The sequence below is a fragment of the Methylibium sp. T29 genome (genome assembly GCF_000576205.1).
GTDB classification, from domain to species: Bacteria; Pseudomonadota; Gammaproteobacteria; order Burkholderiales; family Burkholderiaceae_C; genus Methylibium; species Methylibium petroleiphilum.
Genome location: NZ_AZND01000006.1, coordinates 1 through 56,704, shown reverse-complemented (window position 1 = coordinate 56,704; position 56,704 = coordinate 1). Strand labels below are relative to the sequence as shown.

Annotated in this window: 51 protein-coding genes, 1 tRNA gene and 4 pseudogenes (1 of these 56 cut by a window edge); 27 read left to right on the top strand and 29 right to left on the bottom strand. The window is 67.9% G+C overall.

The window, feature by feature from the left end:
- The 12 genes and pseudogenes from x551_RS02260 to x551_RS02205 form a co-directional block, all read right to left on the bottom strand.
- Positions 1–1,147 carry the 5' portion of an aldehyde dehydrogenase gene (locus x551_RS02260; protein ID WP_011829504.1) on the bottom strand. 353 nt of this gene lie to the left of the window's left edge, so only the first 1,147 of its 1,500 coding nucleotides appear in the window; it begins with the start codon at positions 1,145–1,147; the stop codon falls past the left edge of the window.
- On the bottom strand, positions 1,144–1,515 hold the full coding sequence (locus x551_RS02255) for a cupin domain-containing protein (protein ID WP_011829503.1): 372 nt from the start codon (positions 1,513–1,515) through the stop codon (positions 1,144–1,146). The genes x551_RS02260 and x551_RS02255 overlap by 4 nt, the downstream gene beginning before the upstream one ends.
- A 44-nt stretch (positions 1,516–1,559) precedes the next feature.
- Positions 1,560–2,948: a DUF3138 family protein gene (locus tag x551_RS02250; protein ID WP_011829502.1), complete on the bottom strand. Its 1,389-nt coding sequence runs from the start codon at positions 2,946–2,948 to the stop codon at positions 1,560–1,562.
- A gap of 55 nt (positions 2,949–3,003) precedes the next feature.
- Positions 3,004–3,870 carry an ABC transporter permease subunit gene (locus x551_RS02245; RefSeq protein ID WP_011829501.1) on the bottom strand — a complete coding sequence of 289 codons (867 nt, stop codon included), beginning with the start codon at positions 3,868–3,870 and terminating at the stop codon, positions 3,004–3,006.
- Positions 3,867–4,813, bottom strand: a pseudogene (locus x551_RS02240) (ABC transporter permease subunit). Before x551_RS02240 ends, x551_RS02245 begins: the two are co-directional and overlap by 4 nt.
- Before the next feature lie 17 nt (positions 4,814–4,830).
- A complete protein-coding gene (gene potA, locus x551_RS02235) occupies positions 4,831–5,946 on the bottom strand; it encodes a polyamine ABC transporter ATP-binding protein (RefSeq protein ID WP_011829499.1) in 1,116 nt (371 codons plus the stop codon).
- A 28-nt stretch (positions 5,947–5,974) separates the two neighbouring features.
- A complete protein-coding gene (locus tag x551_RS02230; protein WP_011829498.1) occupies positions 5,975–7,105 on the bottom strand; it encodes a polyamine ABC transporter substrate-binding protein in 1,131 nt (376 codons plus the stop codon).
- Between the two features lie 91 nt (positions 7,106–7,196).
- Positions 7,197–8,576 (bottom strand): aspartate aminotransferase family protein, encoded by a 1,380-nt coding sequence (locus x551_RS02225; RefSeq protein ID WP_036229353.1) that lies wholly within the window; start codon positions 8,574–8,576, stop codon positions 7,197–7,199.
- Positions 8,577–8,594: 18 nt separating this feature from the next.
- Positions 8,595–9,962, bottom strand: coding sequence for a glutamine synthetase family protein (locus tag x551_RS02220; protein WP_036229350.1), 1,368 nt, complete (start codon positions 9,960–9,962; stop codon positions 8,595–8,597).
- 91 nt (positions 9,963–10,053) lie between these two features.
- Entirely contained in the window at positions 10,054–10,857 is an 804-nt protein-coding gene (locus x551_RS02215) for a gamma-glutamyl-gamma-aminobutyrate hydrolase family protein (protein WP_011829495.1), read from the bottom strand.
- A 124-nt stretch (positions 10,858–10,981) separates the two neighbouring features.
- Positions 10,982–12,331 (bottom strand): FAD-binding oxidoreductase, encoded by a 1,350-nt coding sequence (locus tag x551_RS02210; protein WP_011829494.1) that lies wholly within the window; start codon positions 12,329–12,331, stop codon positions 10,982–10,984.
- 71 nt (positions 12,332–12,402) lie between these two features.
- On the bottom strand, positions 12,403–13,710 hold the full coding sequence (locus x551_RS02205; RefSeq protein WP_011829493.1) for an aspartate aminotransferase family protein: 1,308 nt from the start codon (positions 13,708–13,710) through the stop codon (positions 12,403–12,405).
- Between the two features lie 159 nt (positions 13,711–13,869).
- On the opposite strand from x551_RS02205, the gene x551_RS02200 reads away from it, so the two are divergent.
- The 7 genes from x551_RS02200 (at position 13,870) to x551_RS24945 (ending at position 19,986) form a co-directional block, all read left to right on the top strand.
- Complete coding sequence (locus x551_RS02200; RefSeq protein ID WP_011829492.1) at positions 13,870–14,361, top strand: Lrp/AsnC family transcriptional regulator; 492 nt, start codon at positions 13,870–13,872, stop codon at positions 14,359–14,361.
- 106 nt (positions 14,362–14,467) lie between these two features.
- Complete coding sequence (locus tag x551_RS02195; RefSeq protein ID WP_011829491.1) at positions 14,468–15,490, top strand: MoxR family ATPase; 1,023 nt, start codon at positions 14,468–14,470, stop codon at positions 15,488–15,490.
- Positions 15,487–16,317, top strand: a complete 831-nt coding sequence (locus tag x551_RS02190) for a DUF58 domain-containing protein (protein WP_152543374.1) — start codon at positions 15,487–15,489, stop codon at positions 16,315–16,317. Before x551_RS02195 ends, x551_RS02190 begins: the two co-directional genes overlap by 4 nt.
- A gap of 85 nt (positions 16,318–16,402) precedes the next feature.
- A complete protein-coding gene (locus tag x551_RS02185) occupies positions 16,403–17,308 on the top strand; it encodes a hypothetical protein (RefSeq protein ID WP_011829489.1) in 906 nt (301 codons plus the stop codon).
- Between the two features lie 7 nt (positions 17,309–17,315).
- Positions 17,316–18,371 (top strand): vWA domain-containing protein, encoded by a 1,056-nt coding sequence (locus x551_RS02180; RefSeq protein WP_036229385.1) that lies wholly within the window; start codon positions 17,316–17,318, stop codon positions 18,369–18,371.
- Positions 18,362–18,910, top strand: a complete 549-nt coding sequence (locus x551_RS24950) for a hypothetical protein (RefSeq protein WP_049820792.1) — start codon at positions 18,362–18,364, stop codon at positions 18,908–18,910. Before x551_RS02180 ends, x551_RS24950 begins: the two co-directional genes overlap by 10 nt.
- Positions 18,907–19,986 (top strand): vWA domain-containing protein, encoded by a 1,080-nt coding sequence (locus x551_RS24945; protein WP_051495504.1) that lies wholly within the window; start codon positions 18,907–18,909, stop codon positions 19,984–19,986. Before x551_RS24950 ends, x551_RS24945 begins: the two co-directional genes overlap by 4 nt.
- Here x551_RS24945 and speB read toward each other — a convergent pair.
- Positions 19,904–20,839 carry an agmatinase gene (speB, locus tag x551_RS02165; protein ID WP_231497480.1) on the bottom strand — a complete coding sequence of 312 codons (936 nt, stop codon included), beginning with the start codon at positions 20,837–20,839 and terminating at the stop codon, positions 19,904–19,906. The genes x551_RS24945 and speB overlap by 83 nt on opposite strands.
- Here speB and x551_RS25725 point away from each other — a divergent pair.
- The 10 genes and pseudogenes from x551_RS25725 to x551_RS02120 all read left to right on the top strand — a co-directional run bounded on the left by x551_RS25725 (position 20,838) and on the right by x551_RS02120 (position 30,397).
- Positions 20,838–20,984: a hypothetical protein gene (locus x551_RS25725; protein WP_155935775.1), complete on the top strand. Its 147-nt coding sequence runs from the start codon at positions 20,838–20,840 to the stop codon at positions 20,982–20,984. The two genes, speB and x551_RS25725, sit on opposite strands and share 2 nt — an antisense overlap.
- A 153-nt stretch (positions 20,985–21,137) precedes the next feature.
- Positions 21,138–22,454, top strand: a complete 1,317-nt coding sequence (aceA, locus tag x551_RS02160) for an isocitrate lyase (protein WP_011829484.1) — start codon at positions 21,138–21,140, stop codon at positions 22,452–22,454.
- 194 nt (positions 22,455–22,648) lie between these two features.
- Positions 22,649–24,556, top strand: a complete 1,908-nt coding sequence (thrS, locus tag x551_RS02155; RefSeq protein WP_011829483.1) for a threonine--tRNA ligase — start codon at positions 22,649–22,651, stop codon at positions 24,554–24,556.
- Between the two features lie 98 nt (positions 24,557–24,654).
- Entirely contained in the window at positions 24,655–25,212 is a 558-nt protein-coding gene (infC, locus tag x551_RS02150) for a translation initiation factor IF-3 (RefSeq protein WP_081771180.1), read from the top strand.
- A gap of 110 nt (positions 25,213–25,322) precedes the next feature.
- The gene (gene rpmI / locus x551_RS02145) at positions 25,323–25,526 is read left to right on the top strand and encodes a 50S ribosomal protein L35 (RefSeq protein WP_011829481.1); all 204 of its coding nucleotides are present in this window, start codon (positions 25,323–25,325) and stop codon (positions 25,524–25,526) included.
- A gap of 45 nt (positions 25,527–25,571) precedes the next feature.
- Entirely contained in the window at positions 25,572–25,928 is a 357-nt protein-coding gene (rplT, locus tag x551_RS02140) for a 50S ribosomal protein L20 (RefSeq protein WP_011829480.1), read from the top strand.
- A 106-nt stretch (positions 25,929–26,034) separates the two neighbouring features.
- The gene (pheS, locus tag x551_RS02135; protein WP_011829479.1) at positions 26,035–27,072 is read left to right on the top strand and encodes a phenylalanine--tRNA ligase subunit alpha; all 1,038 of its coding nucleotides are present in this window, start codon (positions 26,035–26,037) and stop codon (positions 27,070–27,072) included.
- 27 nt (positions 27,073–27,099) lie between these two features.
- Positions 27,100–29,519 (top strand): annotated as a pseudogene (pheT, locus tag x551_RS02130) (phenylalanine--tRNA ligase subunit beta).
- 27 nt (positions 29,520–29,546) lie between these two features.
- Entirely contained in the window at positions 29,547–29,888 is a 342-nt protein-coding gene (locus x551_RS02125) for an integration host factor subunit alpha (RefSeq protein WP_011829477.1), read from the top strand.
- A gap of 26 nt (positions 29,889–29,914) precedes the next feature.
- Entirely contained in the window at positions 29,915–30,397 is a 483-nt protein-coding gene (locus x551_RS02120) for a MerR family transcriptional regulator (RefSeq protein WP_231497479.1), read from the top strand.
- A gap of 110 nt (positions 30,398–30,507) precedes the next feature.
- On the opposite strand, the gene x551_RS02115 is transcribed toward x551_RS02120, so the two are convergent.
- A tRNA-Pro gene (locus x551_RS02115) sits at positions 30,508–30,584 on the bottom strand.
- A 106-nt stretch (positions 30,585–30,690) separates the two neighbouring features.
- Positions 30,691–32,169 carry a TolC family outer membrane protein gene (locus tag x551_RS02110; protein ID WP_036229336.1) on the bottom strand — a complete coding sequence of 493 codons (1,479 nt, stop codon included), beginning with the start codon at positions 32,167–32,169 and terminating at the stop codon, positions 30,691–30,693.
- 357 nt (positions 32,170–32,526) lie between these two features.
- On the opposite strand from x551_RS02110, the gene x551_RS02105 reads away from it, so the two are divergent.
- The gene (locus x551_RS02105; RefSeq protein ID WP_231497477.1) at positions 32,527–33,144 is read left to right on the top strand and encodes a transglutaminase-like cysteine peptidase; all 618 of its coding nucleotides are present in this window, start codon (positions 32,527–32,529) and stop codon (positions 33,142–33,144) included.
- Positions 33,145–33,274: 130 nt separating this feature from the next.
- On the opposite strand, the gene x551_RS26775 is transcribed toward x551_RS02105, so the two are convergent.
- The gene (locus x551_RS26775) at positions 33,275–34,474 is read right to left on the bottom strand and encodes a hypothetical protein (RefSeq protein ID WP_051495503.1); all 1,200 of its coding nucleotides are present in this window, start codon (positions 34,472–34,474) and stop codon (positions 33,275–33,277) included.
- Between x551_RS26775 and x551_RS23205 the strand changes: the two genes are divergently transcribed.
- The gene (locus x551_RS23205; RefSeq protein ID WP_310732187.1) at positions 34,422–35,090 is read left to right on the top strand and encodes an EAL domain-containing protein; all 669 of its coding nucleotides are present in this window, start codon (positions 34,422–34,424) and stop codon (positions 35,088–35,090) included. The two genes, x551_RS26775 and x551_RS23205, sit on opposite strands and share 53 nt — an antisense overlap.
- A gap of 60 nt (positions 35,091–35,150) precedes the next feature.
- On the opposite strand, the gene x551_RS02095 is transcribed toward x551_RS23205, so the two are convergent.
- The 7 genes from x551_RS02095 to x551_RS02065 form a co-directional block, all read right to left on the bottom strand.
- Positions 35,151–35,978 carry a type I secretion C-terminal target domain-containing protein gene (locus x551_RS02095; RefSeq protein ID WP_036247420.1) on the bottom strand — a complete coding sequence of 276 codons (828 nt, stop codon included), beginning with the start codon at positions 35,976–35,978 and terminating at the stop codon, positions 35,151–35,153.
- On the bottom strand, positions 35,963–37,525 hold the full coding sequence (locus x551_RS02090) for an Ig-like domain-containing protein (protein ID WP_036247417.1): 1,563 nt from the start codon (positions 37,523–37,525) through the stop codon (positions 35,963–35,965). The genes x551_RS02095 and x551_RS02090 overlap by 16 nt, the downstream gene beginning before the upstream one ends.
- Positions 37,522–41,550: a tandem-95 repeat protein gene (locus x551_RS02085; RefSeq protein ID WP_081771178.1), complete on the bottom strand. Its 4,029-nt coding sequence runs from the start codon at positions 41,548–41,550 to the stop codon at positions 37,522–37,524. Before x551_RS02085 ends, x551_RS02090 begins: the two co-directional genes overlap by 4 nt.
- Positions 41,532–41,921: a hypothetical protein gene (locus tag x551_RS02080; RefSeq protein ID WP_036229330.1), complete on the bottom strand. Its 390-nt coding sequence runs from the start codon at positions 41,919–41,921 to the stop codon at positions 41,532–41,534. The genes x551_RS02085 and x551_RS02080 overlap by 19 nt, the downstream gene beginning before the upstream one ends.
- Positions 41,922–42,134: 213 nt before the next feature.
- Complete coding sequence (locus tag x551_RS02075; protein WP_011829471.1) at positions 42,135–43,562, bottom strand: HlyD family type I secretion periplasmic adaptor subunit; 1,428 nt, start codon at positions 43,560–43,562, stop codon at positions 42,135–42,137.
- Position 43,563: 1 nt separating this feature from the next.
- Positions 43,564–45,729 carry a type I secretion system permease/ATPase gene (locus tag x551_RS02070; protein WP_036229327.1) on the bottom strand — a complete coding sequence of 722 codons (2,166 nt, stop codon included), beginning with the start codon at positions 45,727–45,729 and terminating at the stop codon, positions 43,564–43,566.
- A 16-nt stretch (positions 45,730–45,745) separates the two neighbouring features.
- Positions 45,746–46,291: an NUDIX hydrolase gene (locus x551_RS02065; RefSeq protein WP_011829469.1), complete on the bottom strand. Its 546-nt coding sequence runs from the start codon at positions 46,289–46,291 to the stop codon at positions 45,746–45,748.
- A 104-nt stretch (positions 46,292–46,395) separates the two neighbouring features.
- Here x551_RS02065 and x551_RS02060 point away from each other — a divergent pair, with 104 nt between their 5' ends.
- From x551_RS02060 to pgeF, 3 genes are read left to right on the top strand one after another with little or no spacing between them, the layout of a single operon-like run.
- Positions 46,396–47,103, top strand: coding sequence for a fumarylacetoacetate hydrolase family protein (locus tag x551_RS02060; RefSeq protein ID WP_036247412.1), 708 nt, complete (start codon positions 46,396–46,398; stop codon positions 47,101–47,103).
- Positions 47,104–47,114: 11 nt separating this feature from the next.
- Positions 47,115–47,756 (top strand): maleylacetoacetate isomerase, encoded by a 642-nt coding sequence (gene maiA / locus x551_RS02055; protein ID WP_036229325.1) that lies wholly within the window; start codon positions 47,115–47,117, stop codon positions 47,754–47,756.
- 59 nt (positions 47,757–47,815) lie between these two features.
- Positions 47,816–48,526 carry a peptidoglycan editing factor PgeF gene (pgeF, locus tag x551_RS02050; protein WP_051511812.1) on the top strand — a complete coding sequence of 237 codons (711 nt, stop codon included), beginning with the start codon at positions 47,816–47,818 and terminating at the stop codon, positions 48,524–48,526.
- Here the strand turns inward: pgeF and x551_RS02045 are convergent.
- Positions 48,440–48,724: a hypothetical protein gene (locus x551_RS02045; RefSeq protein WP_036229322.1), complete on the bottom strand. Its 285-nt coding sequence runs from the start codon at positions 48,722–48,724 to the stop codon at positions 48,440–48,442. The genes pgeF and x551_RS02045 overlap by 87 nt on opposite strands.
- A gap of 126 nt (positions 48,725–48,850) precedes the next feature.
- Between x551_RS02045 and phaC the strand changes: the two genes are divergently transcribed.
- The 4 genes from phaC (at position 48,851) to x551_RS26330 (ending at position 53,055) form a co-directional block, all read left to right on the top strand.
- A complete protein-coding gene (gene phaC, locus x551_RS02040; RefSeq protein ID WP_036247406.1) occupies positions 48,851–50,533 on the top strand; it encodes a class I poly(R)-hydroxyalkanoic acid synthase in 1,683 nt (560 codons plus the stop codon).
- Positions 50,534–50,606: 73 nt separating this feature from the next.
- Positions 50,607–51,788, top strand: coding sequence for an acetyl-CoA C-acetyltransferase (locus tag x551_RS02035; protein ID WP_011829464.1), 1,182 nt, complete (start codon positions 50,607–50,609; stop codon positions 51,786–51,788).
- Between the two features lie 113 nt (positions 51,789–51,901).
- Positions 51,902–52,639, top strand: coding sequence for an acetoacetyl-CoA reductase (gene phbB / locus x551_RS02030; protein WP_011829463.1), 738 nt, complete (start codon positions 51,902–51,904; stop codon positions 52,637–52,639).
- A gap of 152 nt (positions 52,640–52,791) precedes the next feature.
- Entirely contained in the window at positions 52,792–53,055 is a 264-nt protein-coding gene (locus x551_RS26330) for a hypothetical protein (protein ID WP_036247402.1), read from the top strand.
- A gap of 89 nt (positions 53,056–53,144) precedes the next feature.
- Here x551_RS26330 and lexA read toward each other — a convergent pair.
- Positions 53,145–53,821, bottom strand: a pseudogene (gene lexA, locus x551_RS02020) (transcriptional repressor LexA).
- Positions 53,822–53,916: 95 nt separating this feature from the next.
- Between lexA and x551_RS02015 the strand changes: the two are divergent.
- Positions 53,917–54,864, top strand: coding sequence for an asparaginase (locus x551_RS02015; RefSeq protein WP_036229318.1), 948 nt, complete (start codon positions 53,917–53,919; stop codon positions 54,862–54,864).
- A 278-nt stretch (positions 54,865–55,142) separates the two neighbouring features.
- On the opposite strand, the pseudogene x551_RS26770 reads toward x551_RS02015, so the two are convergent.
- The 4 genes and pseudogenes from x551_RS26770 to x551_RS02000 all read right to left on the bottom strand — a co-directional run.
- Positions 55,143–55,451: pseudogene (locus tag x551_RS26770) on the bottom strand (NRDE family protein); the annotation flags it as partial.
- The gene (locus x551_RS26765; RefSeq protein ID WP_253950274.1) at positions 55,349–55,831 is read right to left on the bottom strand and encodes an NRDE family protein; all 483 of its coding nucleotides are present in this window, start codon (positions 55,829–55,831) and stop codon (positions 55,349–55,351) included. The pseudogene x551_RS26770 and the gene x551_RS26765, both read right to left, overlap by 103 nt.
- Entirely contained in the window at positions 55,819–56,118 is a 300-nt protein-coding gene (locus x551_RS02005; protein ID WP_036229315.1) for a DUF4936 family protein, read from the bottom strand. The genes x551_RS26765 and x551_RS02005 overlap by 13 nt, the downstream gene beginning before the upstream one ends.
- 24 nt (positions 56,119–56,142) lie before the next feature.
- A partial coding sequence (locus x551_RS02000) for a folate-binding protein YgfZ (protein ID WP_036247394.1) occupies positions 56,143–56,704 on the bottom strand: 562 nt, incomplete at its 5' end.

Here is a 56,704-nt window from a genome sequence, read left to right as displayed (position 1 = left end):
CGACGTAGTAGCCGCCGCTGTCGGTGCGCGCCTGCGTGCCCCCGGCCAGCACGGTGGCCCCTTCGGACCGTCCGGCATCGATGTAGCCCATGACCGTGCGCAGCTGGCCGTCGTCGACCAGCGCGCCCATCACGGTCTTGGCGTCCAGCGGGTCGGCGGGTCGGTACTGCGGCGCCTCTGCGGCGACGCGCCTCGCGAAGTCGTCGGCGATGCTCTCGTGCACCAGCAGCCGCGAGGGCGCGTTGCAGCTTTCGCCCTGGTTGAAGAACATGCTGCCGGCCACGGTGGCGGCGCAGCGGTCGAGGTCATCGAAGTCGGGAAACACCAGGAAGGCGCTCTTGCCGCCGAGCTCGTTGTAGACGCGCTTGAGGTTGCTGCGCCCGGCGTACTCCAGCATCTTGCGACCCACGCGGGTGGAGCCGGTGAAGCCGATCGCGTCGACCTGCGGGTGCAGCGCCAGCGCCTCGCCGGCCTCGTGGCCATAACCGGGCACCACGTTGAACACGCCGGGTGGCAAGCCTGCAGCCAGCGCCAGTTCGGCCAGGCGCAGCGCGGTCAGCGGACTCTTCTCACTGGGCTTGAGCACCACCGAGTTGCCGGCCGCCAGCGCGGGGCCGAGCTTCCAGGCGGCCATGATCATCGGGTAGTTCCAGGGCACGATGGCGCCGATCACGCCCATCGCCTCGCGACGGATCAGCGCCAGCGCGCCGGGCCCGGTGGGCGCAATCTCGTCGTACACCTTGTCGATCGCCTCGGCATACCAGGCGATGCAGCGTGCGGTGGAGGGCACGTCGACGCTGAGCGAATACTGGATGGGCTTGCCCATGTCCAGCGTCTCGAGCAGCGCGAGTTCCTCCTTCGCGGAGAGGATCTTCTCGGCGAAGGCCTGCAGCACGCGCTTGCGCGCGGCCGGGGGGCGCCGCGACCAGCGGCCGTCGTCGAAGGCGGCACGTGCCGAGGCGACCGCGTCGTCGATGTCGGCCGACTGGCCACGCGCCACGCGACCGAGCACGCGGCCGTCGATCGGCGATATGCAGTCGAAGGATTCGCCGGCCCGTGCCGGATGGCGCTCGCCGCCGATCACGGCGCGCCCATCCAACGTCAGGGCGGCGGAGCGGGCATGCCAGTCGATCGTGGCGGTGGTCATGGGGTCTCCTTCAGGATCATGATCGCGTACAGTTTCTTCACCGGCGTGAGGTTCTCCCACACACCCTGGTAGCCGCCCGGCACCACGAAGGCGTCGCCGGCTTTCAGGCGGGTCTGCGCGCCGTCGGCATCGGTGAGCTGCACTTCGCCTTCGAGCAGCTGGCAGAACTCCTCCTCATGGTCCGCGTACACCACGCGCCAGGCGCCGATGCCACCCGACCAGACGCCGGAGAAGAACTGTCCGCTCGGATCGGTGTAGTGGTTCAGCGTCTCGAAGCGCGGATCGCCGCGCAGCCGCCGCTCCGGCGCCGGACCGCCCGGCTCGGCGGCGGTGGCGGCGGTGTGGAAGGGGAGAGGGCGCCGGACCATGGTTGGAGGGTCCTGCCGCAGCCGGGGCCGCGGCAGGACACGGTTCAGAAGAACACGACGATCGAGGCCCCGAGCAGCTGGTTGGTCTTCTTGAAGCCGCCGCCGTCGACATCCTCGAACACGGCGCGATCCGCGCCGTCGAAGCGGTACTCCGCCTTCAGCGTGGTGTTCTGGTTGAGTGCGTACTTCAGGCCCACTGTCAGCGCGTAGCGGTTCGCGCCGCGGTCCAGGTCACCGGCGAGATCCGGGCCGATGCCGTTGCGGCCGTCGTTGCCGTAGACCAGCAAGCCGTTCTCATCGATGAACGAGTAGCCGTTGTAGGTGTACAGACCGCCGCCGTTCTTCTCGTTCTTGAGATAGTCGGCGCGCACGAGGCCCTGCAATCGCGGCGTGATCGCGTAGCCGGCGAGGCCCGAGACGCCGTACCAGCGCGCATCGCGGTAACGGCCCGAGGCATCGGGCGTGACCGCGCCTTCCTTCTGCTGGCCGTAGCTGAGCTGACCCTGGACCGTCCAGTCACCGCGGATGAAGTAGCCGTCCACCTCGAACAGGTGGGCCATGGTGTTGTAGCCGGTATTGAAGTTCGGTGACTTGCCGTGCAGGCCGGCGAAGCCGAAGCCGTTGAACTCGCCCTTGGAGTAGTCGACGCGGTAGACCAGCGCCGGCGACTTCTCGCCCGGGCCGCGCTGGGTGGCGTTGACGTTGGCGATCATGCCGCGCATCCACCACTTGCCGCTGGTCACGTCGAGTCCGACGCCGGTGTAGCCGAGCGGCAGCGTGAAGTCGTACAGCAGGTTGTGGGTGGTAAAGGGGTTGAGCGTGGGCTGCTGGTACTCGTAGCCTGACCAGTCCGGAATCTGACCGGCGATCAGCCGCGTCTGCAGGTCGCCGAGCGGCACCGAGACCGAGGCCTCCTGCACGATGCTCAGGCCGTCGATGGCGGCACCGACGCCGCGGTTCGGCGTCAGGGTGAGCTTCCAGCGCGTACCGCTGTCGGTTTCCTTGGTGAAGTCGATCGACGCCGCGCCCATGTAGGACGTGTCGTAGAAATAGCCGTCACCCTGCTGGTTGAGGAACTGGAAACCTGCGCGGTCCTGGCGCTGGTTGTAGATGAAGACCGGCTCCACGTAACCGGTGATCGTCAGGCCCTTGAAACCCCAGGCCTCGAGGTTGTCCTCGATCGACTCGGTCTTGACCTGAACGCGCGCGAACTCCTGCGCCTGCTCCGGCGTCATGCCCCATTGCGCTGCGGCGGGCGCCGCGGCCGGTGCGGCGGCCTTGCTCTCGGCCGACTTGAGCTTGCTCTCGAGCTCGGTCACGCGGTCCTTCAGCGACTGCAGTTCCTTGAGGAGGTCGGCATTGCTCTGCGCCCGGGCGGCGGGGAAGGCCGCGGCCAGCGCGAGCACAAGCGCCGTGGATTGCAGGTTCTTCATCGGTCGGGACTCCTGTTGACGGTTGTTCGGTTTTCTTCGGGGTGGCAGGGATTCGTCAGCCGCCGTCGCGTTGCGCCTGCGCCATGGCGCGGCTGCGTTCGCGCTCGGCGCGGGCGATCAGGTAGCTCGCCGTGATCACACCGATGAACACGATGGTGATGATCACGGTCGCCATTGCGTTGACGCTGGGATTCACGCCCAGGCGCGCGCGCGAGAAGATCACCAGCGGCATCGTGGTCGAGCCCGGCCCGGACAGGAAGGCCGACAACACCACGTCGTCGAGCGAGATGGTGAAGGTGAGCAGCCACGCCGAGACCAGCGACTGCGCGATCATCGGCAGCGTGACCAGCGTGAACACCTGCGCCGGCCGCGCGCCCAGGTCCATCGCCGCTTCCTCGAGCTGCGGGTTGAGTTCCTGCAATCTCGCCTGCACGACGACGGTGGCGTAGGCCATCCCGAGCAGCAGGTGGCCGAGCCAGATGGTCAGCGTGCCGCGCTCCGGGAAGCCCAGCGCACGCTGCACCGACACCAGCATCAGCAGCAGCGACAGGCCGACGATCACTTCGGGCATCACCAGCGGCGCGCTCACCATGCCGCCGAACAGCGTGCGGCCGCGAAAGCGCGTGTATTTCACCAGCGCGAAGGCCGCCAGCGTGCCGAGCACCACCGAGCCGCAGGCCGTGAAGAAGGCGATCTTCAGGCTCAGCCACAGGCCCGAGAGCATCTCGTTGTCGGTGGCGAGCTTGGCGTACCACTTCAGCGTGAAGCCGGCCCAGACGCTGGGCAGCGGCGAATCGTTGAACGAGTAGATGACCAGCGCGACGATCGGCAGGTACAGGAACAGGTAGCCGGCGCCCAGCCAGCCCCGGGCGAACAGCCGCGCGAAGCCGGCGCCGAACAGGGTACGGCGTCCGCTGCTCATCGCCGGGCCTCCTGCGTCTGGGCCTGGTAGCGGTTGAAGATCGCCAGCGGCACGATGATCAGCAGGATCATCACCACCGCGACGGTCGATGCCATCGGCCAGTCGTTGTTGCTGAAAAATTCGTCCCACAGCACGCGGCCGATCATCAGCGTCTGCGGCCCGCCCAGCAGTTCGGGAATCACGAACTCGCCGACGCAGGGGATGAACACCAGCATCGAGCCGGCGATGATGCCGGCCTTGGACAGCGGCACGGTGATCTTCCAGAAGGCTGTGGCCGGCGTGGCGCCCAGGTCGGTGGCCGCCTCCAGCAGCCGCAGGTCCATCTTGGACAGGTTCGCGTACAGCGGCAGGATCATGAACGGCAGGTAGGTGTAGACCATGCCGATCACCAGCGAGAACGGCGAGTTCATGAACTTGCCGAGCGAGGGAATCAGGCCGCCGGCCAGCAACAGGTGTCGATGCGCAGCGCGATCAACAGGTCGGCGACCCAGCCGTTCTCGCCCAGCAGCCCCTTCCACGCGTAGACGCGCAGCAGGAACGAGGTCCAGAACGGCAACATCACCAGCATCAGCAGCGCCGGCTGCAGCGTCGCCTTGGCGCGCGCCATGAAGTAGGCGAAGGGGTAGCCGATCGCCAGGCACAGCACCGTCGTGACGGCGGCGTACTTCAGGCTCGACAGGTAAGTGGAGAAATAGAGGTCGTCCTGCGTGATGTAGATGTAGTTGCTGAACTTCAGCGACAGGTTCATCACGCCGTCGCTGACCGTGATCAGGTCCTTGAAGTGCACGTTCTCCATTTCGGAGACGCTGATCTTCATGACGATCAGGAACGGAAACAGGAAAAACACCAGCAGCCAGACGTAGGGGATGCCGATGACGGAGCGCCGGCCGCCCAGCAGGCCGGCCAGACGCCCCAGCAGCGGCACCTGCCGTACCCTCGCCATCAGGTCGGGGCCGCCGCTCATTGCGTCAGCACCACTTGCGACGACGGCGACCACGAGGCCCAGGCGGTGTCGCCCCAGGTCAGCTCGACGTCGCGATGCCGCTCGACGTTGCTCTGGCTGATCTTCAGCACGGCGCCGCTGTCGAGCTGGAGGTGGTAGACGGTGAAGCTGCCGAAGTAGGACAGGTCCTTGATCGTGCCGCGCGCGCGGTTGTGCGGGCCCGGTGGTTCGTCGGGGCCGAGGCCGATTTTCTCGGGTCGCACCGCGACGCTGACCGTCATGCCCTCGGTACCGGTGATGCCGTGACCGACGAGGTGGCTGCAGTCCTTGCAGGAGATCACCACGTGATCGGGGTGGTCCTCGCTCAGTGTCCCTTCCATCAGGTTCACGTTGCCGATGAAGTCGGCCACGAAGCGCGTGGCCGGCGTCTCGTAGACGTCGGCCGGCGCACCGACCTGCAGCACCTTGCCCTCGCTCATGATCGCGATGCGCGAGGCCATGGTCATGGCTTCTTCCTGGTCGTGCGTCACCATCACGCAGGTCACGCCGACCTCCTCGATGATGTTGACCAGCTCGATCTGCGTTTCCTCGCGCAGCTTCTTGTCGAGCGCGCCGAGCGGCTCGTCGAGCAGCAGCAGCTTGGGCCGCTTGGCCAGGCTGCGCGCCAGCGCGACGCGCTGCTGCTGACCACCCGAGAGCTGGTGCGGCTTGCGCTTGCCGTACTTGCCGAGCTGGACCAGCTTGAGCATCGCGTCGACCCGCTGCGCGACCTCATCCCGGGGCATGCCGTCGCGACGCAGGCCGAACGCGATGTTGTCCCACACCGTGAGGTGCGGGAACAGCGCATACGACTGGAACATCATGTTGATCGGCCGCTCGTAGGGCGGCATGCCGGCCAGGTCCTGCCCGTTGAGCACGATGCGCCCGGACGTCGGCGTCTCGAAGCCCGCCAGCATCCGCAGCAGCGTGGTCTTGCCGCAGCCCGACGAGCCCAGCAGCGCAAAGATTTCGCCCTGGGCGATGTCGATGCTGACGTGGTTGACCGCGACGGCACCGCCGCCGAAGTCCTTCACCACGTCCTGGATCTGCAGGTAGCCGCTGGCGGCCTTTGCGCCGCCGTTGTCGTTCGCCATCACGCCCTCCCTCGTTATGGCCGAACGGTCAGATGCCGGTCTTGAACGACGTGTACAGCCTCGTCATGGTCCGCCGGATGTCGCTGCCGATGCTGTCGGGCGCGGCCATCTTCTTCAGGTCGGCCTCGTTCAGGAACACGGTGGCATTGCCGGCGATCTCGGGCTTGACGAACTTCTTCGATTCCTTGTTCGGGTTGGCGTAGAACACCTTGTTGGTCAGGCTGGCCGCCACCTCGGGCCGCAGGATGTAGTTGATGAACTTGTGGGCATTGCCGGGGTGCGGGGCATCGGCCGGGATCACCATCACATCGAAGAACAGCACGCCGCCGGTCTTCGGGATCAGGGCCTCGATCTTCTGGCCGGTCTTGCCGTCGATGGCGCGCTGCCTCGCGATGTTGATGTCGCCCGACCAACCCAGTGCAAGACAGATCGAGCCGTTGGCCATGTCGTTGATGTAGCCGGACGAGCTGAACAGCGTCACGTAGGGCCGCACGCTCTTGAGCAGCGGTGCGACGCCGGCGTAGTCAGCCTGGTTCTTGCTGTACGCGGGCTTGCCCAGGTAGTGCAGGGCCGCCGGGACCACCTCGGTGGCGGAGTCCAGCATGCTCACGCCGCAGCTCTTGAGCTTGGAGATGTACTCCGGCTTGAAGACCAGGTCCCAGGCGTTGTCGGGCATCGGCAGGTTGCCCAGGGCGGCCTTGACCTTGTCGACGTTGATGCCGACGGTGGTGTAGCCCCACAGCCAGTTGACCTGGTACTGGTTGCCCGGGTCGAGCTTGGCGAGCTGCTCCTGCAGCGCCGGGTCGAGGTGCTTCAGATTCGGCAGCTGCGCCTTGTCCAGCTTCTGCAGGAGGCCGCCGTCGGCCTGCAGCTTGGCCCAGTAGGAGGAGGGCACCACCACGTCGTAGCCGGTCTTGCCGGCCACCAGCTTGGCATGGACGATCTCGTTGTTGTCGAAGTTGTCGTAGCGAACCTTGATGCCGGTTTCCTTCTCGAAGTTGGCCAGCGTGTCCTCGGCAATGTAGTCGGACCAGTTGTAGACATTGAGGACCTTCTCCTCCTGAGCATGCACCGGGCTGCTCAGCAGGCCGCACGCGGCAGCGACGCTGGCGACCAGGCCCAGGGCACCGACCGCACGGCGCGACGACAACAGCTTCATATGGAATCCTCCGGGTTGAGACAAAGACAAAGTAAGAACGCAACGCGCTAACGCACAGCTTCCCCGAGACGATGACCCCCAGGCAATTCGGTCAGACCCAGCCCCGGGCCTTGACGTCCGCCCATGTCAGATCCAGGCAACGCTTGATCAGCACCATCATCTCGTCGATCTGGTCGCGGGTCATCACCAGCGGTGGCGCGATGATCATTCTGTCGCCAACCGCGCGCATGATCAGCCCGTTGCCGAAGCAGTGCCCACGGCAGACCATGCCGACCTCCAGATCGGATGCAAATGGCGTGCCGCTGGCCTTGTCCCTGGCCAGCATCACCGCCCCCATCAGGCCGCAGGTCTCGGCGTCGCCGACCAGCGGATGGGCCTTCAGCGCCTCGAAGTGCTGGGCCAGGTAGGGGCCGAGGTCGTCGCGCACCCGGTCCACCAGCCGCTCGCGCTGGATCAGGCGGATGTTCGCCAGGGCCACGGCGCAGGCCACCGGATGGCCGCTGTAGGTATAGCCGTGGTTGAACTCGCCGCCCTGTTCGATCAGCACCCGGGCGACACGCTCGCCGACCATCACGCCGCCCAGCGGGATGTAGCCGGAGGTCACGCCCTTGGCGAAGGTCATCAGGTCGGGGCGGGTGCCCATGGTCTCGCAGCCCCACCAGCGGCCGGTGCGGCCGAAGCCGCAGATCACCTCGTCGGACACCAGCAGGATGCCGTACTTGTCGCAGATCGCCTGGATGGCGGGCCAGTAGGTGGCCGGCGGGATGATCACGCCGCCGGCGCCCTGGACCGGCTCGCCGATGAAGGCGGCCACGCGCTCGGGCCCGACCTCGAGGATCTTCTTCTCCAGCCAGCTTGCAGCAAGGCGTCCGAAGTCGTCGCGGCTCAGACCCTGCGGGCGGCCCAGCTCGTACCAGTAGGGCTGCTCGATGTGGGTGATGTCGGGGATCGGCAGGCCGCCCTGGGCGTGCATGCCGCTCATGCCGCCGAGCGAGGCGCCGGCCATCGTCGAGCCATGGTAGGCATTGTTTCGGCTGATGATCACCTTGCGCTTGGGCTGCCCGAGCACGTCCCAGTAGCGACGCACCATGCGCACCACGGTGTCGTTCCCCTCGGAGCCGGAGCCCGAGAAGAACACGTGCCTGAACTGCGGCGGCGTCACCTCGCTCAGCAGCTCCGCCAGCTCGATCGCCGGCGGGGTGGCGGTCTGGAAGAAGGCGTTGTAGAAGGGCAACTGCTTGAGCTGGGCGGTCGCGGCGTCGATCAGTTCCTGCCGGCCGTAGCCGACGTTGACGCACCACAGCCCGCTCATCGCGTCGAGGATCTTGTGGCCCTCGCTGTCCCAGAGGTAGATGTTCTCGGCTCGCTCGATGATGCGCGAGCCCTTCTTCGCCAGGGCGTCGAAGTCGGTGAAGGGGTGCAGGAAGTGCGCCGCGTCGGCGGCCTGCCAGTCTTGCGTGGTTCGGCTCATTTCGTTCGCTCCGCTCGGTCAGACGTGCAGGAGGAGGTGTTCACGCTCCCACGGTGAGATCACCTTCATGAACTCGGCGTACTCGATCTCCTTGACCTCGGTGTAGACGGTGACGAAGGACTCGCCCAGCACCTCGGCCAGATCCTTCTCGGCACGCAGCAGCTCGAGCGCCTCGCCCAGGCTGCGCGGCAGCTGGAAGTCGCCCAGGTAGGCGTCGCCCTTGCATTCCGGCGTGGGCTCGATGCGGTTCTTGATGCCCAGGTAACCGCAGGCCAGCGTGGCGGCCAGCGCAGCGTAGGGGTTGGCGTCGGCGCCGATGACGCGGTTCTCGATGCGTCGGGCGGCCGCGGTGGCGACCGGCGAGCGGATGCCGACGGTGCGGTTGTCGGTGCCCCACTGGATGTTGATCGGTGCGGCGTTCGAGCGCACCAGGCGGCGGTAGCTGTTCACGTAGGGGGCGAACAGCGCCATCGCCGCCGGCACGTACTTCTGCAGGCCGCCGATGTACCAGTAGAACTCCTGGCTCGGCGTGCCGTCGGCATTGCTGAAGATGTTGCGGCCGGTGGCCTTGCTGACGATGCTCTGGTGGATGTGCATCGCGCTGCCCGGCTCGCCGGCGATCGGCTTGGCCATGAAGGTGGCGAACATGTTGTGGCGCATCGCCGCCTCGCGCACCGTACGCTTGAAGAAGAACACCTCGTCGGCCAGACCCAGCGGGTGGGCGTGGAAGAAGTTGATCTCCATCTGGCCGGCACCCACTTCGTGGATCAGCGTGTCGACGTTGAGCTCCATCTTCTCGCAGTAGTCGTACACGTCCTCGAACAGCGGATCGAACTCGTTGACCGCATCGATCGAGTAGGCCTGGCGCGAGGTCTCGGAGCGGCCGCTGCGGCCGACCGGGGCCTTCAGCGGCACGTCGGGATCGGTGTTGCGCGCCACCAGGTAGAACTCCAGTTCGGGCGCGACCACCGGATTCCAGCCCTCGGACTCGAACAGCTCGCAGACCCGGCGCAGCACCGAACGCGGCGCGAACGGCACCAGCTTGCCGTTGCGGTCGAAGCAGTCGTGGATCACCTGCGCGGTGGGGTCGGTCGCCCAGGGCACGATACGCACCGTGGTCGGGTCGGGACGCAGGTGCATGTCCTGGTCGGTCGGGCTGATGACGTCGTAGTACGGCCCTTCCTCCGGGAATTCGCCGGTCACGCCCATCGCGACCACCGCCTCGGGCAGCCGCATGCCGCGGTCTTCGGTGAACTTCTCGCGCGGCAGGATCTTGCCGCGTGCCACGCCGGTGAGATCGGGCACGAGGCACTCGATCTCCGTCACGCGGCGTTCGTTGAGCCACTGTTCGAGTTCGCTGAATGTGAAGTTGTCGCGGACCACCATAAGTCACCTGTTTCATTCGCTGCGCGCTTTGGGAGGGGAGCGGCGCGCCGTCGCATCGAGCTCCGCGGTCGTTGCGGAGCCTGGCAGGGATCTAGGGCACGCGAGGACGCTCGCGGACGGATTCACGGTTGAGTTCACGGAAGCTGCGGCAGGCGTCACCGAAGGCGCGCAGCAGCTTCATCGACACCGGGTTGTCGCGCGCCTGCCATTCGGGGTGCCACTGCACCCCGAGGTTGAAGGCCGGCGCCGAAGGCAGGCTGAAAGCCTCGATGATGCCGTCCGGGGCTGTAGCCTCTGCGCGCAGCCCCGGGGCCAGGCGGTTCACGCCCTGGCCGTGCAGGCTGTTGACCTTGAAGTCGGCGCCGCCGAGCAGGGTGTCGAGCAGGCCGCCGGGGACCACGCTCACGGCGTGAGCCGGGCCGTACTGCACGTCCACCGCCTGGGCGTCGTCAGAGCGATGGTCCATCAGTCCCGGCCGCTCCTGCACCGCCTGGTGCAGCGTGCCACCCAGGGCCACGTTGGTTTCCTGGAAGCCGCGGCAGATGGCGAACAGCGGGATGCCGCGCTCGAGCGCACGCGGGATCAGCGGCAGCGTCCAGTCGTCGCGCACCGGGTCGAGCGGCAGGCTGGGGTCGTGCACCACCTCGTCGAAGTGGCGCGGGTGCACGTTGCTTGGCGAGCCGGTCAGGAACACGCCGTCGGCGAGGTCGAGCAACTCATCGATCTCGTGCGCCTGGGCCGATGGCACCACCAGCGGCAGGCAGCCGGCCAGGCGAACCGCGTCGATGTACTTCTGCCCGGCCACGTGGAAGGGGTGCAGGCCGATGATGCGGTTGCAGGCCGGCACCAGCACGACAGCGCGGGCCGGAGCGCGAGGGAGGTCAGGGCGGTTCATGAGGCGAGTCGCACAGGAGCACAGTCGGGGTGCGAGGCATGCCGGATGCAGCCATGGTGTGCAAGCAGCATGCCACGGCTGCAGCAGACTGTCTCGCCAGGACGGAGGAGGGGGCGGAAGGGCATCACAGGGCGTCCTTCAGTCGGTAGTACGCCATGCCGAGCACCAGCGCGGGCGTGCGCAGCAGACGGCCGCCGGGAAAGGCGTGGTGTTTCAGGCGTGCGAAGGTGTCGAAGCGCGAGGCGTCGCCGGCCATCGCCTCGGCCACCAGTTGGCCGGCCAGCCCGGTGAGCGCCAGCCCGTGACCGGAGAAGCCTTGCAGGTAATAGATGTTCGACGCGGTGGCCGCGCCGCCGCCCGCACCGCGTGCGGGCAGGCGCCCGAAATCGGGTGCTCGATTCATCGAGATGTCGACGAAGCCGCCCCAGGCGTGGTCGATGCGCGTGCCGGCGAGTTGGGGGAAGGTGGCGACCATGCGCTGCTGCATGCCTGCCGCGAGGTTCGCCGGAGTCACCGTGCTGTAGCTCACGCGGCCGCCGTACAGCAGGCGGGCGTCGGCGGTCGGCCGGAAGTAGTCAAGCACGAAGTTGGTGTCGCACACCGCCGAGCGCGACGGGATCAGGGCGTCGCAGCGAGCCTGATCGAGCGGCTCGGAACACACGATGTAGGTGCCGACCGGCATGATGCGGGCGTTGAGCGACGGTGCGATCTGCGGCGCGAGCTCCTGCAGGTAGACATTGCCAGCCAGCAGCACCTGCCGTGCCCGCACGCTGCCGTACGCGGTGCGCACGGTGCTGGAGGTGCCGGGGGCCGCGGCCTGTTCGAGCGCGGTGACCGCGGAGTGCTCGAACAGGCGCACCCCGAGTGAACGCGCCGCGCGGGCCAACCCCAGGCTGTACTTCAATGGGTGCAGGTGACCGGAGCGCGCATCGTGCAGGCCGCTGTGGAAACGCGGGCTGGCGATCCAGCGGGGCAGTTCGTCGGGAGCGATCCACTGCATTGGGTAGCCGTAGACGCTGGCCATGCGCTCGTGCCAGGTCTGCAGTTCGCGCGCCTTGCGAGCATTGACGGCCAGGCCCAGGTAGCCGTCCTGCCAGTCGCAGTCGATGGCAAAGCGGCGGCAGCGCGCGCGGATCAGGTCGAGCGCCTCGATCGACATGTTCCAGATGCGCTGCGCCTCGGCGAGCCCGAGTTGCGCCTCGATCTCCGACTGGTCGCAGGCCAGCCCATGGATCGCCTGGCCGCCGTTGCGGCCGGAAGCCCCCCAGCCGATCTGCCGCGCCTCGAGCAGCACCACGTTGAAGCCGCGATCGGCCAGTTCGATGGCGGCCGACAGGCCGGCCAGGCCACCGCCGACCACCGCGACATCGGCTGTCAGGTCCTCCTGCAACGGCGGCAGATCCGCCTCACGCGGCGCGGTGGCGGCGTAATACGAGTCTCGCGTGAGGTCCTGATCGGCGCGAAGGAGGCTCATACGGTAGGCGCTAGGCAGTGCTCTCGGAGAAAGGGGTTGCGCGAGGGGAAGAAGGGGCTGCCGGGGCGGGCTCAGCCCGCACGTTTCAGCGCGTCGGCCAGCGTGCCGACGATCTGGTCGACGTGCGTCTTCGAGATGATCAGCGGCGGCGACAGCGCCACGGTGTCGCCGGTGGTGCGGATCAGCACGCCGCGTTCCCAGCACTCGAGGAAGATGTCGAACGCGCGCTTGCCCGGTGAGCCGTCGATCGGTGCCAGCTCAATGCCGCCGACCAGCCCGATGTTGCGGATGTCGATCACGTGCGGCAGGCCCTTCAGGCTGTGCAGCGCGTCGGCGAAATAAGCCTCCATTTCCGACGCGCGCGTCAGCAGGCCTTCCTCGGCATAGGTGTCGAGCGTGCCGAGCGCCGCGGCGCAGGCCAGTGGGTGGCCGGAGTAGGTGTAGCCGTGGAAGAACTCGATCAGGTGCTCCGGGCCGTTCATGAACACATCGTGGATGTGCTGCTTCGCGAACACCGCACCCATCGGCACGCAGCCGTTGGTCAGACCCTTGGCGACCGTCATCAGATCGGGCGTAACGCCGAAACGCTGTGCCGCGAACGGCGCGCCGGTGCGACCGAACCCGGTGATCACCTCGTCGAAGATCAGCAGGATGCCGTGCTTGTCGCAGATCGCGCGCAAGCGCTCCAGGTAGCCCTGCGGCGGCAGCAGCACGCCGGTGGAACCGGCGACCGGCTCGACGATCACTGCGGCGATCGTGCTGGCGTCGTGCAGCGCCACCAGACGCTCCAGGTCGTCGGCCAGTTCGGCGCCGTGCTGCGGCTGGCCGATCGAGAAGGCGTTGCGCGCCGGATCGTGTGTGTGGCGGATGTGATCGACGCCGGTCAGCATCGATCCGAACATCTTGCGATTGGCGACCATGCCGCCTACCGAAATGCCGCCGAAGTTGACGCCGTGGTAGCCGCGCTCGCGACCGATCAGCCGGGTGCGCGAGCCTTCCCCGCGGGCGCGGTGGTAGGCGATCGCCATCTTCAGCGCGGTCTCGACCGACTCCGAGCCCGAGTTCGTGTAGAAGACCTTGTTCAGCCCGGCCGGCGTCAGCTGGACCAGACGCTCCGCCAGCTCGAAGGCCTTGGGGTGAGCCATGTTGAAGGGCGGAGCGAAGTCGAGCTCCAGCGCCTGGGCACGGATGGCCTCGACGATCTTCGGGCGGGCGTGGCCCGCGTTGACGCACCACAGCCCGGCGATGCCGTCCAGCACCTCGCGGCCCTCGGGCGTCCAGAAATGCATGCCCGAGGCCTTGGACAACAGCCGCGGCGCCTTCTTGAACTGCCGGTTGGCGGTGAAGGGCATCCAGTAGGCGTCGAGGTCTGTGGTCATGGAACCGGTCCTTGCAAGCGCGCGACGCATGCTGCCGCGGCGGTGTGTCACTGGACTTCAGTCTAGTCGTCGCGTGACGCAATGTGCTTGCGCAAACGGCCGGGATGAACCCGCGTGATTCGCATAAAATTCGAATAAATCAATAAATACTGAAATACGATGGCAAACAAGCAGGATCGCAAGCAATCGGATGCGCAGCTCGATGCCGTCGACCGGAGCATCCTGCGCGAGCTCCAGACCGACGGCCGGGTCTCGAACCAGGACCTCGCGCAGCGCGTCCATCTGTCGCCCTCAGCCTGCCTGCGACGGGTCAAGCAGCTCGAGGACGGCGGGGTGATCGCCGGCTACGTGGCACTGATCAACCCGCGCGCCGTCGGCCAGCCGGGCACCAGCTACACGATCGTCAACCTGGAGCGGCTGACCACGGTGGCGATCGAGGCCTTCGAGCGGGCCGTGCTCGACGTGCCGAGCATCCTCGACTGCTTCTACGTCGCCGGCACCAACGACTACCTGATCCGCTTCACCTACAAGGATGCGGACGACCTGGAGCGCTTCCACACCCAGGTGCTGATGCGCCTGCCGGGCGTGCTGCGGTCGAATTCGATGCTCGTGCTGCGCACGGTCAAGAAGACGACAGCTCTGCAGGTCTGATTTGCTCCTTTGCGGAGCACCACGGGGAAGCCCGCAGCTTGTGTTCGTCTCATGGCTTTGACATGCTCGTTTTCATCGGGTCCGTCCAGACCCGCGAAGGAGCCCCATGGAGTTGAATGACGCGCAGCTGAGCGACTGGCGCGAGCGGGCGCTGCAGCTGGAGTCGCTGGCGGCGCGCGCAGTGATCGGGCAGCAGCGCGCCCTGCGGTTGATCACGATGGCGGTGTTCGCCCGCGGACACGTGCTGTTGCAGGGCGACGTGGGAGTCGGCAAGACGACGCTGCTGCGCAGCGTGGCGCACCTGATCGGTGGCGCTTTCGGGCGCACCGAGGGCACGATCGACCTGATGCCCAACGACCTCGTCTACCACACACACATCAGCAGCGAGGGGCGACCGCAGGTCGACCCGGGACCGTTGACGCAGCACGGCGACGAGCTGGCCATCTTCTTCTTCAACGAGATCAACCGTGCACGCCCCCAGGTGCATGCGCTGCTGCTGCGCGTGATGGCCGAACGCAGCCTGACGGCGTTCAACCGCGAGTTCCGGTTCCCGCACCTGCTGGTGTTCGCCGACCGCAACCGTGTCGAACGCGAGGAGACCTTCGAGATCTCCTCCGCGGCGCGCGACCGCTTCATGATGGAGATCACCATCGACGCGCCGGCCAGCGACGAGGATCGCCGCGCGCTGATGTTCGACCCGCGCTTCCACGACACCGATGCGCTGATCGACGAGTTGCCGGCCGGCATGCTGCCCTACCGCGAGTTGCCGGCCGTGGCGGCGGCGGTGCAGCGCGGCGTGCAGGCGTCCGAGGCGCTGCGCGACTATGCGCTGCACCTGTGGCGCGCCACCGCCGCGCCGGCCGACTACGGCGTGGCACTGGATGAGGCCGACACCGCCGACCTGATGCTCGCGGGCGCCAGCCCGCGCGGCATGAGTCTGATGCTGCGGGCCGCGCGTACTGCAGCCTGGCTGGACGGCCGCAGCTACGCCACGCCGGAGGACCTGCGCTCGGTGTTCTACGAGACCATCGCCCACCGCCTTTGCCTGCAGCCGGTCTACGAATTGCGGCGCACCGAGATCATTGCGGCCCTCATGGAGGGCATCGTCTCGAAGGTGGCCGCGCCGTGAAGCCGGCGGCCCCTGCAGTGCGCGAGTTCCACTACCGTGTGCGGCACGGCGCCGCCGGCCACGTGCCGGGTGCGCACCGCAGCCGGCGCGGCGAGGCCGGCCTCGAGTTCCGCGGCCACGTGCCGCTCACGCAAGCGCCCGACACGCGGCGCATCGACGTGCACGCCAGCCTGCGCGACGCCTTCGGTCAATGGCAGGTGCGCGTGTTCAGCGAACGCAAGGCGGTGGCGGTCGTCGTGATCGCGGACCTGTCTGCCTCGATGGGCTACCGCGGCGTGCGCCGCAAGCTCGACGTGCTGGCCGACTTCACGCAGGCAGCGGCCGAGTCGGCGTGGCGCGCCGGCGACTCCTTCGGCTTCATCGGTTGCGACGAGCGGTTGCGGCGCGACTGGCTGCTGCCGCCGACGCGCCGGCGCGGCCTCGGCGGCCTGCTGGCGCAACGCCTGCGCCGGCTCGATCCGCAGGGCTCGGCGATCGGTCTGGCTGAGGCGGCGCGTGCGCTGCCGCACCGGCGCGCGCTGGTCTTCCTGGTGTCCGATTTCCACCTGCCGATCGCCGATCTCGAGACCGTGCTGGGGGGGCTGGCCCATCACGAGGTGGTGCCGGTGATGGTGTGGGATCGGCAGGAGTTCGACCCGCCCCGCAACGGCCTGATCCAGCTGGCCGACCCCGAAAGCGGCGAGCAGACGCTGGTCTGGGTGCGGCCGGCGCTGCGCGAGCGCTGGCGCGCCGTCCAGGCCGGGCGGCGCGCCGCGTTGCAGGCGCTGTTCCACCGGCATCGCTCGATCCGCTCGTCCTCGACGACGGCTACCGGGCCGATGCGGTGAGCGCCCATTTCGTGCAGGGCTGAGCGTGGCAATCCGGCGCCTTCCGCGCGGCACGTCCCGGCCCGGTGACGCTGCACGGGCGGCCATGCTCGCCGTCGCCTGCGGCCTGCTGTCGGCGAGCGGCCTCGCTGCGGCCGATGCCGAGGACACCGAGCCGATCGTCGCGCAGGTCAACGATCCACGGGCCTACGGTCATCGGGTGGGCGACGTGCTCACGCGAACCATCGTGCTCGACGTGCCGGGCCGCCTGACGCTGGACGAGGCGTCGATCCCGACGCCTGGGCGGATCGGGCACTCCTTCGAGCTGCGGCGGGTCACGCAGGATTGGCGGCCCACGCTGCGGGGCCGGCGCTACACCCTGGGGTTCGATTACCAGGTGTTCCGCGCGCCCAGCGAACCGGTGGTGCTGGACCTGCCGTCGTTCACGCTGCGCTTCGACGGCCAGCCGCGTGGCGAAGAGCTGCGCATCGATTTCGCGCCGGTCGGCCTCGCACCGCTGGCCCCGGTCGAGGCGCCGTTGCGGGCCGGCCTGGGCACCCTGCGCCCCGATACGCCGGCGCTGCGGGTCGACACCCTGCCGGAGCGGCGACGCCTGGGCCTGTATGCCGCGTTGGCGCTGCTGCCGCTGGCCCATCTGGCGATGGTCTATCTGGGCTGGCCGTGGTGGCGACGTCGGCAGCGGCCGTTCGCGCGGGCGCGCCGACAGCTCCAGGGCGTGCTGGTGACCGCACCGACCGATGAATGGCTGGACGCGTGGCGCACCCTGCATGCGGCGCTCGATGCCACGGCCCGCCGCGTGCTCCATGCCGGCGCGGTCGATCGCTTCGTGGCCGAGCAGCCGGCCTACGCGGCGGTGCGTGGCGAGATGCTGCAGTTCTTCGAGCGCTCGGAGCGCTTCTTCTTCGGCGGGCAGGCGCCGCTCGAGGCCGATCGCCTGTGGTTGCGTGACTTCTGCCGGCGCTGCTTCGACATCGAGCGGGGACGGGCGTGAGATGGCGATGAACCCGCTCGACTCGATCGGCTGGGCGCACCCGGCCTGGCTCTGCCTGCTGCCGCTGGCACTGCTGCCGCTGTGGCGCGACGGCCGCGCGACCCAGCGCCATTCATGGCTCGCGCTGCTGCCGGCGGACCGCCCTTCGGTGCTGCTCAAGTGGCTGCTGCGCGTGCTGGGAGCCTTCGCCATTGCGAGCATCGTGGTGGCGCTGGCCGGGATGTACCGCGCCGAGTACGCGGTCGAGCGGGTGGGGCAGGGCGCCGAGATCGCGTTGCTGCTCGATCGCAGCCGCAGCATGGACGAGCGCTTCGTCAGCAGCTCGGCGTCGGTCAATGGCCCGACCCCGGGCTCGGCCGCCTGGTATGCCTACAACCAGCAGGACCAGAGCGTGCGCGTCAGCAAGGGGCAGGCGGCGCGCCAGTTGCTGGGCGAGTTCGCAGCCAGCCGGCAGCAGGACCGCTTCGCGATGGCGGTGTTCAGCACCTTGCCGATCCGGGTACTCGACTTCACCCAGAAGACCGATGTTGTGCAGGCGGCCATCGCCGCCGGCGAGATCGGGCGCGGCCTGGGCGAGACCGACATCGCCGCGGCCCTGCTCGAGGGCCTGCGCTTCTTCGATGACCGGCCCTACACCGGCTCGCGCATCGTGCTGCTGGTCTCGGACGGCGGCGACCACATCGAACCGGGTGTGCGTCAGCTCATCGTCGACCGGTTGCAGGCGCAACGCGTGTCGCTGTACTGGATCTACATCCGCTCGGCGCGCAGTCCGGGGCTGCACGCGAACGCGGGCGATGCGCCCGGCGCCGCGGACACCGTACCGGAGATCTTCCTCGATCGCTTCTTCCAGTCGGCCGGCGTGCCCTACCGCGCCTACGAGGCCGAGAACCCCGAGGCGCTGAAGCGCGCGATCGCAGACGTGGGCCGGCTGGAGAATCTGCCCATCACCTACCAGGATCTGGTGCCGCGCCGCGACCTGTCGGCGCATGCCTACGCGCTGGCGCTGGCGGCGGTGCTGCTGCTGTTCGCCAGCCGCTGGGCCGAGGGGCGATCATGGCGCTGATGACGCCGCGGACCCGGTTGAGGCTGGCCTGGGGGGCCCTGGCGCTCCTCGCGTTGGCTGCCGTCATCGACGGCTGGCGCTGGCAGGACAAGCAGCGCGACAACGCGATGATCCGTGCCGGCATCGCCGAGCGGCCCGACCCGACGGCGCGCGCCGAGCTGCGCTTCGCGCATGCCACCGAGCTGGCCCGACGTGGCGAGCACGAGGCGGCGATCGATGCCTACCGCGTGCTGCAGGACGACAGCGCGCTCGGGCGTGCCGCCCGTTACAACGCCGCGAACCAGCTGCTGCTGCAGGCGCTGGTGTTGCGTGGCTCGGCCCTGCCGGGCCAGGCGCTGCCGTTGATCGAGCTTGCGAAGGCGAGCTACCGCGAGGTGCTGCGGCAGGACCCGGAGCACTGGGAGGCCCGATACAACCTCGAGCGCGCCCAGCGGCTGCAACCCGACCCCGACGACGCGGACCCGGATGCCGGCGGGCCGCCGGAGAACGCCGAGCGCGCCGCCACGACGATGCGTGGCGTGTCGCGGGGGCTCCCGTGAAGGGCCCCGGCCTGCGGGCGCTGCTGCTGCAGGGTAGGGCAGCGCTGCGCGCGGGGACCGCGCGCGCCTGCCTGGCGCTCGCCGCGCTGGCGCTGACCATCACCTTCGCGTCGCCGTACCTCACCTGGGCACGGCCCCAGAGCGACATGGTGATCGTGCTCGACGTGACCCAGAGCATGGAGGTCGCCGACCAACAGCACGAAGGCCGTTCGGTCACGCGTCTGGCGCAGGCCAAGCGCGTGATCGGCGAAGCGCTGCGCAAGCTGCCGTGCGGAAGCCGCGTCGGCTGGGGCCTGTTCACCGAATACCGCTCCTTCCTTCTGATGGATCCGGTGGAGGTGTGCGAGAACCAGCGGGAGTTGCTGGCCGTGCTGTCGAACATCGACGGCCGCATGGCCTGGACCGGCAACAGCGAGGTGGCCAAGGGCCTGTACAGCGGGCTGAAGATCGCCAAGGCGTTGCCGTCGAGACCGGCCCTGGTGTTCGTGACTGACGGGCAGGAGGCCCCGCCGGTCAACCCGCAGTACCGGCCCAGCGACGACGGCGCGGTGCGCGTCGCGCCGGGCTTGGTGGTGGGCGTGGGCGGCCTGTTGCCGGCACGCATCCCGAAGCACGACCTCGAGGGCCGCGCCTACGGCTACTGGGAGGCCGACGAAGTCATGCAGCTCGACCCGCGCAGCTACGGGCGGGGCGGCAGCGTGGCGGGCGAACAGATGGTCGAGGACGGCAGCGAACGCACGGGCGTGATGCTCGGTTCCACGCCCGGCAGCGAGCACTTGTCGTCGCTGCGCGAGCCCTATCTGCAACTGCTGGCCAGCGAAACGGGCCTGGCCTACCAGCGACTCACCACGCCCCAGGCGCTGTATGCGGCGCTGACCAGCGAGCAACTGGCGCATCCGGTCGCGTCGCGCGTGGATCTGCGCTGGCCGTTCGGTGTGCTCGGCCTGCTGGCGCTGCTGGCGGTCTACCTGCCGAGGCGGCGCCCCGACGGACTCAGGCCGGCCGTGTGGCGCCGCGGCGCGCCAGCTGACCGCACAGGTAGGTCCACACGAAACTTGCCGCAGCGTAGCTCGTGAGTTCGGCGTGGTCGTAGGGTGGAGCGACCTCCACGCAATCCATGCCGACGAAATCGAGATCAGCCAGTTCCTCCAGCAGCGACAGCACCTGGTTCGTCGTCATGCCGCCGGGTTCGGGTGTGCCGGTGCCTGGTGCGAACGCCGGGTCGAGGCAATCGATGTCGAGGCTGAGGTAGAGCGGCGGGTTGCCGTGGCCGGCGAGCCGCTTCCGAATCGCGGTGGTCACGGGCGCCAGCTGCGCCGGGCTCTCGAGGCCACGCAGTTGCCGCGCGTCGAAGATCTGTCCGCCCCGGGTCCGCACATAGTCGCGTGCCTCGCGTGCGCCCGCCGAGCGGATGCCGATCTGGGTGAAGCATTCGGGCAGCACCAGGCCCTCCTGGAGGGCCTCGTAGACCCACGTTCCATGGCCGCTGGGCTCGCCGAAGTGGTCTTCCCAGGTGTCGCAGTGGGCATCGAAATGGATCACCGCCAGCGGTCGGCCGAGCCAGGACTTGTAGGCCCGCAGAAGTGGCAGTGTGACCGAGTGATCGCCGCCGATCCAGGCCATGTGGTGGGCGCGGATCATCGCGTTCACGCTCGGCGCCATGGCCACGCGCATGGCTTCGAGGCTGGTGTTGGGCAGCGGCAGGTCACCGAGGTCGGTCAGGTAGGGCGCGGGGTCGATGTTGAAGTGCGGATGGATGCCGTCGCACAGCATGTGGCTTGCTTCGCGGATGGCGCGCGGACCGAAGCGAGCGCCCGGTCGGTTGGTGACCGCGCCATCCCACGCGAGGCCGGCGATGGCATAGGGCCGATCGGCTTGTGATGGAAGCTTCAGGAAGCTGCTGCCGGAGAGGAAGGCGAAGGAAGTCATGGCCGCCATCATCGTCGCTCGCGGCCCGGCGCGGCGAGCGAAGCGCGCCCCCGCCTCGAATTTCCACGATGAGAAATGGTTGTGCTGCAATGCAAAAAGCTACGATGCTGCAGTGCCGCAGATTTTTTCATGGCGAAAGAACTGATTTCACATGCGGAAATATTGTTCTCAAGTCATTGTTTTTATTGGATTTACATAGAAGTCTTATATAAGATATAAGTCTTCTTCGGCGCGGCGTTTGGCCTTACGCTGAGGTAGCGTTTCCCCACCACTTCATTCACCACTTCCGGAGCCCGACATGAGCCAACCGACCCGTGAACAACAGATCGCCGCCCTCGAGAAAGATTGGGCGGAGAACCCGCGCTGGAAAGGCCTGAAGCGCGGCTACAGCGCTGCCGACGTGGTTCGCCTGCGCGGCAGCCTGCAGCCCGAGTACACGATCGCCAAGCGCGGCGCCGAAAAGCTGTGGGCACAGTGCAACGGCGCGTCGAAGAAGGGCTACGTCAATGCCTTCGGCGCGATCACCGCCGGTCAGGCGATGCAGCAGGCCAAGGCCGGCGTCGAGGCCGTGTATCTGTCAGGCTGGCAGGTTGCCGCCGACGGCAACACCTCCGAGACCATGTATCCCGACCAGTCGCTGTACGCCTACGACTCAGTGCCGACCATGGTCCGCCGCATCAACAATACCTTCAAGCGCGCCGACGAGATCCAGTGGTCGCGCGGCACGGGCCCCGGCGACAAGGACTTCATCGATTACTTCCTGCCGATCGTGGCCGATGCGGAAGCCGGCTTCGGCGGCGTGCTGAACGCCTTCGAATTGATGAAGAACATGATCGCCGCGGGCGCCGCCGGCGTGCACTTCGAGGACCAGCTCGCCGCAGTGAAGAAGTGCGGCCACATGGGTGGCAAGGTGCTGGTGCCGACCCAGGAAGCCTGCGAGAAGCTGATCGCCGCGCGCTTCGCCGCCGACGTGATGGGCGTGTCGACCATCGTGCTGGCCCGGACCGATGCCGAGGCCGCCAACCTGATCACCAGCGACCACGACGCCAACGACAAGCCATTCCTGACCGGCGAACGCACCCAGGAAGGCTTCTACCGCGTGAAGAACGGCCTGGAGCAGGCCATCAGCCGCGGTGTTGCCTACGCCGCCTACGCTGACCTCGTGTGGTGCGAGACCGGCACGCCGGACCTGGGATTCGCCCGTGAGTTCGCGCAGGCCGTGCATGCCAAGCACCCGGGCAAGCTGCTGAGCTACAACTGCTCGCCGTCGTTCAACTGGAAGAAGAACCTGGACGACAAGACGATCGCCGTGTTCCAGGAGAAGCTCTCGGAGCTGGGCTACAAGTACCAGTTCATCACCCTCGCGGGCATCCACATCAACTGGTACAACACCTTCCAGTTCGCCCAGGCCTATGCGAAGGGCGAGGGCATGAAGCACTACGTCGAGATGGTGCAGGAGCCCGAGTTCAAGGCGCGCGAGCAGGGCTACACCTTCGTGTCGCACCAGCAGGAAGTCGGCGCCGGCTACTTCGACGACGTCACCACGGTGATCCAGGGCGGCTCGTCCAGCGTCAAGGCGCTGACCGGCTCGACCGAGGAAGAGCAGTTCCACTGATCGGGGACCAGCGGGCGGCGCCTACAATGCGCGCTCGCATCCACGAACAAGGACGAGAAAGGCACGCCGGGTTATGACACCGCGAACGTCGACCACCATGCACCAGGGTTGTCCGACCGCAGTCTGAGCACGTCTGTTCTTTTCGTCTCGAAGCGCGGTCTCCACCGCGCTTTTTTCATTTCAGAGGCTCTTTCATGATCGTGATCACGCTTCCCGACGGCTCGCAACGCGAGTTCCCCGGCCCGGTCACTGTGGCCGAGGTCGCGGCATCGATCGGCACCGGGCTCGCGAAGGCGGCCCTGGGCGGCCGTGTCGACGGCAAGCTGGTCGACACGGGCCATCGCATCGAGGGCGATGCACGGCTCGCCATCGTCACCGACAAGGATGCCGACGGCCTCGACCTGATCCGCCACTCGACGGCCCACCTGCTGGCGTACGCAGTGAAGGAACTGTTCCCCGAAGCGCAGGTGACGATCGGACCGGTCATCGAGAACGGCTTCTACTACGACTTCTCGTACAAGCGCCCGTTCACGCCGGAGGATCTGGCGGCCATCGAGGCCAAGATGACGGAACTGGCGAAGAAGGACGAGAAGGTCGAGCGCCGCGTGCTGCCGCGCGACGAGGCCGTGGCGTACTTCAAGTCGATCGGCGAGGACTACAAGGCCGAGATCATCGCCGGCATTCCGGCCGGCCAGGATGTGTCGCTGTACCGTGAAGGGCGGTTCGAGGACCTGTGCCGCGGCCCGCACGTGCCGAGCACGGGCAAGCTCAGGCACTTCAAGCTGATGAAGGTGGCCGGCGCCTACTGGCGCGGCGACCACCGCAACGAGATGCTGCAGCGCATCTACGGCACGGCCTGGGCCAGCAAGGACGAACTGCAGCAGTATCTGCACATGCTGGAGGAGGCCGAGAAGCGCGATCACCGCAAGCTCGGCCGCGAACTCGACCTGTTCCACCTCGACGAGCACGCGCCGGGCCTCGTGTTCTGGCACCCGAAGGGCTGGACGGTTTGGCAGCAGGTCGAGCAGTACATGCGCGCGGTCTACCGCGACAACGGCTACCTCGAGGTCAAGGGGCCGCAGATCCTCGACCAGGGTCTGTGGGAGAAGACCGGACACTGGGACAAGTACAGGGAGAACATGTTCGTCACGGAGTCGGAGAAGCGTGATTACGCGCTCAAGCCGATGAACTGCCCGGGCCACATCCTCATCTACAAGCAGGGCATCAAGAGCTATCGCGACCTGCCGCTGCGTTATGGCGAGTTCGGGCAGTGCCACCGCAACGAACCCACCGGCGGCCTGCACGGCATCATGCGGGTGCGCGGCTTCACGCAGGACGACGGGCACATCTTCTGCACCGAGGAGCACATCCTGCCGGAGTGCGTGGCCTACACAGCCTTGCTGCAGAAGGTCTACAAGGACTTCGGCTTCAACGACATCATCTACAAGGTCGCCACCCGGCCCGAGAAGCGGATCGGCTCCGATGCGGTCTGGGACAAGGCCGAGCACGCGCTGATGGAGAGCCTGCGGGCGTCGGGCTGCGAATTCGTCGTGTCGCCGGGTGATGGCGCGTTCTACGGCCCGAAGATCGAGTACACGCTGAAGGACGCCCTGGGTCGCCAGTGGCAGTGCGGCACGATGCAGGTCGACTTCTCGCTGCCGGAGCGCCTGGATGCGGTCTACGTGGCCGAAAGCGGAGAGCGCTTGTTCCCGGTGATGCTGCACCGGGCGATCGTCGGCAGCCTCGAGCGCTTCATCGGCATCCTCATCGAACAGCATGCCGGCGCGCTACCGGCGTGGCTCGCCCCGGTGCAGGTGATGGTGCTCAACATCACCGACGGGCAGGCCGACTACGCCGCAGAGATTGCGAAAACGCTGCAAAAACAAGGAGTTAGAGCCGGCGTCGATTTGCGCAACGAGAAAATCACGTATAAAATCCGAGAGCATTCCATGCAAAAGCTTCCGTACATCCTTGTCGTTGGCGACAAGGAAAAGGCTGCGGGGGCCGTTGCGGTGCGCGCCCGGGGTAACCAGGACCTCGGCGTGATGCCTCTAGATGCCTTTTCCCAGAGGATGGCTAGCGACATCGCCCACAAGGTGTGATGCGGGAGGAGTTCGTTTCCCGCCCCACGCCTTGGTTGTCCAGGCGCGTGTGTGTTCGATGTGGAGCCTGAGCGCAGGAACGCAAAGGGCTCGAAAGGATTCTGACCATCGCTAATTTCTTTGACCGTCGCACCCGTAACGACGAACGCAAGCACCGGCTGAACCGGGAAATCATGGCGCCGGAAGTGCGCCTGAACGGGCCCGAGAACGAGCCGCTTGGCATCGTCAGCATCCAGGAGGCCTTGCGCCTGGCGGGTGAGGCGGACGTCGATCTGGTGGAGATCTCAGCCACGGCAGACCCTCCGGTCTGCCGGCTGATGGACTACGGCAAGTTCAAGTACGCGGAGCAGAAGAAGGCCGCGGAAGCCAAGGCCAAGCAGCACGTCATCGACATCAAGGAAGTGAAGTTCCGGCCCGGTACCGACGAAGGCGATTACGCGATCAAGATGCGCAACCTGCGTCGCTTCCTCGAAGAAGGCGACAAGGGAAAGGTGACCCTGCGGTACCGCGGCCGCGAGATCACGCACCAGGACATCGGCATGCGGCTGCTCGAGCGCATCCGCGACGAACTCGCCGATGTCTCGGTGGTGGAGAACATGCCCAAGCTCGAAGGGCGCCAGATGATCATGGTGCTCGGGCCGAAGCGAAAGAAGTGAGTTCACCGTCGTTGCGGTCTGGTCGCCGCAACGAAGGCACAAGTGACCGACAGGCCCCAAGTCCGCGAGTGGTTCGCGGCGCCTGCGGGAACAAACTAGAAGGAGCAGTCATGCCCAAGATGAAGACTAAGAAGAGCGCTGCCAAGCGTTTCCGTGTCCGCCCGGGCGGCACCGTCAAGCGAGGTCAGGCGTTCAAGCGCCACATCCTCACCAAGAAGAGCACCAAGAACAAGCGCCACCTGCGGGGTACGGCGACGGTGCACGAGACCAACATGGGCCATATGGCCCAGATGCTGCCGTTCGCAGGCCTTTGAGTCGCGACGTCCAGGTCTCAGATCAATTCTTGAAGGAGTAGAAACATGCCTCGCGTCAAACGTGGTGTCACCGCACGCGCTCGTCACAAGAAGGTCCTGGAGCTCGCCAAGGGCTTCCGCGGCCGTCGCAAGAACGTCTATCGCATCGCCAAACAGGCGGTGATGAAGGCGGGCCAATACGCCTATCGTGACCGCCGCAACCGCAAGCGCGTCTTCCGTCGCCTATGGATCGCCCGCATCAACGCGGCTTCGCGCAGCCACGGCATCACCTACAGCCGCTTCATCGCCGGCATCAAGAAGGCCGCGATCGACATCGATCGCAAGATGCTCGCGGAACTGGCCGTCAACGATCCGGCCGCTTTCGGCAGCATCGTCGAGAAGGTGAAGGCCCAGCTCGCCTGATCGACGTCGGGCCTTGCAGGCCCGATGTGCACTGCAGGGGCCGAGGCGCAAGCGTCGGCCCCTCGCTTTTTCAGCGTCACCTCTTCATCCGCAAGACAGAGATCTGATGGAAGCCTTCAGTCAACTGGTGCAACAGGCGGCTCAGGCCTTCGAGAAGGCCCGTACCCCGGCCGAGCTCGAGGATGCGAAGGCTGCGTTCCTCGGCAAGAGCGGTGAACTCACGGCGCGAATGAAGCAGCTGGCGAGCCTGCCGGTCGACGAGAAGAAGGCGCGCGGCGCCGAGATCAACGCGGCCAAGCAGCAGGTCGAAGCGGCGTTGACGGCGCGCCGCCAGGCCATGGCCGATGCCGAACTGGCGCAGCAGCTGCGCGCCGAGTCGCTCGATGTGACTCTGCCGGGCCGGCGCCGCGGCAGCGGCGGCCTGCATCCGATCACTCGCGCGATGGAGCGCATCGAGGCGATCTTCGGCTCGATGGGCTTCGAGGTGGCCGACGGCCCGGAGATCGAAACCGACTGGTTCAATTTCACTGCACTGAACACGCCAGCCGACCATCCGGCGCGCTCGATGCACGACACCTTCTATGTCGAGGGCGGCCAGGTGCTCCGCACCCACACCAGCCCGATGCAGATCCGCCACGCGGTACGGCACGTGAAAGCGCACCGCGCCGCGCTCGATGCCGGGCTGCCGATGCCGGAGATCCGCGTCATCGCTCCGGGGCGCACCTACCGCGTCGACAGCGATGCGACGCACTCGCCGATGTTCCACCAGGTCGAGGGGCTGTGGGTGGGGCAGAACATCAGCTTCAAGGACCTGAAGTCGGTCTACGTGAGCTTCATCCGGGCCTTCTTCGAGACCAGCGACCTGCAGATCCGCTTCCGGCCCAGTTACTTTCCGTTCACCGAACCGAGCGCCGAGATCGACATGATGTTCGGCAGCGGTCCGCTGAAGGGCCGCTGGCTCGAGGTGTCGGGGTCCGGACAGGTGCACCCGCAGGTGATCCGCAACATGGGCCTGGACCCAGAACGCTACATCGGCTTCGCCTTCGGCTCGGGCATCGACCGGCTGGCGATGCTGCGCTATGGCGTCAGCGACCTGCGGCTGTTCTTCGACGGTGACCTGCGCTTCCTGTCGCAGTTCAAGTGATCCGACTTCCCCAACGACACAGGCGTCATGCAATTTCCTGAATCCTGGTTGCGCGAGTTCTGCAATCCGCCGCTGTCGACCCCCGCGCTGGCCGAGACGTTGACCATGGCCGGCCTCGAGGTCGAGGAACTGCGCCCTGTGGCGCCGCCGTTTGACAAGGTGGTGGTGGCTGAGGTGCTCGCTATCGAGAAGCACCCCAACGCCGACCGGCTTCATATCTGCCGGGTCGATGTGGGCGCCGGTACGCCACTGTCGATCGTCTGCGGTGCGCCGAACGTGCGAGCCGGGATCAAGGTTCCCTGCGCGCTGGTGGGCGCGGAACTGCCTCCGGCTGAGGCGGGCGGTGCTCCGTTCCAGATCAAGCTCGGCAAGCTTCGCGGCGTAGAGAGCCAGGGCATGCTGTGCTCGGCGCGCGAGCTCAAGCTGTCGGAAGACCATGGCGGCCTGTTGATCCTGGCCGACGATGCCCCGGTCGGTACGAGCATCCGCAGCCACCTCCAGCTCGACGACACGCTATTCACGTTGAAGCTCACGCCCAACCTGGCCCATTGCCTGAGCGTCTACGGCATCGCACGCGAGGTGTCGGCGCTGACGGGCGTGCCGCTCAAGCAACCGGCCTTTGCGCCGGTGCTGCCGACGCACGGCGCAAAGCTGCCGGTTCGCGTCGCAGCGCCCGAATTGTGCGGCCGCTTCTCGGGGCGCATCGTCCACGGCGTGAACCCGCGGGCGGCGACACCGCCCTGGATGGTGGAGCGCCTCGCACGCTGCGGCCAGCGCTCTGTGAGTGCACTGGTCGATATCTCGAACTACGTGATGTTCGAGTTCGGCCGTCCTTCGCACATCTTCGATCTCGACAAGATCCATGGGGGGCTCGAAGTGCGCTGGGGTCGGTCCGGTGAGTCCTTGGAACTGCTGAACGGCAGCACCATCGAGGTCGACGCAGCGGTGGGGGTGATCGCCGACGATCGGCAAGTCGAATCGCTGGCCGGGATCATGGGCGGCCAGGCCACCGCGGTGACCGACGACACCCGCAACGTGTACGTCGAGGCCGCATTCTGGTGGCCGCAGTCGATCGCAGGACGCTCGCGCCGCTACAACTTCAGCACCGACGCCGGGCACCGCTTCGAGCGCGGCGTCGATCCGGGGCAGACGGTCGAGCACATCGAGCGCATCACGCAGCTGATCCTCGACGTCTGCGGTGGCGAAGCCGGTCCGATGGACGACCAGATCCTCGCGCTGCCCGAGCGCACGCCGGTCGCGATGCGCGTCGATCGTGCCTGCCGCGTGATCGGCATGCCGGTCTCGCAGTCCCAGTGCGTCGGCGTCTTCCAGCGGCTGGGTCTGGCGTGTCGCGAGGAGGATGGACGCATCATCGTCACGCCGCCGAGCTGGCGTTTCGATCTGCAGATCGAGGAAGACCTGATCGAGGAGGTCATCCGTGTCCTCGGCTACTCGATGCTGCCCGACACACCGCCGCTGGCCCCCGTGACGCCCCGCGTGATGTCGGAATCGCGCCGCGGGTTGCACACGCTACGGCACGCGATGGCCGGCCTGGATTACCAGGAAACCGTGAATTTCAGCTTCGTCGAGGCACGCTGGGAGCGCGACTTCGCCGGCAACGAGGCCCCGATCCGGCTGCTCAATCCGATCGCTGCGCCGCTGGCCGTGATGCGATCCAGCTTGATCGGCAGCCTGATCAACGTGTTGCGTTTCAACCTCGCGCGCAAGGCGGCGCGGGTGCGCGTGTTCGAGATCGGCCGCGTATTCCTGCGCGATCCCGCCGCCATCGACAGCGATTCGGGTGTCGCCGGCGTCGACCAGCCGCTGAGACTGGGAGGCCTGGCCTATGGGGCTGCGATGAACCGCAATGGGGCACCACCGAACGTGGCGTCGACTTCTTCGACGTGAAGGGCGATGTGGAAGCGCTGCTGGTGCCACGCCGACCGCGCTTCGTCGCGGCGGAGCACCCGGCCCTGCATCCGGGGCGCAGCGCCCGCATCGAGTGCGACGGCCGGACCGTCGGCTGGATCGGCGAGTTGCACCCGCGCTGGCGCCAGGCCTACGAGTTGCCGCAAGCGCCGGTCGTGTTCGAACTCGATGCGCAGGCGCTGTCGGAGGGCGGTGTGCCCATCTATACAGCCATCCCGAAGCAGCAGGCGGCGGTTCGGGACATCGCCCTGATCGTCGGCGATCACGTAGCTCACGATGCACTGATGCAATCGATCTCCGTAGCACCCAGCAGCGGCGTCGTGCGCAGCGCACGCCTGTTCGATGTCTACCGCCCCAAGAACCCTAGTGCCGAGGTGGCTGCCGGTGAGCGCAGCCTGGCCATACGGCTTGAACTGTTGGACGAGCATGGCACGCTGACCGACGAGCGCATCGACGCCGCAGTCCGCTCCGTGCTGGACACACTTTCTGCGCAACTGGGCGCCCGCCTGCGGGCCTGACCGGCGCCGATACGGAAGAATCCGACCATGGACCGAGTGCTGCTCCCGACCCTCGAGACACCGACGCTGACTAAGGCCGAACTCGCCGAACTGCTGTTCGAGCGCCTGGGCCTGAACAAGCGTGAATCCAAGGACATGGTCGAGGCCTTCTTCGAATTGATCCACGGCCAACTGGTCGAGGGGCAGGACGTCAAGCTTTCCGGCTTCGGCAACTTCCAGATCCGGCGCAAGGCCCCCCGGCCCGGGCGCAACCCGCGCACCGGGGAGGCGATCCCGATCAAGGCGCGCAATGTGGTGACGTTCCACGCAAGCCACAAACTCAAGGGCGTCGTGCAAGGTGACATACCGAGCGCGGAGGAGTTCGAGTAAAGTCTGAGGTCATACGCCACAGGCCTTTGATTTCCAATGGAAAATCGCTGCCGCCGATCCCCGCCAAGCGGTATTTCACGATCGGTGAAGTCAGCGAGCTGTGCGGCGTCAAGCCCTATGTGCTGCGGTATTGGGAGCAGGAGTTCTCGCAACTCAAGCCCATGAAGCGGCGTGGCAACCGTCGTTATTACCAGCACCACGAGGTCCTGCTGATCCGGCGGATCCGGGAACTGCTGTACGAGCAGGGTTTCACCATCAGCGGTGCGCGCAACCGTCTTTCTGAGGCGGGTGTGCGTGCCGCCCTCGCGGCCGAGGCGGCCCAGGTGCCGACGCAGGACGATGGAGGCCTGCCGTCGGCCGACGAAATACTGCCGGAGGCTGAGGCCATGGAGGCAGCGGCAGTTGCTCCGACCGCCGCCGTGGCGCGCGTTCGAGTCAACGCCGTTCCACCGACGCTGGCGACGATGCGCGACGAACTCGTGTCGATCCGGCAACTGCTGCTGCCCTAGCGCCATCGCTCGATGTGCGCGACGCGACACCCGGGTTCGAACCCGCGACACATGGGCAAAGACAAAAGGCCTAGCCCGTGGTGATCACCGGCTAGGCCTCGTCTTTTCTTTGGTCGGGACGGCGGGATTCGAACTCGCGACCCCTTGCACCCCATGCAAGTGCGCTACCAGGCTGCGCTACGCCCCGACAAGCCGCGCAGTATAGCCCAGAGACTGTGCTCTCCAGGCCATGAAGCGCGCCGCGCGACCGGCGGCGCTGGCTTCGATCCCTCACCATGTCGGGAGGGCTGCGCTCAGCGTGCCACCTGGGCCTTGGTGGCCGGGGTCGGCGTGACGCCGGGGCGTGCCTCGGACAGCGCCTTCGCGCGCGCGTCGAGCTCCTCGCGGGACGTGGTCGCCAGCGGAGCGGCCGTGATCGGGCAGCGTGCCGCGGCATCGTCGCCGGCGTTCCAGTTGTCGTCCGGCAGGGCGCCGGTGTCGATCCGCGACAGGCCGAGCGCGGCGGTCAGGGTGTTGGTCGCCGCGTGCGTGCGCACGTAGGCAATGCGCAGTTCGTGCTCCGCGTTGGCATAGGCGCGCCGCGCGGTGTAGACCTCGTTCTCCGCATTCAGCAGGTCGAGCAGGCTGCGCTGGCCGATCTCGAACTGCTGGCGGTAAGCATCGCGCGCCCGCTCGATCGCGACGACGTTGCGCTCGAGATAACGCAGCTGCTCGACGAGCTTGAGCGTGTCGTTGAACGCGATCGAGGCGGTCTGGCGAGCGTCGCGGCAGGTACGGTCGCGCAGGTCGGCCGCCTGGGTGACGAGATCGGCGAACTGGCGCACGCGCGCCTGATCGGAGCCGCCATTGAAGAGATTCCAGCTCAGCACCACCTCCGCAGCAGCCTCGCGTCGCTGGTCCTGCAAGCCATTGAGATTGTGTCCCTCGCTGCCGCGGGCGCGTGCCTCGACGCGCGGCTGGAAGGCGCTGCGCTGCCCCTCGGATTGCGATCGCAGGGCCCGCAGGTTTTCCACGGCCGCCGAGATGCCCGCGTTGCGCAGCGTGGCCTGGGTCTGCACCTCGCTGGCGCTGGCCGGCATGCCCTGGGTCAGTCCGGCGCCCAGTGTCAGCTGCGCAGGCGGCGCTTCACCGACCACGCGCTGGTAGCGCGCCACCACGTCGTGGAGGTTGGCGGTCTCGGTGGACAGGTTCGTTTCGGCCAGGGCCAGCCGCGCTGCCGCTTGCTCGACATCGACGCCGCGCCCGACCCCGGCCTTGAAGCGGTTCTGGATCTGGTCGTGCGAGACCTTGTGCTGCACGTAGTTGTCTTCTGCCAGCAGCACGAGCCTGCGGAAACGCAGCACGTCGTAGTAGGCACGGCTGGCTTCCAGGGCAGTCTGCTCGGTGGCCTCGATGAACTCGAAATAGCGGCTGCTGCGGGCGTGGCCGAAGCGGCTGACTTCAGACTGGGTCAACTGGCCGTCCCACAGCAGCTGCGTCAGGCTGACTCCGACGCCGGTGCGCGACAGGCTCTGGTCTTTCGGGCTCCGCGTATCGATGCTGTCGCGCGAGCGACCGACGTCGGCGTTCAGGTCCACCCGGGGATAGTAGGCGCCGCGTGCGACATCGACCTCGTTGCTGGCGGCGCGAAAGGCGTTGAAACGGGCCGTGACTTCTGGATTGGTCTGGATGGCTTTCTGTGCAGCGGCCTTGAGCGGGTCGTCGGTCTGGGAGAGAGCTGCGGTCGAGGTGGCGATCAGCAAGGAGAAAGTCAGGGCGCGCGAAACAGTCATTGCAGAAGATCCAGTGTTTGGAAACGAGGCGAGCACTCGCGCTTCATGAAGCAGTATTGAGTGGATCCCGAGTTTCTCATGCACCCCCGGAGCCCTCGTTCCCTGATCCACGGGGCCGCCGACCGGATGACGCAAGATGCTGGCGAACGTCGTGAATTTCGCAACACCGCGCCTCGCATGGCCTCGTGGACAGGGACGTGGGCGCACGATCGGATACAGGCGGTTCAAGTCCATCGGCAAAAGGCCGAAGACACCCCGATGGCTCCGAGCGCGATCGCGTCCCTTCCTGCTCCACGAATCCCCGCGCTTCCCCGCGTCGTCTGTTCACGGTCGTGGGCGCTGACGCTGTGGCTGCTGGTGCTGGCGCTGCTCGTGCCTGGGGTGCTGCCGCGGGCCTGGGATCGCGACCGGATGCTCGCCGCTGCACAGCGTCAGGGGCCTGAGGCGGAGCGGGGCGTCCGCCTGTTGCAATCGACGATCGTGGCTTCGCAGTCGATGTCGGAGGAGGCTCGTCTCCAGGCATTCAACCGGCTGTTCAACGAGCACATCGTGTTCGCCGAGGACATCGACACCGTGGGTCAGGTGGACCAGTGGGCCAGTCCGCTGGAGCTGCTGGCGCGCGGGGCCGGCGACTGCGAGGATTTCGCGATCGCCAAGTACTTTTCGCTGATCGCCGCGGGGTTGCCGCCTGCCAAGCTGAGAATGGTTTATGTGCGTGCCGATCTGGGCGGCCATGTGCGGGCCCACATGGTGTTGGCCTACTACGCCCAGCCCGCTGCCGAACCCCTGATCCTCGACAACCTGATCGCAGAGATCCGGCCCGCCTCGTTGCGGCGCGACCTGAGTCCGGTGTTCAGCTTCAACGCCGAGGGACTGTGGCAGGGCACCGGTGCGCAGAAGGCCGGCGATCCGACGGCGAGGCTGTCGCGCTGGCGAGAGGTGCTCGGCAAGGCCCGAGCGGAAGGTTTCGTATGAACATGGCACTGTGCACATCGAGGGGCGGGCAATGTCGCTGATCCGACAACTCTGGTTGCTGCTGCTTGCGACCGTCATGGTCGGCGTGCTGGGCAGCGCGCTGGTCACCGTGGGTTCGGCACGCGGTTACCTAGAAACGCAGCTGCGCCTGAAGAACAGCGACAACGCCCAGGCGCTGGCACTCACGCTGTCGCAGCAGAACGGCGATCTCGCGCTGGCCGAACTCGCCATCAGCGCACAATTCGACACCGGCTTCTATGAGCGCATCAGCCTGAGGGGACCGGAAGGGCAGATGCTCGTTGAACGCCTTGGCGCAGCCGAGCCGACAGAGGTGCCGACCTGGTTCAGGGGGCTGGTGCCGATCGAGTCGCTTCCCGGTGTCGCGCAGGTCTCCGACGGCTGGCGGTCGCTGGGCACCCTCGAGGTGGTGAGCGCGTCGAGTTTTGCGCTCGACGATCTTTGGCAGAGCAGCCTGCGGTCGGCCGGCTGGCTGGTCCTGATCGGGCTGCTGGCAGGTGCGCTCGGTTCGCTGGTGCTCCGGCGGATCCGCGCGCCGCTGCAGGCAACGGTCGACCAGGCGCGCGCCATCGTCGAACGGCGCTTCGTGACCGTGCCCGAGCCGCGCGTTCCCGAGCTGAGCCAGCTCAGCCGTGCGATGAATGCCATGGTGCAGCGGCTGCAGGCCATGCTGTGCGAGCAGGGCGCTCAGCTGGAAGCATTGCGCCAGCAGGCGCAGACCGATCCGCTCACCGGCCTGTCCAACCGCGGCCACTTTCTGGCACAGCTGGGTTCGATGCTGGCCCGCGAGGACACGCCCCGCGCGGGAGCCTTGCTGCTGTTGCGAGTGCACGATCTTGCCGGCCGCAACCGCGATGCCGGCCATGCCGCCACTGATGCCCTGCTGCAGACGCTCGCCCTGAGCCTGCGCACCGCTGCTGCAGGGGGCGTTCCCCTGATGGCGGGGCGCCTCAATGGCGCGGACTTCGCGGTGCAGGCAGCCGATGCCGATGCCGCCCGCGTCGCTGAGGCGCTGCAGACGACCCTCAGAACGGCCTTGAAACCTTGGGCCGATGTTCGTGTGGCCATCGGCGCCGTGCCGTGGCGTTCCGGGGCGAGCGTCGCCGCGCTGATGCTGGCCGCCGACGCAGCTCTGGTGCGGGCCGAGACACAGGATGGTTATGGCCTGGCGGTCGACGATGCGCCTGCCGCGAGCCCCGAGTCGGCCATCGGCGAAAGCGGTTGGCGCCAGTTGCTCTGGCACGCGCTCGAGCGCGGCGATGCCCGACTCGGCAGCTACCCGGTCATCGGGCGCGATGGTCGACTGCTGCATCTGGAGAGCCCCTGCGGCTGCGGCTGCACGAGGCGGAACCTTCGAGCCTGCCGCGCGTTGGCTGCCCTGGGCGCTGCGCAGCCAGTTCAGTGCCCGAACCGACCTCTTGGCAGTGCGTCTGGCGCTGGAGCAGATCGCGCTCGACGAGCAGCCTCGAGGGGTGAACCTCGCCACCGATTCCCTCGGGGACAGTGGCTTTCTGGTGGGCTTACGCAGCCTGATCGCCGCCCACGGCCAAGCGGCTCGGGCGCTGTGGCTGGAGGTGGGCGAACGTGCGGCCATCGAGCAGCTACCGGTACTGCGCGATCTGGGACAGCAACTGCGCCCGCTCGGCGTGCAGCTCGGGCTGGAACACGCGGGCGAACGCCTTGCACGCATCGAGCGGCTGTACGAAGCCGGACTCGACTACGTGAAGCTCGATGGCGCCCTGGTGAGCGGCGTTGCCTTGGATGGTGCGCGTGCGGACTTCGTACGGGGCCTGGTCTGGACGTTGCACGGCCTGGAGATTCGGGTGCTGGCCGAGGGCGTGGTTGACGCGGCCGACGCGCGTTCGCTGTGGGCTTGCGGGCTGGACGGCATCACCGGTCCCTGGGCGAGCGCGCAGCCACTGCGCTGAGGGCCGACCTGCGGCACACAACATGCCGCGGGAGCAGCACGTCGGGCTGCTTGGCCCTGATCAGGGCCCGTCGGTGATCAGCTTTCCGCGCGTCAGAAGCTCCTGGATGATCTGGTTGTCGGTGGCGGTCCCGGCCAGGCCGAGCGAGCTCCGGATGTCGACCCCCTGCAGCACGATGCGCTGGTCCTCGACGGCGCTGTTGTAGGTGCCGCTGGCGAATTGGCCGGAGGTGCTGATGCGGATCTCGGTGTTGCCGCCGCTGACGTTGAAGTCCAGGTAGTTCTGAAGGTTGCCCGGCGCATTGCCCGCACCATGCAGGTCACCGACCAGCAGCTCGCGCAGGTCGAGCACGTCGCCCCCCGAGGCGACAGGCGCGGTGTTGAAGTCCGTGATGACGTCCTGGGCGCGCGAGCCGTTCGACGCCGTACCGTTGAACTGGGCCGTGGTGCCCGCATTGGGGTTCTCGGCCCGACCCGCGGCCACACCGCCGTCACCGAAGTTCCACTTGAAGACATCGGATCCGGCGCCGCCGGTCAGCACATCCCAGCCCTTGCCGCCGATCAGCACGTCGTTGCCGGCTCCACCGTCGAGCCGGTCGGCACCGAGACCCCCGTCGAGTCGATCATTTCCGGCATTGCCGTTCAGCACATCGGCACCGGCCTCGCCGAGCAGCTGGTCGTTGCCGGCGCCACCGGCCATCGTGTCGGCGCCGCCGCCACCGTAGAGCGTGTCGTCGCCACCGCCGCCGTTGATGACGTCACGCGCCTCGCTGCCACGCACCGTTTCATCGCTGCCATTGCCGTTGAAGCTGCCGCCCGTCCGCACCAGGTATTCGCGATTGGTCGAGCTCTCGACGATGTCCTGCGATGCGGTCAGCGTCGGCTGCAAGCCGGCCTGGAAGAGGGCGTAGTTGTCGAGCGAGAACAGGTTGGCGTACTCCGAGGCGCTGCTGCCCGAGGGCTTGACCTCGAAGCGCAGTCGCGCATTCCCCCTTGTTCCCAGTACAGGAGTTCGATCTGGTTCATGCCTTCTGCGAAGCTGACACCGATGAACTCGCGCGTCGTGGGCGACTGGATGCCGTCGTACTGCGCCACCGCCTGGCCGTTGATGTTGACGACGAAGCCGTCATCGCCGGTCACGCGCAGATCGTAGCTGCCGCCCTGCAGATAGACATGGCCGACATTGCGAACAATGGCGTCCGTCGTGCGGCCCAGGCCGCTGGCGGCACGCAGCGTCGCAGCGTCGTTGCCGACGAAGTCGCGCAGTGCGCCGCTGGTCGGCGTGTTGCCGGCCGTGACTGCCGGGTTGCTGCCGAGGCTGCCGTCGACCGCGGGTGCGAAACCATAGTCCAGATCGGTGGCGATCCAGCGGGCATCGATCGCGGCCGTGCGTGCCGACGTGCCGGTACCGACCACCGCAGCGCCGCCCGCGGCGATATTGCGGCCGTTGATGACCATCGTCGCGTCGGCGATCGATTCGATGTTCGCGCCGCCGCTCCCGCCGTTGGCCGAAGTGGCACGGCCGTCGTCGGCGTGCAGCCGCGTCGAGCCGGCAAAGGCCGGACCGCCGTTCGATCCGGTGCGGTCGTCGTTGTAGCCGTAATACTCGCCGTTGAGGCCCATGCCAGCGGGCGCGACGGCGCTGGTCGTCGCGGTCAACTGCCCGGGGCCACCGACCTGCAGCGTGATCGTCGCCGTGCTGAAGCCGCCGTTGCCGTCGGTGATGCGGTAAGTGAAGACGTCGCTGACGGCATCGCCCTGGCGCAGCGCGAGCGTGTCGGGATCCGCGTTGTTCAGCGTGTAGGTGTAGCTGCCATCCGCGGCGATCGACAGGCTGCCATAGCGACCGGTGGCGGCAAACGAGCCCGGCGTGCTGCCCGACGGCGTGCCGGTGCCGGCCACGAGGCCGGTCACGCGCAGCGTGTCGTTCTCGATGTCGCTGTCGGCCTGATTGCCGGTGGGCCCGGCGTCGCCCGTTACGGCATTGCCGCTCACGGTGTTGGCAGTTGCCGAACCGGCAACCACGGCTTTCAGCGGCGCATCGTTCGCGGCGACCGGTGCGTCGTTGACCGCGGACACGTTGAAGGTGATGCGGTTGGCCGTCGGGTCTGTGTTGGCACCGCCGTTGGCGGTGCCGCCGTTATCCCGCACCTGGAAGGTGAAGCTCGCGAGGCCGTTGCCGCTGGCGTTGGCCGGCGGCGTGTAGACGAGTTGGCCGGCCGACAACTGGGCCACGGTAACCACTGTCGAGGTGGTGACGGCAACGCCGTTCAACGCGAGGCTGCCCGTGTTCGGAGCCGAGACCGTCACCTGCGCGAAGGCGTTCGCCGGGCTGTCGTTCGGGTCGTTGTAGCCGAAATCGGCAACGGTGAGCGCGTAGGCCGTGTCCTCGCTGGTGGCGATGGTCTTGTCGGCGCCGGCCGGAGCGTCATTCACCGCAGCGACCGTGACATTGACCGTTGCCGTCTCGGTGATGCCATTGACCGAGACCGTGTAACTGAACGACGTCGATCCGCTGTACTGGGGGGCGGTGTGTAGACCAACTGGCCCGCGGCGTTGAGCGCCACGGTGCCATGGGTGACCGCCACGGCCGGTCCCCCGCTGACGAGGCCGATGCCGTCGACCGCGGTGATGGTGCGAGCAGGGTTCTCGAAGCTGTCGTTGCCCAGCACCGTGATCGTGACCGGCGTGTCTTCGTTGGTAGTCGCCGTGTCATTGGCGATGTCGGCGACCGGTGCCAGCGTGAGTGACACCGTCGACACGGTCGCCGGCGCCTGCCCATCGCTGCTGCTGAGCGTCAGCGTGGCGGGCCCGTTGTAATCGGCCGTGCCGGTGTAGGTGGAACCCTCGAGCGCGGCGTTGATGGCCGCCGGCGAGCCCGTGAGACTGACCGTGCCACTGCCGTTCCCGATCACCGTGAGCCCTGCCGTCGATCCCAGCAAAAAGCTGCCTTGGGTGACGCTGATGGTCGTGGTGAGCGAGGCGCTGTCGACATCGGCGACGCTCAGGACGTTGCCGTTGGCCACCGAGAACACCAGCGCGGTGTCCTCGCTGCCCGATTGCGCCGTCGCCGGGACTGTGTTCACCGGGGCATCGTTCACGGGCAGCACGGTGACCGGAATCGTCGCGCTGCTGGACGCGGTGTCGCCGTTGGCGGTCTCGCGGCTGGTCGCGGTCACGCTGAGGTCGATCTGGCCGCTGAACTGGGGCGGCGGCGTGAGAACCAGTCGATCGAGCGCCCAATCAGTGACGATCGCAACCGTGCTGCCAGCCGACGCGGTGAAGCTGTGCGTGCCGTCCGACAGCGTGGCGCCGGCCGGGATCTGCCCGATGGTGATGACGGAGATGAGTTCCGAGCCATCGGTGTCGGTCAGCGCCACGCCGACCGGCGGTAGACCGATCGGGCCGTCTTCCGGGCCGGTACCGGCCAGCGGGTAGTAGCCCGCGCCGTTGCTGCCGACGAGGGCGCCGTGCGGCGCATTCACGGCGTCGAGGGCTTCGATGCTGGGCACCAGCGTGAAGTTGCTGGCGTCGAAGCTGACCGGTGCCGCGCCATCGGTACTGACGGACAGCAGGGCGTTGCCGGGGCCATCGCCGTTGTAGAAGATGAAGTCGACGGTGTAGTAGCCGGACGTCGTGGGCGCGAAGGGCGCAGCCTGGTAGGCGCCCCAGGCGTTGAAACCCTGCTGGAAGACGGTCTGGCCGCCGAGCACCATGGAGGCGGTGTCGTCGCGTTCGCCGGTGAAGGTGTAGACGTGGCCGGCCTCCAGGAACACCAGCCCGGTCATGCGGTAGGCCTGGTCCTGGACGATGGTCGCTGCGGTGTAGCTGGACTCCACCGTCGTGGCCGTGGGGGTCACACCGGCCAGCGAGGCCGCGAGCGAGGCGGGATCCCGCGCGGAGTCGGGATCGATGGTCGCCACGTTGTCATAGCGCCGGAACGTCGCCCCTTCGACGGCGCCCGGAATCTGGTCGAACAACGGGCCGCCAGCGGCGCCCACTTCGATCAACGGGGCATCGGCCACCGGTACCACGGCGATGCCGATGGACGAGACGGTCGGAGCGGCTTCGCCGTCGCTGGTGCTGACCGTCAAGCTGTCCTGACCGCTGTAGTTCGCAGCGGGCTGGTAGCTCAGCCCATCGAGCGCCGCATTGATCTCGGCGGCCGTGCCCGACAGCGTCAGCACGCCACTGCCGTTGCCGGTGACGATCGCGCCACCGGCGAGCGAGACGGTCAAGCTGCCATGATCGACCGCAATCATGGTCGTGAGCAGTCCGCCATCGACATCGGCCACGCTGATGGCGTTGCCGGTCGCACCGGAGAACAGATGGGCGGTGTCCTCGGGCGTGGACTGTGCGGCGGGCAGCACCTGCGTCGGCGCATCGTTGACCGGTGCGATGGTGATCACCGCCGCCGCCGGCGCCGACACGGCTCCCTCGGAATCGGTGACGGTGAACGGCAGGTTCACCGTGCCGTTGAAGTCAGCCGCCGGCACGAAGACCAGCGCGGCCGCCTGGGCCGCGGTCAGCGGCGAGCCGGCGACGACCGGGGTCGTGCCGTCGGCCAGGTAGAGCACGCCCTGTGAGACCGGCGGAAGCTCCGTGACGGTCACGATCGGCGCGGTGCCGTCCTCGGTGTCGGTACCGACGAGGCTCAACGCGATCGGCGTGTCTTCCGTGCCGTTCACCGCAGCGGGAGTGGCGATCGGCACATCGTTGATGGCGGTTACGGTGATGACCGCGGACGCGGTCGTCGAGGTGAGCCCCTCGGAATCAGTGACCGTGAAAGGCACGTTCACCGTGCCGTTGAAGTTCGCTGCAGGCACGAAGACCAGCGAGGCGGCCTGGGCCGTGGTCAGCGGCGTGCCGGCGACGACGGGCGTCGTGCCGTCGGCCAGATACAGCACGCCCTGCGAGACCGGCGGCAATGCCGTGACGGTGACGATCGGCGCCACGCCGTCCTCGGTGTCGGTGCCGCCGAGCGCGACCGGGATGGCCGCGGCATCCTCGAGCCCGCTGCTCGTTGCGGGCAGCGCGACGGGCGCGTCGTTGACGGCACCCACGGTGATGACCGCGGTCGCGGGTGCCGAGACGAGACCTTCGGAATCGGTGACCGTGAACGGGAAGTCCACCGTGCCGTTGAAGTCGGCCGCCGGCACGAAGACCAGCGAGGCCGCCTGGGCCGCGGTCAGCGGCGTGCCGGCGACGACCGGCGTCGCGCCGTCGGCCAGATACAGCACGCCCTGCGAGACCGGCGGCAATGCCGTGACGGTGACGATCGGGGCGGCACCGTCCTCCGCGTCGGTGCCGACGAGGCTCAGTGGGATCGGCGTGTCTTCCGTGCCGCTGACTGCCGCGGGGGCGGCCACCGGCGCGTCGTTGACCGGCGCGAGGTCGAAGCTGATCCGGTTGGGCGCTGTGTCGAAACTGCCGGCACTGTCCTGGACGCTGAAGTCGAACCCGGCGTAGCCGATGCCGTTGCCGTTGGCGCCGGGCACGAAGACCAGGCGGCCGGCGGCGATGTCGGCGATGGCGACCACGCTGCCGCTGGCGAGCGGCTGTCCGTTCAGCAGCAGTTGGCCGGCCTGCGGCAAGCTGTCGATACGCACGGCGACAAGGCTCTGGCCGGCGTCGGCATCGATGAAGGCGAAGTCCCCCGGCGCCAGCACCACTGGCTGGTCCTCGGTGCCGGCAATGCGGTGATCGGTGCTGTCGGGCGGCGTGTTGCCGCCGACGGCCACCGACACGGTCGCGATCGCGGTGGATCCGCTGGGATCGGTGACGGTGTAGCTGATCGTGGCCGTGCCGGTGAAGTTGGTTGCCGGCGTGAAGCGCAGGCTGCCGTCCGGGTTGAGGGTCACGACGCCCTGCGTCGGGTCCGCCAGGCTGGCGTTCGACACCGTGAGCATGTCGCCGTCGGGGTCGCTATCGTTGCCCAGCACCGCCACGTCAACAGCGGTGTTGATCGGCGTCGAGGCCGCGTCGTCACGGGCGATCGGTGCATCGTTGACGGGCGTGACGACGATGCTGGCGATCACCGGGCCGGTGGTCACGCCCACCGAATCGGTGACCGTGAAACCGACGTTGACGGTGCCGTTGAAGTCCGGCGCGGGAACGAACACCAGCGCGCCGGCCTGCGCGGCGGTCAGCGGGCTGCCGGCGACGACCGGGGTCGTGCCATCGGCGAGGAACAACTGACCCTGGGACGCCGGCGGCAAGTTGGTCACGGTGACGATCGGCGCCGTGCCGTCCTCGGCGTCGGTGCCGGAGAGGTTGAGCGGGATCGGCCCTGCGTCTTCGGCGCCGCCGGCCGGGGTGATCACCGGCACCGGCGCCTGGTTGGGCGCTGGCGCCGGTGCCGCGGCACCGCGTTGGCCGGCGTCCTGGATCTGGGCGTCGAAGAACGGCGGCTGTTCACGGGCGGCCGCGGGGGACTCCACCGTCAGGGAGCCGCTCCCCACGCCCTCGACGATGCGGCCGACCCGCAGCGCGGGCGAGGCTTCACCGCCGCTGGCGGGGCCACCAGCCGCCGTGGCCGCATCGGGTCACCCTCTTCGAGGGCCTGGATCACGCGATCGATGTCCTCGGGTACCGCCGCCGCGGTGCCGGCCGGCAGGTCGGTCGGCAACTGCCCATCGGCCGCGGTGCTCCAGGTCTGGCCCCGATCGTTGCGGATCTCCACGATGCTGTCCTGCGCCGTCAGGATCAGATCGCCCTTGTTCACCAGGTCGCCGATCTTGAGTTCACGGGTGCTGCCGTCGGCCAGACGGATGCGGGCGTTGCCCCAGACGGCGGTGACTTTTCCAAGTTGAACGGTGGCGACGATGGGCACGGCAATCCTTCAGGGGCGAGCGGCGAGGCCGCGAATCGTGACGTAGAGCATATCGGGCAACGCGACGCCTTAAGTGGCGCTTCTGACGCTGGAATGTGATCCGGCGCACGGAATCATCATTGTTACGAGACTTAGTGCTTAAGGGGTCGTCGTCTCGGAGCCCGCGTCCGCGGAACCCGCCGAGTCGAGATGTTCGGGCCCGCGACCGGCCGATCAGCGCTCCGACAGCGCGTAGGCCTTGCCCCGCAGCACCGGCTTGAGCAGGTAGGACATCACCGTCTTCTTGCCGGTCAGGATGTCGACCTCGGCCGTCATGCCGGGAATGATCGGCAGCTTGTCGCCCAGCTGAGCCAGGCGCGTGCGCACGCGCACGACGTAGAAGGCATTGCCCTTCTCGTCGATCACGGTGTCGGGGCTGATGTTCTCGACGGTCGCATCGAGGCCGCCGTAGATCGAGAAGTCGTAGGCCGTGAACTTCACCGTCGCCTGCTGGCCTGGGTGGATGAAGCCGATGTCGCGCGGGAACACCCGGGCTTCGAGCACCAGCGCGTCGTCGAGCGGGACGACCTCGACGATGTCGCGGCCAGGTTGCACCACGCCGCCGACGGTGTTGGCCAGCAGACGCTGCACACGGCCGCGCACCGGCGACTTGACCTGGGCCTTGTCGACCTTGTCGCTCAGCGCGACGCGCCCCTCTGTCAGCGCGTTCATGCGGCCCAGCACATCGGCCAGTTCCTTGCGGGCCTCGTTGCGAAAGGCGATCTCGGTCTCCTGGATCTTGCGCTGCGCCTCGCCGACGGCCGCCGACACCCGGGCGATCTGCGCGCCGGCCTGCTCGACATCGCCGCGGTACTTGCTCAGGTCGCGCTCGAGCCGCAGGATGTCGACCTCCGACACTGCGCCGGAGGCCAGCAGCGGCCGCGTCTTCGCCAGCTCCTGCTGCGACAGGTCCAGACCCCGTTCGGCCGAGGCGCGGCGCGAGCGGGCCTCGTTGAGCTCCTGCTCGCGCTGCATCAGCTGCTGACGGCTGATCGACACGATGGTCGAGAGCTCGGACTGGCGCGACTCGTAGAGTCGGCGTTCCTCCTCGATGATGCGGCGCTCTTCCGGGTCCTTGCTCGGCGGGGGCGGCTGAAACGGGTTGCCCTCGGCCAGCGCGCGCAGCCGGGCCTGCCGGGCCAGCAGCGCGAAGCTCTGCGCGGCGTTCTCGCGCACCCCCGACGTGGCGCGCGTCTCGTCGATGCGCAACAGCAGCTGGCCAGCCTCGACCACCTGGCCCTCCTTGACCAGGATCTCAGACACCACCCCGCCATCGAGCGACTGGATCACCTGCAACTGCCGCGACGGGATCACCTTGCCGTCACCGCGTGTCACCTCGTCGATCCGGGCGAGCGCAGCCCAGACCAGCAGCACCGCGACCACGCAGACCGCGGCCCGCACGATCACCTGTGCCCGCTGAGTGCGGGCGCGGGCCAGCAAGGCCTCGGGCTCTGCCTCGTAGCCGGTGCTGCCCACCGCGGCGGACGGCGCCACCGGGCCGAACACCCGCTTCGTCAGCGGTTCGAGCCAGAGGCGGGTGCGCTCCAGCCCGGCCAGCAGCGCGCGGCCGAAGCCCATCAGGCGGGGGGCGGGACTGCCCATGCTAGGCCGCCCTCGTGATGCGACCGGCGGCAAGCGCCTGCATGATCTGCTCACGCGGCCCGTCGGCGACAACACGTCCCTGGTCGACGACGATCAGCCGCGTGGCCATCGGCAGCAGCGAGGTGCGGTGCGTGACCAGCACCACCGTCTTGTTGCTGGCGATCGAAGCGAGGCGCGACGTGACGTGAGCTTCGGTGGCGAAATCCATGGCGCTGGTCGGCTCGTCGAGCAGCAGGATCGGCGCGTTGTGCAGCACTGCGCGGGCCAGTCCGACGCTCTGGCGCTCGCCGCCCGACAGCGATTCGCCGCGTTCGCCCACCGGCATGTCGAAGCCGCGGGGATGGCGGTTGACGAACTCGCTGAGTCCGGCCACCTCGGCCGCCGCGACGATGGCCTCGTCATCGGCGTAGGGCAGACCGAAGGCGATGTTCTCGCGCAGGTTGCCGAAGAACAGCGTCACGTCCTGCGACACGTAGCCGAGGTTGCGTCGCACGTCGGCCGGGTCGAGCTGGCGCAGGTCGATGCCGTCGAGCAGCACGGCGCCCGCGGTGGGGGCGTACAGGCCCAGCATCAGCTTCTCGATCGTGCTCTTGCCGGAGCCGACCTTGCCGATCAGCGCCACCCGTTCGCCGGCGGCGATCTTGAAACTCACGCCGTCGAGCGCACTGTCGGAACGTCCCGGGTAGGCGAAATGGACGTCCCGGAACTCGATCTCGCCGCGCAGTTCGCGCCGGTGGATGAAGGCATTGCCGGCCGGCCGCTCGACGGGCTGGGCCATGATCTTCTCCAGCGATTCGAGCGCCGTCACCGCCCCCTGGTACTGCAGCAGCAGGCCGACGATCTGCCCGGCCGGCGCCAGCGCACGGCCGCTGAGCATCGTGGCGGCGATCAGCGCACCCATCGTCAGCTGGCGGTCGCCGATCAGGTAGACGCCGATGACGATCAGCGACACGCTCACCAACTGCGTCAGCCAGGCCGTGGCCGACAGCGCGGTGGACGACAGGCCGCGCATGCGCATGTTGATGCCGGCCAGGTAGGCATTGGTCTGCTCCCAGCGGGCCTGGATAGCGCTTTCGGCACCCTGGGTCTTGACGGTCTCGATCGCGGTCAGGCTCTCGATCAGCGTCGCGTTGCGCTGGGCGCCGGCCTGCCAGGTGGCCTGCGACAGCTCGTGCAGCCGGTGCTGCAGGATGTAGCCGACCACCACGACCAGCACGAAGGCGACTACCACGGGCGCAGCGAGCCAGGGCGACAGCCAGAACATCACGCCGATGAACAGCAGGGCGAACGGCAGGTCGATCAGCGCCGTGACGGTGCTCGAGGCGATGAAGTCGCGCACCTGCTCGAAGCCGCGCAGATTGGACGCGAACGAGCCGACTGCCGCCGGCCTGTGAGAGAGCTGCATCCCCAGCACGCGCTCCATCAGCGTGGCCGAGATCTGCACGTCGATGCGGGCGCTGGCCTCGTCGACGAAATGGCTGCGCAGCGTGCGCATGAACAGATCGGCGCTGATGACGATCAGCACCCCGATCGCCAGCGCCCACAGCGTCTCCTCCGCATGGTTGGGCACCACGCGGTCGTAGACGTTCATCGAGAACAGCGGGAAGGCGATCGCGAACAGGTTGATCAGCAGTGCCGCCCACAGCACGTCGCGGTACACGTTCCGCTGCGCCAGCACGGCGCCCCAGAACCAGTGGCCGGCGCGGGTGGCGCGCACCTCGGGCGCACGTTCGTCGAAGCGGAACTGCGGCCGCACGAACAGCATCACGCCGCTGTAGCGCTCGGCCAGCTGGTCGGCGTCCAGCGTCACGGCACCGGCGCCGGTCTCCGGCATCAGCACCTGCCAGGCGCCGGAGGCATCGCGGCCAAGGAGCACGCAGGCGCGCTCGTCGTGCAGCACGGCGATGGCGGGGAGCGTGGCCGTATCGACCGCATCGAGCGCCATGCGCTGCAGACGCGCGGTCATCGCCGCCCGGTCGGCAGCACGTTCGGCCAAGGCCAGCGTCAGGCGGCCGTCGACCAGCGGCAGGCCCGCCGACAGCGATGCGCGCGATGCGGCCACGCCGTGCACGCGGCAGACTTCCAGCAGACAGTCCAGCAGCGGGTCGGGGTGGATCAGGTCTTCGCGCAGGCGGGTCGTGGCGGTGGAAGAGGGCGGTAGCGTCATCGGGACAGGCGTGTGCTCATGCGATATCGGCACAGTGCAGCCCGAATTGACCCCCGGCCCGGTCGGCGAAGTAACGGCGCAACGTCTCGGCCGTCGTGCGGAAGGCCAGGTGCTCCCACGGCACCTCGGCTTCGCGGAACAGCGCCACCTCCAGCGACTCGACGCCGGGCGCGAAATCGAGATCCTGCAGCGCGGCGCGGTAGAAGAAATGGACCTGGCCGACCCGCACCACGTTCAGGACCGAGAACAGCCCCTGCAACTGCACGCGCGCGCCGGCCTCCTCGTCGGTCTCGCGCAGCGCGCCTTGCTCCAGCGTCTCGCCGAGTTCCATGAAGCCGGCCGGCAGCGTCCAAAGGCCGTGGCGCGGTTCGATGGCCCGCCGGCACAGCAGCACCTGGTCGTCCCAGGTCGGCAGCGTGCCGACCACGTTCAGCGGGTTCTCGTAGTGGATCGCCTCGCAGACCGTGCAGACCGCGCGTTCACGGCTGTCGTCGGCCGGAATGCGGTAACCGACGGGACCTCCGCAGGTCTTGCAATGCCGGAAACTGCGTGCGGAGAACATGGCGAGCGAGTGTACCGGGGCCCTCGCGACGAACCCATGGCGGACCTGTGCCCGGGTCCGCGTGGCATCATCTTCGGCGCCTTGATGAAGTTCGCCCAACGACCATGCCCATCCTTCACCATGTGATCGAACTTCCTTCCACGCCCAGCGTTCCGGTGCAAGGCCGCAGCGAGCGCTTCCCGGTGCGCCGCATCTACTGCGTCGGCCGCAACTACGCCGAGCACGCCATCGAGATGGGCCACACCGGCCGCGAGGCGCCGTTCTTCTTCATGAAGCCGGCCGACGCGGTGCTGGCGGTGGACGCCGGCACGACCGGCGAGATGCCCTATCCGGGCCTGACGAAGAACCTGCACCATGAAGTCGAGCTCGTGGTGGCTCTTGGCAAGGGCGGGCGTGACATCCCGGCCGCAGCCGCCCTCGACCATGTGTGGGGCTACGCGGTCGGGCTGGACATGACGCGGCGCGACCTGCAGAACGACATGAAGAAGGCCGGCCGGCCCTGGGAGATCGGCAAGAGTTTCGAGGCGTCGGCGCCGATCGGGCCGCTGACGCCCGCCGCGCAGGTGCCCGGCATCCACACGGCGCCGATCGTGCTCGACGTCAACGGCACGGTACGCCAGGTCAGCCACATCAACCGCATGATCTGGAGCGTGGCTGAGATCATCGAGCACCTGTCGGCCGCATGGACGCTAGCGCCGGGCGACCTGATCTACACCGGGACGCCGGAGGGTGTGGCAGCGGTCGTGCCCGGTGACCTGCTCGAGGCACGCGTCGAGGGCCTGGAGCCGCTGCGCGTGCACATCACCGGCTGAGCGGACGCGCCGTGGAGCTGTACAGCTACTTCCGCTCCTCGGCCGCGTTCCGTGTGCGGATCGCGCTGGCGCTCAAGGGACTGGCCCACGATTACCGCGCGGTGCACCTGGCGCGCAACGAGCACCTCGCCGCGGCCTATGGCGCGGTGTCGAGCGCCCGGCTCGTCCCGCAGCTGATCGACGGTGAGGCGTCGATCAGCCAGTCGCTGGCGATCATCGAATACCTCGACGAAGTGCACCCGCAGCCGCCGCTGCTGCCGGGCACGGCACTCGATCGCGCGCGCATCCGCTCGCTGGCGCTCGACATCGCCTGCGAGATCCACCCGCTGAACAACCTCCGGGTGCTGCGCTACCTGGTGCGGGAGCTGCAGGTGGGTGAGGTGGCCAAGAACACCTGGTATCGGCACTGGGTCGAGCAGGGCCTGGGTGTGGTCGAGCAGCGACTCGCGCAGGAGCCGGGCGCCGGACGCTACTGCCACGGGGAGTCACCGACGCTGGCGGACTGCGTGCTGGTGCCGCAGATCTTCAATGCGCAGCGCTTCGATTGCCGGTTGGACCACGTACCCACGGTGATGCGGGTGTTCGAGGCCTGCATGGCCGAGCCGGCCTTCCAGCGCGCGCAGCCTTCGGCCTGCCCGGATTTCGAGCCGTGACCAACCCTCTCTCCGAGGCGCTCCGGCCTCGCTTTGCGACGGCCAGGGTCGGTGCGCTGATGAGCACGCGCGCCGGCGGCGTGAGCAGGGGCGTGTTCGAGTCGCTCAATCTCGGCAGTGCGGTCGGCGACGATCCGCTCGCCGTGGCGGAGAACCGGCGTCGCTACGCGGCCGCACTGGGCGGCACGCCGGTCTTCCTGCGCCAGGTTCACGGCGTGCGTGCGCTGCGTCTGCCGCTGACCGAACCCTCGGACTCCGTGCCCGAAGCCGACGCCTGCTGGACCACCGACCCTGGCGTGGCCTGCGTGATCCAGGTCGCCGACTGCCTGCCAGTGCTGTTCGCTGCGCCGGGAGGCCTCGGCGTCGCTGCCGCTCACGCCGGCTGGCGAGGTCTGTCGGCCGGGGTGCTGGAGACGACCGTGTCCGCTCTGTGCCAGGCGGCCGGCTGCCCCGCGGCCGAGCTGGAGGCCTGGCTCGGCCCCTGCATCGGGCCACGTCAGTTCGAGGTGGGGGCTGACGTGCTGGCCGGCTTCGGCGTGTCGCAGGCAACGCCCCACGGGCGTTTCAAGTCCCACACGGCGGGGAAGTGGCTAGCCGATCTGGCAGGCCTGGCACGCGACCGACTGGCGGCGCTTGGCCTCCAGCGCATCGAGGGCGGAACCTGGTGCACTGTCGAGGAAGCCTCACGTTTCTTTTCGTTCCGTCGCGACCGTCCGCGCCATGGCAACAGCGGGCGCATGGCCGCTGCCATCTGGATCGAGCGGCGTTGAGGCCTGCGACGCCTCGGCGCGACGCCGCGCGGCACGACGCGCCGGCGTTCCAAGCAGGTAGATCATCAGCGCCACCGGGCCCAAGCCGTACAGCAAGAAGGTGAAGAACGCGCCGAGCACGCTGCCCTGGCTGTGGGTGGCTTCGGCGGCCGCCATCAGCAGTGCCACGTACAGCCAGGCGATTGCAACCAAGTACATTGGATTCAGTTCTGCGCAAGGGTGAGTCGCATAATGAATCAGGGCTGCAAGCAACGGCAAGGGGTTCAGCGAAACTTCGTGTGCAGCCGACCATCGTAGGCGAGTGGCCGACAGGCGAGGAGACACATGAACACAGGCGCAACCGGTTGGGGTGGCGTTGCCCCGGGGATGGACTTCGCCCAATCCGCGCAGCAGCTGGCCCAGGGCTGGACCGAGGCCCTCAAGGGCATGACGGGCGTGCAGCTTCCGGCCGACGCATTGCCCGCGCTGCAATCGACCTACCTGAGCGAAGCGGCCGCACTCTGGAACCAGGCGACGCAGGGTGCCGATGGGGCTCCACCGCCCGCCGACCGGCGATTTGCGGCCAAGGACTGGATGTCCAACCCGGCGGCGGCCTTCACGGCGGGCATGTACATGCTCAACGCCCGCACCTTGCTGCAGCTCGCCGACCAGGTGCAGGCCGACGAAAAGACCCGGCAGCGCATCCGCTTCGCGGTCCAGCAGTGGATCGACGCCTCGTCGCCGGCCAATTACCTGGCACTCAACCCCGAGGCGCAGCGCAAGGCGATCGAGACCCAGGGCGAAAGCATCACCCAGGGACTGCAGCATCTGTGGCACGACGTGCGCCAGGGCCATCTGTCGCAAACCGACGAGAGCCTGTTCGAGGTCGGCCGCAACGTGGCGACAACCGAAGGTTCGGTGGTGTTCGAGAACGCGCTGTTCCAGCTGATCGAGTACAAGCCGCTGACGGCCAAGGTGCACGAGCGGCCGCTGCTGATCGTGCCGCCGTGCATCAACAAGTTCTACATCATGGACTTGCAGCCCGAGAACTCGCTGGTGCGCTATGCCGTGAGCCAGGGGCATCGCGTGTTCATGCTGAGCTGGGTGAACGCCGACGAGAGCCTCGGCGACAAGACCTGGGACGACTACATCGAGCACGCGGTGATCCGCGCGATCCGCGAGGTGCAGGCGATCTCGAAGCAGGAACAGATCAACACGCTGGGCTTCTGCATCGGCGGCACGCTGTTGGCGACTGCACTGGCCGTGCTGGCCGCCCGCGGGGAGCACCCGTCGGCGAGCCTCACGATGCTGACGAGCTTCCTCGATTTCTCCGACACCGGCGTGCTCGACCTGTTCGTTGACGAGCAGATGGTGTCGATGCGCGAGATGGCGCTCGGCCAGGGCGGTCTGCTCAAGGGCAAGGAACTGGCGGCAACCTTCAGCTTCCTCCGCCCCAACGACCTGGTGTGGAATTACGTGGTCGGCAACTACCTGAAGGGCGAGACGCCGCCGCCTTTCGACCTGCTGTACTGGAACTCCGACAGCACCAACCTGCCGGGGCCGATGTACTGCTGGTACCTCCGCCACACCTACCTCGAGAACAACCTCATCAAGCCCGGCAAGGTGACGGTGTGCGGCGAGCCGCTCGACCTGCGCAAGGTCAACCTGCCGACCTTCATCTACGCCTCGCGCGAGGACCACATCGTGCCGTGGCAGAGCGCCTACGCGACCGTCGAGGTGCTGCCGGGCAAGAAGCAGTTCGTGCTGGGCGCCTCCGGCCATATCGCCGGCGTCATCAACCCCCCGACGAAGAACAAGCGCAGCCACTGGATCAACAGCCGCCTGCCCAAGACTGCGGATGCCTGGTTCGAAGGCGCCACCGAGCATCCCGGCAGCTGGTGGCCCGCCTGGGCCGACTGGCTCAAGCCGCTGGGCGGCAAGCTGGTGCCGGCGCCGAAGGCGCCCGGTGACCGCAACCACAAGATCATCGAGCCGGCACCCGGCCGTTACGTCAAGGCCAAGGCCTGACCCCTTCCACACTGTCCCTTTTCATTCCACCGCGGAATCGCCCATCCCGGTCACTTCAGCAAGGAGAATTGCCATGACCACCGACATCGTGATCGTCAGCGCCGCCCGCACCGCCGTGGGCAAGTTCGGCGGCACGCTCGCCAAGACCCCGGCGCCGGAACTCGGCGCCGCAGTGATCCAGGCCCTGCTGGCGCGCAGCGGCCTGTCCGGCGAGCAGATCAGCGAGGTGATCCTCGGTCAGGTGCTCACTGCAGGCAGTGGCCAGAACCCGGCGCGCCAATCGGTCATCAAGGCCGGCCTGCCGCAGGGCGTGCCGGCCATGACCATCAACAAGGTCTGCGGCTCCGGTCTGAAGGCCGTGATGCTGGCAGCCCAGGCCATCCGCGACGGCGATGCCGAGATCGTGATCGCCGGCGGCCAGGAGAACATGAGCCTGGCGCCGCACGTGCTGCCGGGTTCACGCGACGGCCAGCGCATGGGGGACTGGAAGCTGATCGACACGATGATCGTCGACGGCCTGTGGGATGTGTACAACCAGTACCACATGGGCATCACCGCCGAAAACGTGGCGAAGAAATACGGCATCACGCGCGAACAGCAGGACGCATTGGCGTTGGGTTCGCAACAGAAGGCGGCCGCAGCCCAGGATGCCGGCAAGTTCAAGGACGAGATCGTGCCGTTCAGCATCGCCCAGAAGAAGGGCGACCCGATCGTGTTCGCGGCCGACGAGTTCATCAACCGCAAGACCAACGCCGACGTGCTGGCCGGCCTGCGCCCGGCCTTCGACAAGGCGGGCGGCGTGACCGCCGGCAACGCCTCGGGCCTGAACGACGGCGCGGCCGCGGTGCTGGTCATGAGCGCGAAGAAGGCCGACCAGCTCGGCCTGAAGCCGCTTGCACGCATCGCCTCCTACGCGAGCGCCGGCCTCGACCCGTCGCTGATGGGCATGGGCCCGGTGCCTGCCAGCAAGCGTGCCTTGGAGCGGGCGGGCTGGAAGCCGGCCGACCTGGATCTGCTGGAGATCAACGAGGCCTTCGCTGCCCAGGCCTGCGCGGTCAACAACGAGATGGGCTGGGACACCAGCAAGGTCAACGTCAACGGAGGGGCGATCGCCATCGGCCACCCGATCGGTGCGTCGGGTTGCCGCGTGCTGGTGACGCTGCTGCACGAGATGCAGCGCCGCGGCAGCAAGCGCGGCATTGCGTCGCTGTGCATCGGCGGCGGCATGGGTGTTGCATTGACCGTGGAGCGCTGAGGAGCAACCGCGCATTCATTAAGGGTGAGCCCGGATCGGGCGAATACCCTTGACCCACGCATATCGGCACGCGACGCTAGAGCGGCCATGACAAACCACAGAGGAGCAGAACAATGAGCAAGAAGGTCGCATACGTCACGGGGGGCATGGGCGGCATCGGTACCGCGATCTGCCAGCGTCTGCACAAGGACGGCTTCACCGTCGTGGCCGGTTGCGGCCCGAGCCGCAACTTCAAGAAGTGGCTCGACGAGCAGGCCGCACTCGGCTACAGCTTCCACGCTTCGGTGGGCAACGTGGCCGAATGGGAGTCGACCGTCGAGGCCTTCAAGGAGGTCAAGGCACAGCACGGCCCGGTCAGTGTGCTGGTGAACAACGCCGGCATCACGCGTGACGGCATGTTCCGCAAGATGACCCGTGACGACTGGAGCGCGGTGATCAGCACCAACCTCGACAGCCTGTTCAACGTGACCAAGCAGGTGATCGACGAAATGACCGACGCCGGCTGGGGTCGCATCATCAACATCAGCTCGGTCAACGGCGAGAAGGGCCAGTTCGGCCAGACGAACTACTCGGCGGCCAAGGCCGGCATGCACGGCTTCACGATGGCGCTGGCCCAGGAAGTGGCCAGCAAGGGCGTGACGGTCAATACCGTGAGCCCGGGTTACATCGGTACCGAGATGGTCCGTGCGATCCGCCAGGACGTGCTCGACAAGATCGTGGCGACCATCCCCGTCAAGCGGCTCGGCACGCCCGAGGACATCGCCTCGATGGTGTCGTGGGTGGCCTCCGAGGAGTCCGGCTTCGCCACCGGTGCCGACTTCTCGGTGAACGGCGGCCTGCACATGGGCTGACGGTAAAGAGCCGGGCGCAAGGCCCGGCTCGTGTCCGGCGGCGCCTGGAAACTCAGGCCCGCCGGTCTTCGATCGCTGCCAGGCTCTCGAGCGCTGCACACACCTCCGCGAACGACCCGCCGATCGCGGCACGCCGCTGGTCCTCGGGGTCCATGGTCATCCAGAAGCGCCTCGCGGCGCGCCGCGCGTTCTCGATGCCGGCGACGCGGGGCAGCGCGGCCCTGAAGGGCGTGACCGGCCGGGGTCGCGGTGTGGCGGCTGAGACGGGGCGGGTGCGGAATGCCGGTGACCTGAACACGAGCGCCGGTACCGTAGCAGGCGCGGAGGCCTGGAAGGCGGTCTGCCACCAGCGCCGCAAGGGGTTCCAAAAGACCGTGACCATGGTGAATCTCCAATCGGAAGTTCAGCAGGATTGATGTCGATGGGCCTGGTCCGCGGGATAACACGCCGTTTGGCGCGCATGCCCACCACCCGCGGGGGCCATGAATTCAGGCGCCAGCCGATCTCACATGAGCAGGGTGTTGCGGATGAGCCCGACGGCCAAGCCCTCGATCTCGAACTCACCGCTCTCCGGCGTGACGACAATGGGCTCGAAATCCGGGTTCTCGGGCAGCAGTTCGATCGTGCCGCGCACGCGCCGGAAGCGCTTGACCGTGACCTCGTCGCCCAGGCGGGCGACGACGATCTGCCGTTCTTGGCTTCCCGGGCCTTCTGCACTGCGAGCAGGTCGCCATCGAGGATGCCGGCGTCGCGCATGCTCATGCCCCGCACCTTGAGCAGGTAGTCGGGCCGTCGAGGGAACATGCTGGCCTCGATCGCATAGCTCTGGTCGATGTGTTCCTGCGCCAGGATGGGGCTGCCCGCAGCCACACGCCCGACCAGCGGCAGCATCAGCTGCGACAGGCTGGGCAGCGGCAGCGAGAACTGCTTGTTGCGCAACTGGTTCAGCGAACGCAATGTGTCAGACTTCAGACGGATGCCCCGCGAGGTGCCGCCCACCAGTTCGATCACGCCCTTGCGTGCCAGGGCCTGCAGGTGCTCCTCCGCCGCGTTGGCAGAACGGAAGCCGAGTTCGGCGGCGATTTCGGCGCGCGTGGGCGGTGATCCGGTGCGCTCGATCGAGGTCTGCACCAGATCAAGGATCTGCTGCTGCCTGGCGGTGAGCTTGGGGGCGTCGTCCATGCGGGTGCTCCTGCGGTGTCGGGAGCCGGGCTGTCACCAGACCGGCGCACTGAATTTTTATCCAGTGACTGTATTTTTATCCAGCTTCCCAGAAAATGCAAAGCCCTGAACCCCAGCCCGTGGCGCGCGTCGTGATTCTGGCCACCGGCGGCACCATCGCGGGTACCGCGGCCACGGCCACCGACAGCCTCGGCTACACCGCAGCGAAACTGGGCATCGCGCAGTTGCTGGCAGCGGTGCCGGCCTTGACCGGCCAGCCGATCGAAGCGGAGCAGGTGGCCCAGATCGACAGCAAGGACATAGGCATGGAGGTGTGGCGCGCGCTGGCCCGCCGCGTCGCGCACCATCTCGCCCGCCCGGAGGTGAGTGGTCTGGTGGTCACCCACGGCACCGACACGCTGGAGGAAACCGCCTACCTGCTGCAGCGCGTGCTGGCGCCGTGCAAGCCGGTGGTCCTGACCGGTGCCATGCGGCCCGCCACCGCCGTGCAGGCCGACGGCCCGCAGAACCTGCTCGATGCGGTTGCGTTGGCGCGTGAGCCGGGCGCGGCAGGCGTCTGCGCGGTGTTCGCCGGCTCGGTGTTCGGTGCCTTCGATGTGCGCAAGCGCCATACGCATCGGCTCGACGCATTCGGCGCTGGCGATGACGGGGCCATCGCCCTGATCGAAGGAGGCGGCGTGCGTCGCCTGCGCGACTGGCCGACGGGCCTGCCGCTCGGCGTCGAGGTCCTCGAGCGGCCCGAGCCGCGGGTCGAGATCGTCGTCAGCCACGCCGGTGCATCGGGCGCGGTGGTCGACGCCTTGCGGGCGCACGGAGTCGATGGTGTCGTCGTGGCCGGCACCGGCAACGGCAGCCTGCACCACGCGTTGGAAGCGGCGTTGCGGAGCGCCCAGGCGGCGGGGATCGTGGTGCAGCGCTGCACGCGCGTCGCCGACGGCGCCGTGCTGCCGACCGGCCACGACGCCTTGCCGATCAGCGAAGCCCGGACACCAGCCCAGGCCCGCATCGAACTGATGCTTGCGCTGATGGCGCGCAGCGCCTGATGCCGCTGCGGCTCAGCGAGCCGGCTTGAGGACCCGCGCGCACGGATGCGCCGCGGCGGCGTGCTGTCCTTTGCCGGCAGCGCGCTGGGCTCCTCCACGGTGCTTTCCGACACCGATTCGGCCGCGGCGTGCGGCACCTGTCCCACCCCGCTGTAGCGCGGCGGCCAGTCCAGCAAACGCGAGCGCCGCAACAGGGCGACGCCCGCGCCGACGGCATAGCTGCGCTCGAACACGTGCGTGACGAGCTGGCGCTTCACTCGCTCGGTGATCACCAGCGTGGAGCAGCGCGTGCCGTAGCGCCCATCCACCGTGCGGATGAAGGCGGCGGAGAGTTGCACCTCCAGCTCACGCGGAATGCCGGTCGAAGGCAGCTCGGCATCGGCGGCCACGCTGCGGTCGACCAGCGCTTCGAACAATCGACTGGCGAGCGCATCGACCGGCTCTTCCGCAGCCGTTTCGGCGAGGGCGCCCTTCACGCGTGCCTTCAGGTGTTCGACCTTGGGCCACGGTGTGTCGAGCGCCGCGTTCGACAGCCCGTAGAGGCCACGCTCGATGCGGCGCGGCAGCGCCGTCGCACTGCTGGCCCAGAAGCATTCGCCGCGCGCGAAATCGGCCGCGACGAGGTTGAAGCCGTTGTAGCCCGACACGGCCACCTGGTCCAGAAGCGGTCGAGCGGCTGCTCGCCATGCAACCAGTGCGGCACCAGGCCGCCGCGCGAGGGCGCCTGGGCATCCTGCCTGCCCGGCGCCCGGACGTTCGTGACCAGCGCCAGGCGACCGGCAGCGGTCAGGCCCAGCCACGTGCCGCCGGCCTGCAGATCACGACCGCCCAGGATGTCGGGACCGCCACCCTGGGGCGTCCACCAGGCCAATCGCGCGGTCGGACGATCGAAGAACTCGTCGCGGTTGGACGCCAGCACCAGCGGGAAACGCCGGTCCTGGTCGAGCGCCAGTGCTACGAGGCACATGCGACGAAATGCTCGACGTGGCGAGCGCCGACCAGCCAGGGCGCAAGCCCCCGAGCGGCCCGCTCGACATCGGCCGCCAGCGCGGCCGGATCAGCGTCGGGCGGCAGGCCGTAGGTCTCCATCCAGGTGTGCAGACCCTCCTGCGCTTCAGGCCGGCGCAGCAGACGCACATCGAGCGCCGGATGGGCCGCCTGAAGGGTGATCTGCATTGCCGTCGCAGCCGCCATCAACTCGTCGGCGTGCACGTCGCGAACGCGGTAATAAATGAACAGCGCGTGCCGCCCCATCGGTGAGACAGCTGCATCGCTGCTTCAGGCCGCGTTCTCGCGCGGCACCGCGTAGGGCAGCGCCAGCGGCTGCAACCTGGCGCCGCCGCTGCTGCCGAGGTGCAGGCTGCCGTCGTCGAGCGCCGAGAGCTTCAGCTCGACCAGCGCATCCCACCCGCCGCCGGGTGCCGGCGCCGCCAGCGCGATCAGTCCACTGGGTTGGGCGTCATCACCGCTCCAGAACACTTCCTGGCCGGGCAGGGCGGCGGCGTCGCCGTGCACGAGCGCGGCGCGGCGCTTGATCGTGCCGCGGTACTGGCTGCGCGCGACGATCTCCTGCCCGGGGTAGCAGCCCTTCTGGAAGTTCACGCCACCCACCAGCTCGTAGTTCAGCATCTGCGGCACGAAGGCCTCGACGGTGTTCGCCACGATGGGCGCGACACCGCTGTGCACCTCGAGCCAGTCCCAGCGCTCCAGTGCGAGGGCCGGCAGGGCATTCAGCATCGCGTCGGTTTGCGCCGCGGGGCCGGCCCACAGCCAGCGCGCCTGGCCAGCGCCGTCGGGCAGCCGGACCAGCAGCGCGTCGTCCAGCGCATGCCGCGACCAG

What these genes read in the sequence shown, in the direction of transcription:
- x551_RS02255 (WP_011829503.1), bottom strand. Translation starts at nt 1,515, where the DNA reads ATGGTCCGGCGCCCTCTCCCCTTCCACACCGCCGCCACCGCCGCCGAG.
- x551_RS02250 (WP_011829502.1), bottom strand. Translation starts at nt 2,948, where the DNA reads ATGAAGAACCTGCAATCCACGGCGCTTGTGCTCGCGCTGGCCGCGGCC.
- x551_RS02245 (WP_011829501.1), bottom strand. Translation starts at nt 3,870, where the DNA reads ATGAGCAGCGGACGCCGTACCCTGTTCGGCGCCGGCTTCGCGCGGCTG.
- potA (WP_011829499.1), bottom strand. Translation starts at nt 5,946, where the DNA reads ATGGCGAACGACAACGGCGGCGCAAAGGCCGCCAGCGGCTACCTGCAG.
- x551_RS02230 (WP_011829498.1), bottom strand. Translation starts at nt 7,105, where the DNA reads ATGAAGCTGTTGTCGTCGCGCCGTGCGGTCGGTGCCCTGGGCCTGGTC.
- x551_RS02225 (WP_036229353.1), bottom strand. Translation starts at nt 8,576, where the DNA reads ATGAGCCGAACCACGCAAGACTGGCAGGCCGCCGACGCGGCGCACTTC.
- x551_RS02220 (WP_036229350.1), bottom strand. Translation starts at nt 9,962, where the DNA reads ATGGTGGTCCGCGACAACTTCACATTCAGCGAACTCGAACAGTGGCTC.
- x551_RS02215 (WP_011829495.1), bottom strand. Translation starts at nt 10,857, where the DNA reads ATGAACCGCCCTGACCTCCCTCGCGCTCCGGCCCGCGCTGTCGTGCTG.
- x551_RS02210 (WP_011829494.1), bottom strand. Translation starts at nt 12,331, where the DNA reads ATGAGCCTCCTTCGCGCCGATCAGGACCTCACGCGAGACTCGTATTAC.
- x551_RS02205 (WP_011829493.1), bottom strand. Translation starts at nt 13,710, where the DNA reads ATGACCACAGACCTCGACGCCTACTGGATGCCCTTCACCGCCAACCGG.
- x551_RS02200 (WP_011829492.1), top strand. Translation starts at nt 13,870, where the DNA reads ATGGCAAACAAGCAGGATCGCAAGCAATCGGATGCGCAGCTCGATGCC.
- x551_RS02195 (WP_011829491.1), top strand. Translation starts at nt 14,468, where the DNA reads ATGGAGTTGAATGACGCGCAGCTGAGCGACTGGCGCGAGCGGGCGCTG.
- x551_RS02185 (WP_011829489.1), top strand. Translation starts at nt 16,403, where the DNA reads ATGCTCGCCGTCGCCTGCGGCCTGCTGTCGGCGAGCGGCCTCGCTGCG.
- x551_RS02180 (WP_036229385.1), top strand. Translation starts at nt 17,316, where the DNA reads ATGAACCCGCTCGACTCGATCGGCTGGGCGCACCCGGCCTGGCTCTGC.
- x551_RS24950 (WP_049820792.1), top strand. Translation starts at nt 18,362, where the DNA reads ATGGCGCTGATGACGCCGCGGACCCGGTTGAGGCTGGCCTGGGGGGCC.
- x551_RS25725 (WP_155935775.1), top strand. Translation starts at nt 20,838, where the DNA reads ATGGCCGCCATCATCGTCGCTCGCGGCCCGGCGCGGCGAGCGAAGCGC.
- speB (WP_231497480.1), bottom strand. Translation starts at nt 20,839, where the DNA reads ATGACTTCCTTCGCCTTCCTCTCCGGCAGCAGCTTCCTGAAGCTTCCA.
- aceA (WP_011829484.1), top strand. Translation starts at nt 21,138, where the DNA reads ATGAGCCAACCGACCCGTGAACAACAGATCGCCGCCCTCGAGAAAGAT.
- thrS (WP_011829483.1), top strand. Translation starts at nt 22,649, where the DNA reads ATGATCGTGATCACGCTTCCCGACGGCTCGCAACGCGAGTTCCCCGGC.
- rpmI (WP_011829481.1), top strand. Translation starts at nt 25,323, where the DNA reads ATGCCCAAGATGAAGACTAAGAAGAGCGCTGCCAAGCGTTTCCGTGTC.
- rplT (WP_011829480.1), top strand. Translation starts at nt 25,572, where the DNA reads ATGCCTCGCGTCAAACGTGGTGTCACCGCACGCGCTCGTCACAAGAAG.
- pheS (WP_011829479.1), top strand. Translation starts at nt 26,035, where the DNA reads ATGGAAGCCTTCAGTCAACTGGTGCAACAGGCGGCTCAGGCCTTCGAG.
- x551_RS02125 (WP_011829477.1), top strand. Translation starts at nt 29,547, where the DNA reads ATGGACCGAGTGCTGCTCCCGACCCTCGAGACACCGACGCTGACTAAG.
- x551_RS02110 (WP_036229336.1), bottom strand. Translation starts at nt 32,169, where the DNA reads ATGACTGTTTCGCGCGCCCTGACTTTCTCCTTGCTGATCGCCACCTCG.
- x551_RS23205 (WP_310732187.1), top strand. Translation starts at nt 34,422, where the DNA reads ATGCCCGACTCGGCAGCTACCCGGTCATCGGGCGCGATGGTCGACTGC.
- x551_RS26775 (WP_051495503.1), bottom strand. Translation starts at nt 34,474, where the DNA reads ATGCAGCAGTCGACCATCGCGCCCGATGACCGGGTAGCTGCCGAGTCG.
- x551_RS02075 (WP_011829471.1), bottom strand. Translation starts at nt 43,562, where the DNA reads ATGGGCAGTCCCGCCCCCCGCCTGATGGGCTTCGGCCGCGCGCTGCTG.
- x551_RS02070 (WP_036229327.1), bottom strand. Translation starts at nt 45,729, where the DNA reads ATGACGCTACCGCCCTCTTCCACCGCCACGACCCGCCTGCGCGAAGAC.
- x551_RS02065 (WP_011829469.1), bottom strand. Translation starts at nt 46,291, where the DNA reads ATGTTCTCCGCACGCAGTTTCCGGCATTGCAAGACCTGCGGAGGTCCC.
- x551_RS02060 (WP_036247412.1), top strand. Translation starts at nt 46,396, where the DNA reads ATGCCCATCCTTCACCATGTGATCGAACTTCCTTCCACGCCCAGCGTT.
- pgeF (WP_051511812.1), top strand. Translation starts at nt 47,816, where the DNA reads ATGAGCACGCGCGCCGGCGGCGTGAGCAGGGGCGTGTTCGAGTCGCTC.
- x551_RS02045 (WP_036229322.1), bottom strand. Translation starts at nt 48,724, where the DNA reads ATGTACTTGGTTGCAATCGCCTGGCTGTACGTGGCACTGCTGATGGCG.
- phaC (WP_036247406.1), top strand. Translation starts at nt 48,851, where the DNA reads ATGAACACAGGCGCAACCGGTTGGGGTGGCGTTGCCCCGGGGATGGAC.
- x551_RS02035 (WP_011829464.1), top strand. Translation starts at nt 50,607, where the DNA reads ATGACCACCGACATCGTGATCGTCAGCGCCGCCCGCACCGCCGTGGGC.
- phbB (WP_011829463.1), top strand. Translation starts at nt 51,902, where the DNA reads ATGAGCAAGAAGGTCGCATACGTCACGGGGGGCATGGGCGGCATCGGT.
- x551_RS26330 (WP_036247402.1), top strand. Translation starts at nt 52,792, where the DNA reads ATGGTCATCCAGAAGCGCCTCGCGGCGCGCCGCGCGTTCTCGATGCCG.
- x551_RS02015 (WP_036229318.1), top strand. Translation starts at nt 53,917, where the DNA reads ATGCAAAGCCCTGAACCCCAGCCCGTGGCGCGCGTCGTGATTCTGGCC.
- x551_RS26765 (WP_253950274.1), bottom strand. Translation starts at nt 55,831, where the DNA reads ATGTGCCTCGTAGCACTGGCGCTCGACCAGGACCGGCGTTTCCCGCTG.
- x551_RS02005 (WP_036229315.1), bottom strand. Translation starts at nt 56,118, where the DNA reads ATGGGGCGGCACGCGCTGTTCATTTATTACCGCGTTCGCGACGTGCAC.